Genomic DNA, 56971 nt, shown 5'->3' with positions numbered 1-56971 from the left:
CCGTCACTCAAACAGCGCATCGCCGAACACACGCTGGATCATCCGAAGCTGCGCGCGCTGTTCGCGAAATACCCGCAGCGAAAACCCTTCTACGACCCGACGACCATGCGCCTGCCGGGCGGCACGGAGGGTTACCGACACAACCTCGGCGCGACCGCCAGCCTCAACGACAGAGTTCGCGAGGTCTACCCCAGCCTTGCGGATGACGAGCATCAGGCTTTGGTCCTGCAACTGCAGCGACATCCCGAGGGACCTCGCGCGGAACTCTCGCGCCTGTCCAACGAACTTGCGCAACTGCATCAAGACCTGAGCGCCTGGGTCAATAACACGCCTACCGTCCACCCCGAAACGCGAGCTGCGCTCAGTGCGCTGGAGATTCGCGTGGAGAATCACAATCGACGCCTGCTGGCCCAGGAGATTCAGCGCAGCTGGCGTCGCCAGACAGAAAGGGATTTCGATACCCCCGACAACACCGCTCGCTATGTGCTGAAACTTTCCCACCCCATACTCGGCGAACTGCCAACCTTGTCCGCCGACTTCCCGCATGTCTCATTGCTGTCACTTGAAGGCAGTCATGCCATGCAGGGTGTTGCCGGATTTGTGCAACGCTTCAATGGCTTGCGCCGCCTGGAATTGAAAGGCTTCTCTCTGGGTACGCTGCCCGAGGCGATTCCTCGAATGACGAATCTTGACGCGCTAGTGCTCAGCGATTGCGGGATCGAATTCAACGCCGGGAATTGGTCGCAACTGAGTGCGTTGAACAAACTGGTCGTGCTGGACTTGCAGAGAAATCCGTTCTCGCGGGTGCCCGGGTTTGAAACGATGCCTGAGCTGGTTCATCTGGACTTGAGCCATACCGGCCTGAACAACATTCCCGACAGCATTCTTCGCCACGCCAAACTCGACACCGCCAAACTACAGGGCAACCGGATCAGTGATTTATCGCCTGAACTCTTTGAGAGTGCGCTGTACACCAAGCGAAGCATTGATTTAACGGGCAACCCGCTCTCGGATAATGCCAGGCAACTGATCAAGCAACACTTTTTCGATACCGCATACGATATGGGGGTCCTGGCCCCTGCGGTGGATATTGACCGGGTCAGGGCGCTGTACCCGAACCTTGAACCGGAACAGGCCAGCGAGTTTGTCTACGAACTGCCGGGCACATTGCAAGACGGCCGCAACGAACTGACACGCCTGGAAGCGGAGCTGGAACAACTGATCAATGATCTGGCGGCATGGACGGCCGACCTTCCACCCCTGCATCCGGTGACAGGCGAACCGTTCGATGCCCAACAACAGCTTGCCGAGCACATGAGCCGTGATCAGTTCAGGCAGACACTGGTGCAATGCTGGCGGCACGAAAGTGAACTGGGCGACTTAAATGAGGCGCTGGAACCCAGCTTTGATCTGAGATTTGAAACCTATATCAATGGCGAGCTGCCAACCCTCAACGCTGACTTCAGCCATGTGACAGCCCTGGAGTTGCACAGCGCCGAGGGCGCGACGCGCATCGGGCAGTTCCTGAAATCCTTTTTCAATTTGAAAAGCCTCAGGCTCCGTGCCTGCGACCTGGGCAATATTCCCGATACCGTGTTCAAGATGGGTCAATTGCGGTCGTTGTCACTGCCTGAATGCAACATCAGCCTGTCACCGGAATCGGCCAGCGCACTGGGTGGAATGGATCAGCTCGACTACCTCGATCTGAGCTCCAACCCTTTGGGGCAAACACCGGACCTGAGCCAGATGCGCAGCATGGCGAACGTTTTGCTGAATAACACCGGCATTGCTGAAATACCCCGGGGCCTGTTCCAGCTGGAGGAACTGGATTGGGTAGACCTGAGCGAGAACGCAATCACCGAAGTGTCCAGCGAGGTGCAGGAACTGCCGTTTGAAATCGCCGAAAACATCAGCTTGAGAGGCAATCGGTTTTCCGAAGAAAGCCTGCAACGCCTGATCGACTACTTTGAACGCACACAAGTAGATTTCGGCGTGCAAGAGGTCATCGATCAAGGTGAAATGGATATCTCAACGTCGGACAATTCGGAGGTCGACGAGTGACGCAAACGTCGACTAAGGAAATGACGGCTTGATCAGCCACGCTCCGACGGCACCGACGACAACTCGAACGGACTGCTGCTGCGCCGCTGGTTGCGATCTTCCCGCGGCGTGGCGCCGAAGAAGTTGCGGTAGGCGCTGGAGAAATGCGGCCCCGAAGAGAAGCCACACGACAGGCCGATCTGGATGATCGACTTGCTGGTTTGCATCAACATTTGCCGGGCCTTGTTCAGGCGCAGCTCCAGGTAATACTGGCTCGGCACACGGTTGAGGTATTGCTTGAAGATCCGCTCCAGTTGCCGACGCGATACGCACACGTGCTGGGCGATTTCGTCGGTGGTCAGCGGCTCTTCGATGTTGGCTTCCATCAGCAACACCGCTTGGGTGAGCTTCGGATGACTGGAGCCCAAGCGGTTCTGCAACGGAATGCGTTGACGCTCGCCGCCTTCACGGATGCGTTCGACAACCAGTTCTTCTGAAACCGCCCCGGCCAGTTCAGCGCCGTGGTCACGGGCCAGCACCGCCAGAAGCAAATCGAGCACCGACATGCCGCCGCACGCGGTCAAGCGATCACGATCCCAGTCGAACAGATGACTGGTGGCGATCACCTTCGGGAAACGTTCGGCGAAATCGTCCTGCCAGCGCCAATGCACGGCAGCGCGGTAACCATCGAGCAAACCCAACTGCGCCAACGGGTAAACACCGGCCGACAATCCGCCGATCACACAACCGGCTCGCACCAGTTGCTTCAGCCCACTGCTGAGCGCCGGCGCGAGTGCGGTCGGTGGCTCGTCGGCGAGCAGGAACAGTTTCTGGAAATTTTCCAGCTTGCCGGCCCAAGGCTCACCCGGCAATTGCCAGGCGCCTTCGGTCGGCGGTTCGGCCTGCAAGAACGACAGTTCGTAAACAACGTCCGGGTGCACACGCTGGGCAACACGCAAGGCCTCCTCAGCCAGCGCAAGCGTCAGAGCTTTAGTGCTGGGCCAAATCAGGAAACCAATTCGATGGGCAGTCATGGCGAGCAATCCGAAGCGAAAACAGCGATGAAGGCACGGACCAATGCTAGCCCGTAAATAAACACACAGCTCAAAACCAGCAGAGATCTAGATGTGGGAGCTGGCTTGCCTGCGATGGCGGTGTGTCTGTGCCAGAGATGCAAACTGACCCACCGCCATCGCAGGCAAGCCAGCTCCCACAGGGATCGAGGCCAGCCTCTAGGCTGCGAAGCATGCACTATCCCTGTGCGCAACGGCAGCCCTGATTATTTCAAGCTGCCCGAGAGGAATTGTTGTAAACGTTCAGACTGCGGATTGACCAGCACTTCGCGCGGGTTGCCGCTTTCTTCAACAACCCCTTTGTGCAGGAAAACCAGCTGGTTCGACACTTCACGGGCAAAGCCCATTTCGTGCGTCACCACCACCATGGTCCGGCCTTCCTGTGCCAGGGCCTGCATGACTTTCAGCACGTCACCGACCAACTCAGGGTCGAGGGCCGAGGTCGGTTCGTCGAACAACATCACCTCAGGCTCCATCGCCAGCGCACGGGCAATCGCCACACGCTGCTGCTCGCCGCCCGACATGTGGCCAGGGTAGGCGTCTTTGCGATGAGCAACACCGACCTTGTTCAGGTAGTGCTCGGCCTTCTCGCGGGCTTCGGTCTTGGACATGCCGAGCACGTGGACCGGCGCTTCCATGATGTTTTCCATCGCGGTCATGTGCGACCACAGGTTGAAATGCTGGAACACCATCGACAGGCGCGAACGCATGCGTTGCAGCTGTTTCGGGTCGGCGGCTTTCAGCGCGCCGTCCTTGTTGGCGACCAGTTTCAGCTCTTCGTTGTTGAGCAGAATCTTGCCGGCGTGCGGCTGCTCAAGCAGGTTGATGCAGCGCAGGAAAGTACTTTTGCCGGAGCCACTGGAGCCGATGATGCTGATCACATCGCCAGCCGCCGCTTTCAGGGACACACCCTTGAGCACTTCGTGACTGCCATAGCGTTTATGCAGGTCTTGGACTTCAAGTTTGTACATGCGGTCGGTTCTCACAAAAACAGTCAGTCAGTCGTTGAGCAAGCGCCCGTGACGCAGCGCATCGCGCCCCGCCACCTTGGCCAGCCAGAAACCGGGTTGGGCATAACGCAGCCGTTCAATGGCAAACAGCACCCCGGACGTACCAGCACACACCGTGCTGACCCGATCCGATAACGGATCGATCACTTCAAAAATCTCGTCGCCCGCGTCCACCCACTCTCCGGGTTTACGCAGAAAACTCACCACGCCAGGATGTGGCGCGAACAGCAATTCGGTGCCTTCGAACGGCATGCCTTCACAAGCATCTTGCGCAGGTTTTGGCCATTCGCCGCTGATCAAGCCTTGTTCAGCGAGGAATGCCAGAATGCCTTCGGCGTGAGCCTCCGCCTCTGGGCGACCGGTATCGGATTGGCCACCCAACTCGATGGTCGTCGCCAGGCACGCCAGTGGAATCCGGGCATCCGGAAACAGACGCGACAGACGCAGCCATGGCAGTGAGCACGCTTCATCAAAGGAGCTGCCGCCAGAATCTTCCGCCAGCAGACCGACCTTGACGTTCAAGTGTGCAGCCAGGGAACGCCAGTGCGGCCAGTGTTGCGGCAAGGCATACATGTGCAGCGCCGCTTCGCAATCGCAGTGCAAATCCAGCACCACGTCGGCGCTGCAGGCATGGCTGAGCAGAATGCGCTGCATGCCTTGCAACTGACTCTCGGCAGGCGGCAAGGCAGCCAGCACGTCGCTCATGGTTTCACGGATCAAACGGATATTGGCGTGAGGATCGTCACCCAGATGCCCTTGCAGCTCAGCGGCCACGGGCTCGCTCAGCTCGACGAAATCCCGATTGAAGTTCTTGCCGCTGCCGGCTTCGAAACGCCCTTGATGGTTACCCTGAAGCAATTGACCCAGGCCCAGTGGGTTGGCCACCGGCACCAGTTCGATCACACCGTTCAGCAAGCCTTGGGCTTCGAGTTCGGTCAGGCGCTTTTTCAGCTCCCAAGCGGTGCGCATTCCCGGCAGTTCATCGGCGTGCAGGCTGGCCTGGATGTAGGCCTTGCGCTCGCCAGCACCGAAGCGGAACACCGAAATCCGGCGTTCGCTGCCCAGGTGGCTCCACGGCAATGCATGATCGATGCGTTCCATATCAGTGCTTCCGCGGGGCCAAATAGCCCAGCCAGCGGTGCTCGGCCATTTTGAACAGGCGCACCAGAATGAACGTCAGGCACAGGTAGAACACGCCGGCGGTGATGTAGGCTTCGAACGGCAAGTAGAACTGCGCGTTGACCGTGCGCGCGGCACCGGTGATGTCGATCAGGGTCACGATGGACGCCAGACTGGTGGTCTGCAGCATCATGATCACTTCGTTGCTGTATTGCGGCAGTGCCCGGCGCAGGGCCGACGGCAGCAGGATCCGCTTGTACATTTTGAAGCGCGACATGCCCATGGCCTTGGCCGCTTCGATCTCGCCGTTCGGCGTGGCGCGCAGGCTGCCGGCGATGATTTCGGCAGTGTAGGCGCTGGTGTTGATGGCGAACGCCAGGCATGCACAGAACGTGGCGCTGGACAGCCATGGCCAGAGGAAGCTTTCACGCACCGCTTCGAATTGCGCCAGACCGTAGTAGATCAAAAACAGCTGCACCAGCATCGGCGTGCCGCGGATCACGTAGGTGAACAGCCAGGCACTCATGTTGACGACTGCATTCTTGGAAACGCGCATCAGCCCCAGCGGCAGCGCCGCCAGCAAACCGAAGAACAGCGACAGCGCGAGCAGTTTGAGGGTGGTCACCAGGCCGCCGAAGTACAGCGGCAAGGCCTCCCAAATGACGTTGTAGTCGAAGATCATAGATCAGCCGCCCTTACGCCTACCGAGTAGCGCTTCTCAAGGTGACGCAATGCCAGCAACGAGACACTGGTAATCACCAGGTACATCGCCGCCACTGCGAGGAAGAAGGTGAAAGGTTCGCGGGTAGCGTCTGCCGCCTGCTTGGCCTTGAACATCATGTCTTGCAGACCGACCACCGAAATCAGCGCGGTCGCCTTGGTCAATACCAGCCAGTTGTTGGTGAAGCCCGGAATCGCCAGACGAATCATCTGCGGCACCAACACCCGGAAGAACACCTGAAAACTGCTCATGCCGTACGCCATGCCGGCTTCTGCCTGCCCTTTCGGGATTGCCATGAAGGCACCACGGAAGGTTTCCGACAGGTACGCACCGAAGATAAAGCCCAGGGTGCCGATACCGGCGGCCAACGGGTTCAGGTCGATGTAGTCGTCATAACCGAGCATCGGCGCGACGCGGTTGAGCAGGTCCTGGCCGCCGTAGAAAATCAGCAGAATCAGCACCAGATCGGGAATACCGCGGATCACCGTGGAGTACAGATCGCCCAGCCAGGCCAACCAGCGCACCGGCGACAGACGCAACGCAACGCCGATCAGCCCCAGAACGATGGCCAGGGCCATGGACGACAAGGCGAGCTGAAGCGTCAGCCATGCGCCATCGAGGATGACAGCCCCGTAGCCTTTCAACATGATTCAGGTCCTCGAAAGTTGGGATGAAAAAATGGCGCAAACCTCAGAGATCCTGTTGCTTGCGCCATTTCGGACTTGTCGCGGGGACGTATTACTTGCCGTAGATATCGAAGGCGAAGTATTTGTCCTGGATTTGCTTGTACTTGCCGCTTGCACGAATGGCAGTGATCGCGGAGTTGATCTTGTCTTTCAAGGCGTCGCCTTTGCGCACTGCGATGCCGATGCCGTCGCCGAAGTACTTCTCGTCGGTGAAGGCCGGGCCCACGAAGGCGAAACCTTTGCCGGCGTCGGTTTTCAGGAAACCGTCATCCAGCAAGGTCGCGTCTGCCACGGTGCCGTCCAGGCGACCGGCGGCCACGTCGAGGTAGATTTCGTTCTGCGAGCCGTAAGGCTTGATCTCGGCACCCAGCGGGGCCAGGACTTCACGGGCGAAACGCTCATGGATCGAACCACGTTGCACACCGATGTTCTTGCCCTTCAACTCAGCCAGGTTTTCGCTGACCTGAGTGCCGGCCTTCATGACCAGGCGAGCTGGGGTGTTGTAGTACTTGTTGGTGAAGTCCACGGACTTCTTGCGGTCTTCAGTGATCGACATGGACGACAGGATCGCGTCGATCTTGCGCACTTTGAGTGCCGGGATCAGGCCGTCGAATTCTTGCTCGACCCACACGCACTTGACCTTCATCTCTTCGCACAGTGCGTTGCCGATGTCGTAGTCAAAACCCACGATGCTGCCGTCCGGCGCCTTGGAGGCGAACGGAGGGTAAGCCGCTTCGATACCGATTTTTACGGGCTTATCATCGGCGAAGGTCGGCAGGGACAGCACGGACAGTGCCAGGGCGCCAAGCAGCACAAGTTTCTTCATCTTGGGACTCCATCGGTAAAGGGCAAAAACGGCAGAGTGAGCGACAGCCCAATATGCGAATGGGTTAAACAGCGAAGCAGTGCTGCGTCCTGGGAACCGCGGGCTGATTTCAACATTGATTTCAACATTGATTTCAACGCAGGCAACGACGAGCGAGTGATCGGCATTCTAACGACAGGCCCGAAGCCGATATTTCTTCAATGCGACAACAAATTACAGATGCACCGAGAAAGCCACTTGAGCACGTTGACAGCCTTGCAATTTCATGCAAGAGCAAAAGACAGTGAACCGATCTATATTGCAAATTGCGGGCCTATTATTGGCAAACCCTTCTAATCCGGCAAGCGCAGCGTAGTGTCTTATTTTTCCTGCCGGGTTGAGAGGCCCTGAAACGGGGCTTTGCGTTTCCCTATGCCTCGTTGCCGGGCGTGAGGTTACACATTCAGTTACTTGAAGGGTGATGGGTAACAGTGGGAAATAGCCTACGGCGGACATCGATAATTATTGGGCGTTGTTTATGTAGTGCCTGACAAGCTGCCATCGCGGGCAAGCCCGCTCCCACAAGGATTTGTGGCGTGCACACAATCTGAACCACCTCCCGAAAACCTGTGGGAGCGGGCTTGCCCGCGATGAGGCCCGAACGGCCAACACCGAACCATCAGCCAATAAAAAACCCCACCAGGCTCAACACCTGGCGGGGCTTCGATGACTCAAGAACCGCTGTTAAGCGACGTTCATGGTCTTGTGCGTATCAATCAAATGCTGCACCACACCCGGATCCGCCAGAGTCGAAATATCCCCCAACCCATCGTATTCGGCCGTAGCAATCTTGCGCAGAATCCGGCGCATGATCTTGCCCGAACGGGTTTTCGGCAGCCCCGGCGCCCACTGAATCACATCCGGTGAAGCAATCGGGCCGATCTCTTTACGCACCCAGTTTTTCAGTTCCAGACGCAATTGCTCGCTCGTCTCTTCGCCAGCATTCAGGGTGACGTAGACATAAATGCCCTGCCCCTTGATGTCGTGCGGCACACCCACCACCGCCGCTTCGGCGACTTTCGGGTGAGCGACCATCGCACTTTCGATCTCGGCAGTGCCCATGCGGTGCCCGGAAACGTTAAGCACGTCATCCACGCGACCGGTGATCCAGTAGTAACCGTCTGCGTCACGACGCGCACCGTCACCGGTGAAGTACATGCCACGGAAGGTCTTGAAGTAAGTGTCGACGAAGCGGTCATGGTCGCGATACAGCGTGCGCGCCTGGCCTGGCCACGAATCGAGAATCACCAGGTTGCCCTCGGCAACGCCTTCGATGATGTTGCCCAAATTGTCCACCAGCGCCGGCACCACGCCGAAGAATGGACGTGCCGCAGAGCCAGGTTTCAGTGCGTGAGCGCCCGGCAACGGGCTCATCAGGGTCGCGCCGGTTTCGGTCTGCCACCAGGTATCGACGATCGGGCAACGGGATTGGCCGACATTCTTGTAGTACCAATCCCACGCTTCCGGGTTAATCGGCTCACCGACCGAACCCAACAGACGCAGGCTGCTGCCATCGGCGCCTTCTACAGCGGCAGTGCCCGAGGCCATCATCGCGCGAATCGCGGTAGGCGCGGTGTAGAGGATGTTGACCTTGTGCTTGTCGACGATCTTCGCCACCCGGGTGATGTCCGGATAGTTCGGCACGCCTTCGAACAGCAGCGTGGTCGCGCCATTGGCCAACGGGCCGTAGACGATATAAGTGTGGCCGGTGACCCAGCCGACGTCGGCGGTGCACCAGTAGATTTCGCCCGGACGGTAGTCGAACACGCGCTCGTGAGTCATCGCCGCATACAGCAGGTAACCGCCGGTGGTGTGCTGCACGCCCTTCGGCTTGCCGGTGGAACCGGAGGTATAAAGGATGAACAGCGCTTCTTCGGCGCCCATCTCTTTCGGCGCGCACACACTGCCCGCCACTTTCATCAGGTCTTCGTACCAGATGTCGCGATGCTGGTTCCACTTGATGTCGCCACCGGTGCGCTTGCACACGATGACTTTCTGAATGCTGCTGGTTTCCGGGTTGGTCAACGCGTCGTCGACGTTGGTCTTCAGCGGAATTTTCTTGCCGGCACGAATACCTTCGTCAGCGGTGATCACCACTTTCGAGCGGCAATCGATGATGCGACCGGCCAGGGCTTCTGGCGAGAAACCGCCGAACACTACCGAGTGAATCGCGCCGATCCGGGTGCAGGCCAACATGGCGACCACGGCTTCGGGGATCATCGGCATATAGATCGTCACCACGTCGCCGCGGTGCACATCCTGGCCGCGCAAGGCGTTGGCGAACTTGCAGACTTGTTCGTGCAGCTCGCGGTAGGTGATGTTGCGGCTTTCGGCAGGGTCATCCCCTTCCCAAATAATCGCGATTTGATCGCCGCGCTCGGCCAGATGACGGTCGAGGCAGTTGTAGGAAACGTTCAGCGTGCCGTCGGCGAACCATTTGATGTCGACATGGTGATCATCGAAGGACGTCTGCTTCACCGTGGTGAAAGGCTTGATCCAGTCGAGGCGCTTGGCTTGTTCACGCCAGAAGCCGTCCGGGTTGACGACCGACTGCTGGTACATGGCCTTATAGGTGGCCTCGTCAGTCAGCGTGTTGGCTGCTACCTCGGGACGAACGGGATACAAAGAAGCCGCACTCATCTTTCTTACCTCGGTGGAATAGTTGTTTTTGTATGACCCCAGTTGTAGCCGGGCCGGGCCTATAGAACCATTCGACGATGGTAGTAACAAGCCCCTACAAAATGTGGCTATACCGCGACAAGGCGCTCAAATCCGGCTATCAGGGCCTCCGTGGGAGCTGCCGAAAGCTGCGATCTTTTGATCTTCAGTTTTTTAAAGTCGAAAGATCGCCATCTTCGGCAGATTCTGCGCAGTGGTTACGGGCGGGTTCTCGGGGATTGTTACCAAATCTGCCAAAGGTGTTTATCAAAAGCACGGCTATATGCACGTCGCCCCCAGGCCTAAAATCAGCCTCGCCAACACGGCAAGGTGATTAACCCAAGTTGCAGCCCCCACGAAGGCAGTTAATCCAAGACTCTTTATTAAAGCTCCACACGCAATCCCAAAAAGATTGCGTGCCCCCCTTCGACTTCAGAAAGGTAAATTTGAAATGAAAGCTTTATTGGTTCTGGCCCTCAGCAGTCTGTGCGCAACCGCCATGGCAGACGAGGTCCCGACTGATGTCGCACAGCAACAACCCGTCATTGAGGAATACACCTACTCCACTCACCTGGACATCGCCAAAGTTATATCGATGAGCGAAATCCCGAACGTCTGCGAAGTGGTTCCAGCAAAAATGGAATACGACGATTCCAAGGGTCAGCGACACATTCTGCGCTACAGCGTCATGGGTAACGGCTGCTCTAACGGCTGATCCGCCCCCTTCTATCTCCCAAGGCTCGACCCATCCTTTTTAAAGATAGATGAAGCGCCGGGCCTTATATCGACAAACACGATTGCTTTAAGCGTTTATTTGCGCTTTTTAATCAAAATAGTTGGCGTAGGATGAATTCCACACCCAAGGCACAAAACGCCAACGAACCTGGAGCCACTACCATGAAAACCAAACTGATCCTCGCCCTGACCCTTTCCGTCCTGGCCGCTAACACCTTCGCCGCCGATGGCTACGACCGCACTGGCTCGTCTGCTTTCACCACTGAAGCGGCTGTCGCTTCTGACGGTTACGACCACACTGGTTCGGCGTCTTTCGCTTCCGATGGCTTCGATCGAACTGGCGCTGCCAAGGTTGCTGCTAATGGCTTCGATCATACTGGCGCAGCCAAGGTTGCTGCTAATGGCTTCGATCATACTGGCGCAGCCAAGGTCGCCGCTGACGGCTTCGATCACACCGGCGCAGCCAAAGTCGCTTCTGATGGTTCTGACCGCGTAGGCGCAGCTCGCTTCAGCTGAAAACTGAACGCAACCTCACAGCCCGACTTCGGTCGGGCTTAGTCATCTCCCGTTGGAACAACCTGACGAAATACGTTTTTAATGCCTCTCCTACCTTCAGGCCTAGCACACGCTAGCCTCGCGTCATTTCTCTCTCGCCCCTCCCTGCAGGTGCGACAATCTGATAGAAAAAAAAAGCGGTCCGAAGTCTGTTCAAAAGCTATACTCCCCGCCGTTGATTTGGCCGTAAAATATTCTTCTACAGGCCTCAACCCTCGGTAAGCAAAGCCCCATGCGGCTGGTAGGCAATCCGCCCTACCACAACGCGACTAGTCGGCTTGCTCCGTACAGAATCCATTTGCGTGCGTATAAGTTTTACTACTGCAAGCAACATTCCTTTAGATCCAAAGCGGCCAGTAAGGCCGTGTGAAAAACCAACCTATCAGTTTTCACACGGGCAATCTGGCCCTCACGCAGGAGACGACACGTCATGCTGAGCTGGGACGAATTCGACAAAGAAGACAGCGGCGAGACCGTGGTAAAAGGCGCCAACGCCGGCCACGCGACTGAAGCCAACATGGACCGACTCGACACCGCTGGTGGTGTCGCCGCTCAAGAAGCTCGCGCCGTTACCGCGACCGACTCTGCCGCAATCGCCCGTGCCAAAGCTGCCCTGGACACCCTCGACGTCGCCGAAGGCCTCGCCGAACTCGAAGGCGCCTCCGCCCGCGTTGCTGTCGACGAAAAGCGCATGATCAACTGCCGCGCCGACCTCAACCAACTCGTACCGTTCAAGTACGACTGGGCCTGGCAGAAGTATCTGGACGGTTGCGCAAACCACTGGATGCCGCAAGAAGTCAACATGACCGCCGACATCGCCCTCTGGAAAGACCCGGAAGGCCTGACCGACGACGAGCGCCGCATCGTGATGCGCAACCTCGGCTTCTTCTCCACCGCCGACTCCCTGGTTGCCAACAACCTGGTCCTGGCCGTGTACCGCCTGATCACCAACCCGGAATGCCGCCAGTACATCCTGCGCCAGGCCTTCGAAGAGGCGATCCACACCCACGCCTACCAGTACTGCATCGAATCGTTGGCCATGGATGAAGGCGAGATCTTCAACATGTACCACGAGATCCCATCGGTCGCGAAAAAAGCCACCTGGGGCCTGAAATACACCCGTTCGATCTCCGATCCGAAGTTCGAAACCGGCACCGTCGAAACCGACAAAGAGTTGCTGCGCAACCTGATCGCCTACTACTGCGTTCTGGAAGGCATCTTCTTCTACTGCGGCTTCACCCAAATCCTCTCCATGGGCCGCCGCAACAAAATGACCGGCGTCGCCGAGCAGTTCCAGTACATCCTGCGCGACGAATCCATGCACCTGAACTTCGGCATCGACGTGATCAACCAGATCAAAATCGAAAACCCGCACTTGTGGGATGCTGAGATGAAGGAAGAAGCTTCGCAGATGATTCTGCAAGGTACTCAGCTGGAGATTGAATACGCTCGTGACACCATGCCTCGCGGCGTGTTGGGCATGAATGCGGCGATGATGGAGGACTATCTGAAGTTCATCGCTAACCGTCGTTTGAGCCAGATTGGTTTGAAGGAAGAGTATCCGGGGACGACTAACCCGTTCCCGTGGATGAGCGAGATTATGGACTTGAAGAAAGAGAAGAACTTCTTTGAGACGCGGGTTATTGAGTATCAGACTGGTGGGGCGTTGAGCTGGGATTAAGATAAAACTTAGCACCATATATAAGGGCTGCAGATGCGGCCCTTTTTTTGACATTAAAATCAGAAAAATATATAAATCGAAAAACATCATCATCGACACACTAGTGCATTATCACGCGCCTAGATATTTCTTCGAAGAAGACTTTTTAGAGCTGCTACAGCAATAGGAGGACTTTGACGATGTACCATCCTATGACAATTTGCGCACAACGGAACCAAGTCAGTAGCTGGATCTATCACATATCCATCGCCCAAGGCTGAAACTGGCACCGTATGATGAACTTCGATGAAACTTTCACCTAGCTTCCCATAAATTTCTGAAAAATCAAAATCACACGCAACGCATCTAGTTCCATGGACCGCTATGGCAGCTACTCTATTTGAAGGATGGCGTTCATACCTGTTTACCTCAACGCGTATTAATGCACCTTCGGGAAAGCCGCAAACTTCAATTACGGAGTCTAAATCATTCTCCTCTGTAGGTAGCAATGATAAAAGCAACGCCAAACAAGCCTCACCAACTCTTTCTCCGTTGCTTTGAGCAGTCTTCACATCAGTTAATTTTGAACACTTCAACTCAAATTTAGACCAAATCAAATTTTCCTGAAATGCGTTCGTAAGCACTCCATTTATGCTCACCTCACATTTTATTCCTGAACCGGAAAACGATTTCAAAAGAATAAAAAACTCAGCCTTCCGGCTCTCTTCAGCAACACAAATTGTTTTGATCAGTCCCGCAGCAAAGGTATCCGGGATGAATGTAGCTTCAATGGTTCTCCACCCTTGTTGGATTCTCACCTGAAAACCATTAGGAGCATCGATACCATCAACCCGTAGAGAACAGTCCTTCCCATCTTCACCCATCGCCTGACATAACAGTTCCAATCCAAATCTGGAGGTCAAGTGTTTAGATATTTGCGCCGGATTTATCATTCTAATGATCCAGAAGAGTCAGGCATATCCTCTACCAACTGGCGTAACAACCTCGACACTTCAAAACGCATCTCTTCAAATTTCCGCTTATTATCATCACTTATGCAACCTAGCTCGGCGGCACAAAGCGCCCACAATAATGAGTCCAACCCCTGAATTGTCACGCCTGACGAACTGTTTGGAAGATAGACCTTGTGATAGTAAGGATGACTAGTATTAACTTGAACTCCCTGATTACCTGCAATATACGCAGGCTCAAACAGCAATCCATTTAATATTTCAGGAACAGCCTTAACATGGACCTGACCAGGACCATCAGGCTCAACTAGCTTTATTTTTATTTTCGCCTGGCCGCCTTTGTTTGTAATTAAACCTTCTCCGGTAGCCAAATCATACTCATCCAATCTAGCAGTCTTTAAAGAGTCGGCCTTCCCATGAATTGCATTATTGGATGATCTGTGCAAAAGCAGACCCGCCGCTTCGGACACAATAGATTGCCCTTTTCGACTGATCGCCTCCGCCTCTCTGCGAGGTCCAGGTAGAAACTTATCTCTTAACCAATCATAAATTTCTGTAGCCAGTAGTATTCTTGATTTCTTTATATCTACTTGAAACGCCTCATCCAGCTTATGATTAAATGACAGCTCAATACGACAATTATTAAAATGAGGCTCTTTGCGATACATCCCCATCCAGTCCGGGCCATGTATCAGTCGATTTTCTCGATATACATAAATACCCTGCATATCATTTGCAATGCGTGCGGACTTTGCAAGCTCCTGATCTGAAAAATCTTCTTTTCTTGGTAATACAAACGCCCTTACTAAAAAAGAGGTTTTTTCCGTCTCACTAAGATTAATCGTTATTTCTTTACTTGCTAAAGGTTCTAACACTTCAGGCAAACAGAAAGGATCCCAAGCTTCAACACTCACCCCCTGAAGGCTGATCACGACTGTTCTCTCGCGCTCATCAGACGGATCAAGAAAACGTTGGTAAACCATCGATAAGTGAGTTTTTAAAGCATCAATGTATTTTTTTAAAGCCTTTTGCGCATACTTCCCCCCTTGCTCTTTATAGTCCCCTAATAATCTATCTACTTTCTCCCATAACACTACTGTCCCAGCGTCATCAGGCGCTGTTTTGTCCAGTAACTGTTGCTCATACTTTGAAGCATTAGTTATTTCTATTCTCCAGCCGTGATCATTTACCGTATCCAAATCCCAACATGCTTTTAGAACGGTGGTATCTGCTTCGGGCCGAGAAATCAATGTAATTTTTCGACAGAAGGCGGTGGACGCGGTCTTCAAGCCCAATCCAAACTTACCCAAACTTGCAGGATCATCGCGTTTCTTTGAACCGTACCGCAAGGCATTTATTAGACCATTGCGATCCATACCTTTCCCGTTATCGGATATACCGACAATGACGTTGCCTTTGGGGTCCATCCCGATGTCAATACTTACTAGGTTCGCACCAGCCGCAATCGAATTATCTACAATATCAGCTATTGCAGTGTCAAACTCATAACCTGTATCGCGCAATCCCTCTGCCACACGAGTTGGGTCTGGAAGGCATTCTATAAATTTCTCGTCACTATTCATATTTATCACCCAAAATTAATAACCTTCCAACCGCCACGCAACGTAAGCACACCGTCGTCAACAGACTCGCACTGCCTAATTAATGAAATATATCGACGACCATCTTTATCCAAAACCAACTTTACCGTATCTCCTGCTTTAGCATTCTTTGCTCTTAAATACTGGGTCATCCAAGTAAGCCGATATTCGTTCCGCGTACCGCCAAAAAATTTATTGTTGTAATAGATAAATTCCAACCCCCACTTTGAAACCTTATCATCCTCGAAAAAGTTCAACGACACACGCGGATTTTTTTGTTTTGAATCGAGACTTGGAAAAAAATCTAAAATATTGGTTGATTTGGGAATAAGGATTCCGGCTTGGTGCGTGCCAGTTTCACCTGTATCATTTGCACTGAGCTTCTTTGTAATGGATTTTACGTACTTCATATCTCAGACTCTCCAGTAGTAAAAGGAGTTAACTTTAACGCTCGCTCAATATCAGCAGTATCAAGCTGACCTTCATGCCCTACTACAGCTTCATTTGCTAATGAGCGCTTTCTCATCAGACGCTCCATAACAAGTTCTTCTACTGAATCTGAAAAGTACAAATGATGTACAGTTACAGGGCGCTTCTGCTTTCTTCTGTATGCCCTTGCAGATGCTTGATCTTCCACTGCTGGATTCCACTCAGGGTTAAAATGAATAACGTGATTGGCAGCCGTAATATTCAATCCTACTCCCGCAGCTTTCGGATTTAAGGAAAAAAAAGCTGGCCCAGTAAACTCTGAAAATTCATCAACCAAGTTCTGCCTCAAATCAATCGCTACTCTGCCATCTATGTATCCCGACCAAACAGAGGGAAATCTCTTCGGAAGATCCACCATCAACAAATCCGTAAACCCTGTAAAACTAGAAAAAATTAAAACCTTCTCATTTAACAGGAAAATCTCTTCTAATACTTCTAGTAATCGTTGGTATTTTGGCATTCCTTTTGCCGGATCCCCCCAAGAAACTCCTGCAACCAGAGGATGGGTACAGAACTGTCGTAACTTGCTCAACACCACCAACTTTCCATTTGCACCATAGTCAGCGATAGTTTCTTGGCGAAGTTTTTCATAATCTTCCGCCATTTGACTACTCATCACTAAAATTTGAGGGATATCAATTCGATGAGGCAAGTCCGTGGCCACTTCAGAAACCCTTCTACGTAACATGATAGGGGTGATAATTGAAGAAAGGTCCTGCGCATCACACTCATTGTCATCGTAGCGTGCTTGAAAGTTTTTGAGTGTTCCCAAGATACCTGGGAGTGCAAAATCCGCAATTGACCATAAATCGGTCAATTTATTTTCCATCGGAGTGCCGGTCATAGCAATGGAAACACGCCGTGGAATTTTCTTTAAAGAAACTGTACGTAACGCCATTGGATTTTTAATATTTTGGGCTTCATCTATCGCAACGACATTCCATGAAACAGATGACAAAATCAGTTCATCTCGAACAGCGGTTTCATAAGAAACTATGACAACATCAAAATTCTTGAAACCTCGATAGTCACCAGTTCTTTTACCTCCGGCATGTATATAAGGCTTTAGTTGTGGTGCGAAGCTTAGAATTTCACGACGCCAATTTTCGACAAGAGTTGCGGGACAAACGACCAAATTCGGCCCCCTATCTTCGCGCGTCTCTATTGAGAATAGAGAAACAACCTGCAAAGTCTTTCCAAGGCCCATTTCGTCTGCAAGGATGCAACCTATAGACTCATTAGCTATTAGAGATAAAAAAGTAACGCCTGTTTTTTGATAATTAAAAAGACTTACATTACAACTCAATCCAAAATCCGATAGCAACTCAAACTGCGAGTGATACATTTCACTATCAAAAGATACATCTTCAAATTCAACACCTAAAAAATCTCTCGCTCTTAGCCAAACCAGCTGCCCTAAATTAATATTAGAATACAGCTTAATACCCGCCAACTTTAACTCATTAATAACTCCGCCAACTTGAGTCAAGTTAACAAACATCCAAGTAGCATCCGCTATTACAATCTGATCCGTAAATAGCGTTGGGAGGTCGAAAAAAACCCCACCTGCTTTTACTGCCAGCTTTAATTGAAAACCATCTTTAGAATTCCCTCGCACAATTAAAACTGGTTCAGAGGCAAGACGATTAAATTGTATTTGGGGAAGATCCTCCGATGGCTTGCGAACTTTATAATTAAAGATACATGGTCGCTCTTCGTATTCAGCCTCCCATATTGATAAAGCGTCACAATCTACGACAGCATTTTCTACACGCAAAACCACTTCGTTTTGGTCCCTACTCAACCTCCAAACCGCATCGACGTTGCCCATCCCTGCTCCTTGGCTTCTAGCCTAAAAGGGCTATTGCGCCTGCTGCTTAACGCTGAAATAGGTGACCCCGCACCAACATAGCAGTGTGCCACTGTCCAAAACGCGACATCAACGATAACCAAACGCACAGAAAAATTCGACATTTTTTTTAACAATTTTTAGTGTTAAAAAATAGCTGACATTTGCACTGAAAAACCGACCCTCTCATCGCCAATTTGAACAGTTGAAAAATTTTCTCATAATCGAAAAATCAAAGCGGAATTCTTAGCATTCATTCCAGAGTTCAGCAATTCTTCATGAAAACCTTGCAGATAATCACTATTGCTCATATAAAAAAGCCCTCTTTATTAGAGGGCTATTTATCTCAACCGATACTAAAACACAATTCATTTATTCTTTGATTTTTTTCTTGGAGCCGTAATTGGCCACTCCATAATACTTTCAGCGGAATAGATCAGTTCGATAATCTCCTCCATGCATTCAATACGATGTTTTAACCCACACTCCCAGATTGTTAATACTCTCCACTCCATACTTGCAAGCTCGGTCAGTTGACGCCTATCTCTATCGACATTCTTGGAGAGTTTTTCGCTCCAAAAAACAGATCTAGTGGTAGGTAGTACCGAATAAAAACAATCACAATGACGGTGCCAAAAACAGCCATGAATAAATATTGCAAGTTTGTACTTCGATAAAACCAAGTCGGGCGTTCCGGGCAATCCTTTACGATGCAGCCTATATCGGAAACCACGGGCGTGCAGATAACGCCGGACAGTCAATTCAGGCTTTGTATCCTTGCTAAGGATACCGCCCATCATTCTTGATCTCGTCGCGCTATCCACAACATCTATCATTTGCCACCCACTTCATAACTTACAGCATTGGCGTTTGCCTCTAAGACTCCTTTGCTCGCTTCGAAGGTTTCCAAGCCGACACTTTCAGCGAATGGATTTCGTCTCCACGATAAAATCGTCCAGGGTCATCAGCTTGTCACGTATCAGCTCTGGATATTTTGTGTGCAACGGCTTAGGCACTACCAATTTGACGTTCTCGGTCGTCATCTCGGCAAATTGGTGAGGAGAAACTCCTTCTTGAAGCGTAAACAGATGGATCCTGTCCACTCTGTTGGCTTCGTTTAGAACCTGACGCCAGCGGTCCTTGCAGGTTGTTTTGACAGCCAGCATACGCAGCTTTTGATCCGGGAACGTTGGGTCGCGATAGTCGGCGCAAGAAGGGAAGATGAAATCAGGCCGTTTGTTACCTTCTGTTTTGCACTGAGTACTGAACATCGCAAGACCGAACTGTCGAAAGAGATGCTCAAGGTGTATCTCAAGTGATTTTCCCGATCTTGATTTGCGGCGATTGCTGACCGAGTTCGCCATCTGCATAAACTCGTCGACGGAACCGAATCCCTTCCTGACTTGGTGCAAGATGTGAATTTCTTCAATCTGGCGGAATAGTTTGTACTCGTTATCACGCCGCTCAAGGATGAGTTCGTCAGGCGTTGTCTTCATAGAGCGAAAGACAGCAAGAAGATAGGCAATAATTTCTTCGCCACTGGGGAAGGCATCCGCCCATGCCTGCGGAATCGCCACATTGCTAGGCTCTTCATCCGGACTCTGAGCAAAGCCGGCGAACAGCCTGTCACCTCGGTTAAAAAGCGAACTGCCGGGCACTACTTCGCCTATCTTGTCCTCGACAAACTCTTCCTCCTCGAGGTTCTTGCATATCCAGATATCCAGAAATTCCGCATTCCTGCCGACATGGGGCACGTGGAAGGCAAAAATAGCCAATGCTCCCGTGTTTTCCGGATCCTGGGCCGGGTTGCTTTTGACGTCTGTATTCCATCTCGTCAGGCGGTATTCATTGCGCGACCCTGGCCCCTCAAAATGGCGGTTGTTGTAGTAAATACCTCTCAGCGTCTGCTCTGGAAAACCATGTGAAGTGACCTGCGCCGTCAGACTGCAGTCAGGGTTCAGAGATGAGGTGCCGGAAATGGACGGCAACGCTACGGCTACGACAGCTTTTGGCACATAAATACCAACCCCGTTACCGCCCGTGAGTCCTGTGTCATTGGCCGAAAGTCGCTTGATGAATATCCACCAATCTTCTTGATTCTTGCCGTCAATCCATTGGAAAAAGCTTGTCATGGGTACGATCGCTGACCAATTTAGGAGTCTGATGAAAATATGTCCGACAGGTTCACGGTATTGCTGCTGCGAGAAGCTCTCCGACTCAGGAATTCTGTCATGACGTAAAGGCCTGAGTCATGAAGCGGGCCTTCATTCAACGATATATCGATAGAGAGGCGCGATTCATCATTCAGGAAGGGCAAACTCCAACTGTGGCCGCTCCTTATCACCAGTCTTTTCCTTCGCAGCCAAAATCCGGTCCTTCATCAACCGAGCCACAGCTTCAAAAACCGGGACGGCAACCGAGTTACCGAACTGACGATAGGCTTGGGTATCGGATACAGGAATCACAAATTTGCTCTCCCCCGGCTTGTCGAACCCCATCAAGCGCGAGCACTCATGCGGAGTCAGTCGACGCGGTCGATAGAGCTGATTCAGCTCACTATTGAAGTCCAGGCTATCCACAAATCCCCGGTCAACCAGGATTTCAGAACCGTCCTTGTGATATCGCGCCGAGAGCGTACGAGCCACGTCGTTTGGACGGGTCAAGCCAAAACCAAAGCCATTGCCCTTCTCACGATGCTTCGCGGCGTAACGGTAGAGATAATCCCAAAGCTTCGGCGTGAGGATGTATTTGTCATCCACATCCTTATCAAGCAAATCACCAAAGCTAGGTCGCTGCTTGGGTATCAGTTTGCTGATATCACGCAGCGTGAAGCCTTGGTGAACATTCAGGTCACGACGGAAACCTACCAGCACGATTCGCTCACGATGCTGCGGTACGAAGTGTCTGGCATCGATGACCTTGGGGTCTGACCCCTTCGGCGCATTTACATCTGCAACCTCATAGCCCAATTCATCAAGTGCTTCGCAAATGATCCTGAACGTATTTCCTTTGTCGTGGCTTTTCAGGTTTTTCACGTTTTCAAGTAGGAACGCGGCCGGACGTTTCGCGGCGATAATTCGTGCTACGTCAAAAAACAGAGTGCCTTGGGTCTCACATTCGAAACCGTGCTTGCGTCCCAAGGAATTCTTTTTGGAAACACCTGCAAGGGAGAATGGCTGGCACGGAAAACCTGCCAACAGGACATCGTGATCTGGAATTTCGCGATCAATGTTCCTGTAGGCGTCTTCGTCACTAACTTCAGGCTTGTCTGAAAGCGTGACCGAGCGGATATCTAGATTGAAGCGGTGACGAGCAGGATCACAGAAGTGGTTAGCCTTGTAGGTTTTAACGGCGTACTTGTTCCATTCGGACGTGAACAGACATTCGCCGCCGATGGCTTCAAAACCTTTTCTGATCCCGCCGATGCCTGCGAAAAGATCGATAAAGGTGAAGGAAGGTTTGTGGTTGAGACGCTTGGGTAACAGAGCTTCCAGGCGAGTGAATTCAATGTGGGAAAGCTTCGGCGAAGCCTTGCCTTTGACCCAGCGATTGATTGTTTCACGACACCACTGGGTCGGGCTAACATCGTTGAGAATCTCGGCGAGCTGCCCTTGATCGTAGATCTCCAGCAGCTTGTGCAGCAGTGCAAGATCAGTCACAGGATGAGTATCCGGCTCATGGGGGGCCGAAGTCGTTTCGCTCAAGGATTCAAAAGATGGTGTTTCAAAAAGATTCATGAGCCCGAAATTCCTCTGGGTCAAAGCTGTGACGAACGGTCACCATTCTAGCCCCGTAAACCTCAAAGTAAATGAAATTTCTGCGAATCCGTGACATGAGGCATAGCAACACGGATTGTGGGCGAGGCAGAAATCAACAGTGAACAAATACTGGATATAAACACAGCATAATTTACTCACTGCCATTGTCCAGATTTCATTTCGCTTGTTGAAAGGTAGGAAACATCGCTGGTTGACGACTCCCTCTGATCCCCCTACCCTCGGCTCCGAGCCTAAGAAACTCTACAAACCAGAGCGGTCCTCCGCACCCGACAGTCATGCGGCTTTTTTTCGTCTGCGGTTTCTCTACGCCTGCGAGAAAATCCCCGTTATGTCGGGAGTGGGCGAATACAAGACCCGAAAGGGGAATATGTCCGGCCCGTCTCTGGTGGGTTTCTTAGCTCCCGACACCCATAACGAATGCCCTAAGAAAGCAGCCAGAGGTAAAGGAAATGCCTGAATACCCATCCTTCACGATGAAGGTGAATTGCCGTATCCGCAGATCAAATCCCGTGCTTCCGCTTCAGGAGGTACTCCATGTCTGAACCACTCACATCAACCCTTTTCACCCGTCACAACATCTACCTTCACGCCCTTCTCGTGGAGAACCAAGCCTGGTTCTGCGCTCATGACCTAGGGCGTTTGATGGGCAAGTACCTCGATGAACGCATGTCGCGCAAGCTCGATACTGATCAACGACAGATGATGTTTATCTATGCCCACGGAGCTGCAGAAGAACGTTTGATGGTGAGTGAATCAGGTGTTTATGCGTTGCTGGTTTATCACTACTGCCCGGAGTATCGATTGCTGCGCGAGTGGCTGACGCATCAGGTGGTGCCTGCCCTGCGTGACGCTCGACCATCGCGAGCGGTCGAGCGTCCGACGTTGAGCGTGCTGGATTGGCCTCAGATGTCGCTCAGCATGCTGCACTGGCAGGATGAACCCTGGATTCGGTTGCGGGATATGCCTTGTGTGTTGGCTGATGGTCCATTCAATCGGCGTGAGTCCTGGTGGCGGAAGGCTTCCAGGGTGTTGCGCGGGTTCTGATTGTTTGTCGTGACATAAAAAATCCGCTGTTTGAGGTTCAGGTAGCGGATTTTGTTATGTGGCATCTTCATTGGCGCTTTCGGCCTGACCTGCCGCGTTTGCCGGTTTAGGGGCCGCTTCGCAACCCAACGTGTCTGCCTGCAAGGCGCCAACCAGCCGAACACAAGGCAATTTGCTGTCTGACATCCGACTGCTTAACTATCCCTTACCGGAAGGATATCTAGCTCAGAGGACGTGCGAATGTCGGAAACAGACCAGTATGCGGCCGAGAGGGCACGGATAGACGAACGCAGAGAGTTTCTCGAACTAGGCAAGAGCACTAGCCCAAGTGGACGCTGGGCCCTCGCTCTGTCAGGTGGGGGTATCCGCAGCGCAACCTTCTCTCTTGGTGTATTGCAGGCACTGGCACGCGCGCCGGTACCACCAATCAAGGGAGATTTTGAGAAGGAAGAGAAGGACAAGATTGGCGGCTACCTGCTCCCTCATTTCGACTACCTATCCACTGTTAGCGGCGGCGGTTATATCGGAGCCTTCTTCGGCAGCCTATTCCTCCCAGGGCGCAGTGATCCACGCCAGGCATCACTGGCCGATCAAGAAGTCAGCGAGGCCGCCGCGCGGCAAGCAGCAGAGCATGCCTATGAAACCTTAAGATTCGAACCGCCGGGTCGCATCCATACCCATAAGGACTACGAAAAAAAAGGAGCTGTTGGCGAAGCGTCGATGGCTTGGCTACGCGAGAATGGCCGCTACCTGACTCCATCGGGGTCTGGTGATCTGTTCTACGTCCTGGGTCTGACATTGCGCAATCTGCTAGCCCTGCATTATGTCATCGGCATGCCATTGTTTGTGCTGTTGGCTTTCTACTCTGCGGCTCTGAACGCATTTGCTAATTCACATGGCACCTCGCTGTGCAACCCAGACCCCACCTGCAACAACTTCGGCTGGTGGCTTCCCGCAGCATGGCTGACACTACACACGATGCCATTGATGCTGGCTTTCTGGCTCATCTACGCGCGACAGGATCAAGAAGAGCGCACCACTGTATTCAACGCCGCCAGCATCGCAAACTTCTTTGTGGCCGTTGCACTCGGCCTAGTGTCCTGGCTGATGTTTGAGCAGTTAGGTAACGCCGTATGGCTGTTCGGCAGCGCTGCAGTCGTGGTGCTTTTCGCCAATCTGTATCAAGTCGTCTTGACTTTACTTAGCAGGTCACCTCGCACTATGGGTGACGGTCTGGAGAGCACTGATACGGTAAAGAGCTACAGGGTCAGGGTTACCCGCTGTCTTTCTGTCAGTCTAATCGGTGTGCTGGTTCTGGGATTCCTACCCTCTGTCCAATGGTTCTCCGTCGGCTTCTATAAATGGATGCACTCAGGCGATACCAAGGCGCTCACGCCTTTCGTTCTATTATCGGGAGTTATCGGTGCGGTTAAGGGACTGGCCGGCATGCTTGACGACAAGAAATTGCCGACTTGGGTACGCCGCATGCCTCTGGGGCTGATCGCAGGCGCTGCAGGCGCTCTGATGTTTCTGAGTACTGCCGTGCTCTGGGGTGGGCTGGTCGAGTGGCTGCGTTGGAACGGTAAATATCCCAGTATTTATGGGGAGGTCACAGGCACCCAATGGCGCCTGCTAACAACGGCGGCAGCCGCTACCCTGCTAACAATCATTTCGGCATTGTTCATCGACTTTCTCAACCTGTCGTCACTGCACTCCTTCTATTCTAGCCGGCTGGCGCGGGCCTACCTCGGGGCCTCCAACAGGCTGCGCTTCGCAAACAGGATAGATGGCAAGCGCGGCAAACCACGTATGGGTGTGACCGATGCAGTCATGGGCGACGATGTTACGCTGGACCACTACTACGGCACCCAGACCTGTGCCCCGCTGCACCTAATCAATGTAACCATGAATCTCACCGTGGACCCCGGAGAACAGCTGGTTCAGCGGGATCGAAAAGGTAAACCTCTTTGCATCGCCCCAGGCTACCGTCAGCAAGGCCTGGAACCGGTCAGCTTCATCCTGGACGGCACGCCGTGCCTGCGTTCGAAAAAGGACGGGCTATTCAGCGAGATAAATCAGCCTGTGACACTGGCCCACTGGATTGCTACATCAGGGGCCGCGTTCACAACAGGCCTCGGGCGAGCCACCTCGCTGGGCACCTCGCTGGCGCTGGGCCTGGCCAACGTCCGCTTGGGTATCTGGTGGCCATCCAACTTCCTCGAGCAGGGTGAAGAGCCCAATGCTCCTAGCCGTCGAAAGGACAAGGGAATCGCCCGACTCCTGACAACCCAGACCTATCTGTTCTACGAACTGACGGCGCACTTCCACGGCCATCGCCGCGACTTCCAGTATCTCTCCGACGGCGGTCACTTCGATAATACTGCTGTATATGAACTGCTACGCACAGAGCGGGGGATAGAGCTGATCGTGCTGTGTGATAACGGGTGCGATAGTGACTATCGTTTTGACGATCTCGCCAACCTAGTGCGTCTAGCGCGCATTGACCATAAGTTGGAAATTCGCGAAGACACAGCCATTCGCGAGATCAGCGCCCTATCACCAATCTTTGGCGGCCCAGTCGGCGATGAGACTACTGGCGATGAAAAAGCTCGGCGCTGCGCCCTGCTCTTCAATGTCCATGATCAGGCTCAGTCGGATTTCGTACGCTGCCGTATCCTGGTGCTCAAGCCCTCCCTGCTCGTCGACCTGCCGCTGGACGTGCGCAATTACGCCATGAATCATCCAGCCTTTCCCAACGAGAGCACCGCCGACCAGTTCTTCGATGAGGCCCAGTTCGAGAGCTACCGCAAGCTCGGGCTAAGCATTGGCCGATTGCTGTTCGGTGACCGAAAGATGACCGAACAGACCGCAGTGGTAGGAGCCCTACGAGACTATCTGTGGCCGCGGATCGGAGAACGTTAATACCAAGACCTTAAGCTTGTATCATAGATAATCCGTTCAATCGGCGTGAGTCCTGGTGGCGGAAGGCTTCCCGACTGTTGCGCGGGTTCTGATTGTTCGTCGCTGCATAAAAAATCCGCTGTTTGAGGTTCAAGCAGCGGATTTTGTTATGTGGCATCTTCACTGACGCTTTCGACCTGACCTGCCGCGCTCGCCGGTTTTGGGGCCGCTTCGCGACCCAACGGGGGCAAGCCCCCTCGCCACAAGTCGGTGGTCGACTTGGTGACTGTTGTGAGTTTGAGAATCGCGGGCAAGCCCGCTCCCACAGGTTTGGTGGGTTGCCATCGATTTGCGGTGTATTGAAAACATTCAGTGCAACCCGCCCCGCCTCCCGCTATTAATACCCTTCCCCACTCAAGGACCCGAGCCCGCCATGAAATTCGACCTCGCCTACTGCCTCAGCCTCGACGACAAGCTGTCGATCTATGACGTGCGCGATTTGAATTTCGACGAGACGATGGAGTTCGATTCCGCCAAGGAGCACTTCCAGTGCCCCAACGATGCCTGCCGTTCAGCGTTTGATACGACCAATGCGTTGGGGACATTCAACGCCAAGAACGTGAATTACGTGCGTACGCCGCACTTCAAGAACATTCCCAGCACGCGGCATGTCGAGGGTTGTCCTTATGTCAGTCTGAAGACGCCGGCGTCTGGTCTGGAGGCGGACGGTGCGGAATCGGATGACAGTCGGGAGGAGCATTTCCCGTCGGAGTTGTTGCTGACTCGCCGTGAGTATGTGCGTAAGCCGTCGAACCCAGCCGTGGCGGCGGATGTCATGCGGGATGACCCAAAACCAACTTCAATGGCCAGTGACGTCGAGCATCCGAGTCGGGAGTCGGCGCCGGACAAGACCAGTGTCTTCGCCCATCCGGTGGAGTGTTTTGTGTCGAACTTCGAGGACAAGGAGCTGCTCAAGCGCATGCCGCTGAAGATTGGCGAGCACTCGGCGCCTTATGGGTCGTTCTTCAAGAAGATCGAATACCTGCAGGACAACAAGGGGCTGATTTACTGGGGCAAGATCAAGGAGATCAAGGATTACACGCAGAGCTTTCGCATCGATTTCGAACAGAAGGTCTGGTTCAAGCAACCGGACGAGGCGAAGAAGAAGCCTTATTCGGTCAATGTTTACCTGAGCAAGAAGCTGATCGACAACTACCGCAAGCGCAAAGCGTTTCTGGAAGAGATCAAGCACGCCATCGACAGTGAGGCGCAGTTGTATTGTTTCTTTTATGGGGTGACACCGGAGTTAAAGCAGGTGCCGAGCAAGAAAAACCCCGAACAGACGTTCGGGGTGTTCAGTGCCAATATTGAGAACCTGGATCACTTCATTATTCGTGAAGCGCCGGGGTTGGCGGACAAGTAAATTCGCCTCAGGGCAGTTGCAGCGCTACGCCGCCGGGGTGCTGGCCTTGGCGCGGCTGGCGGTGGGCACGCCGGTGACGCGGATTGCGCTGAATTTTGGCTATGACTGCCCGGCGGCGTTCTCGACGATGTTTCGGCGTGTGTTGGGGCAGGCACCGTCCGTTTGGTTGGTGGGGGCGAAATAGCGAGTTCGCGCCCCCTAAAGTCAATCACGCGGCAAGCGCAGAACCTGTGGGAGCGAGGCTTGCCCGCGAAGAATGCACCGCGGTTTTTCAGGTATTACGCGTCATCGTTCTTCGCGGGCAAGCCTCGCTTCTACAGGTTCTGCGTTCGGTACTTCATCTTCTTTACTGATCGTTTTAGCCACTGCTTGTTCTGGCAGCAACTCAAAACTCTGCTCCTTCACATCCTGGGAATCCAGACCGATTTGCACCCGGAATTCGCCCGGCTCGGCGGCGTATTCCAATTGGGTGTTGAAGAACTTCAAGTCGTTCTCATTAATGCTGAAATAGACCGCTTTCTCCTCTCCGGCCTTGAGCATGATTTTTTGAAAGTTCTTCAGTTCTTTGACCGGACGGCTGACGGAGCCAACGACATCGCGGATATACAGCTGAACCACCGTTTCGCCGTCGCGCTGGCCGATATTCTTCACCATGACGCTGGCGACGAGGTTGTCGGTCTTGTTCAGTGTGGTCGAAGACAGGGCCATGTCGGTCAGGCTGAAATCGGTATAGCTCAGCCCATAACCGAAGGGATAAAGCGGACCATAGGATTGATCGAAATATTGCGACGTGTAGTTGCGAAGCGCACCCACGATGTAGGGGCGACCGGTGTTCAAGTGGCTGTAGTAATTGGGGATCTGCCCCACGGAACGTGGAAAGGTGATGGGTAACTTGCCGGACGGGTTGTAGTCGCCGAACAACACATCGGCAACGGCGTTGCCTCCCTCGGAGCCGCTGTACCAGGTTTCCAGAATCGCATCGGCCTGTTTCTGCTCCTTGCCGATGGACAGTGGCCGGCCGTTCATCAATACCAGTACCAGCGGCTTGCCGGTGGCTTTCAGGGCGGTGATCAATTCGCTCTGGCGCCCCGGCAGATCGAGGCTGGTTCGACTGGCCGCTTCATGGGACATGCTGCGGGGCTCGCCCACCACCGCAATTACAACATCGGCTTGTTGTGCAGTCTTGACCGCTTCGTCAATCATTTCTGCTGCCGGACGAGGGTCGTTCGCGAGGTCGGACACTCCCTGATATTCCAGGTATTTAACAACCTCCTGATCCTCCTCGAGATTGGCGCCTCGGGCATAGATCAGCGAACCCTGGTTCATCGCGTTTTTCAGCCCGTCGTAGATCGTCACCGATTGCGCGGGTACACCGCTTGCAGACCAACTGCCCATGATGTCGACGGTACTTTTTGCCAACGGGCCTATGAGTGCGATCACGCCTTCTTTTTTTAGCGGCAAGAGTCCGTTTTCATTCTTCAGCAGCACCAATGTCTTGCGCGCCACCTCACGGGCCTGCGCTCTGTGCAGACGGCTTTCGGCATTGTTATCAGGGGGGTCTTCACTGGCAATGCCGATGCGCCGGTAAGGGTCTTCGAACAGTCCCATGTCGTACTTGGCCCCCAGCACTTCCCGCACCGCGTTATCGATATTGCTCTGGGAAACAGCGCCAGACTCAAGCAGCCCGGGTAGCTCCGGACCATAGGAGAAGTCGTTCATGCTCATATCAACACCGGCCTTGATCGCGAGCCTGGCCGCATCGCGTTGATTCTTCGCAACACCATGCTGAACCAGATCGTTTATCCCGTTATGGTCGCTGATGACTAGTCCCTTAAAGCCCCATGCTTTGCGAAGCAGGTCTTGCATCAACCATGCATTGGAAGCGGCAGGCACGCCATTTATCGAGTTAAGCGCCACCATCATCGCCCCTGCGCCACCCTCTATCGCCGAACGATACGGCGGCAGGTATTCCTGGTACATCCTGGCCAGGCCCATGTCGACGCTGTTGTAGTCGCGTCCACCTTCGACAGCCCCATACAAGGCAAAGTGTTTGGCGCTGGCCATGATGCTGTCGGGTGCATTCGGGCTTGCGCCCTGGTAGGCCTGAACCATCGCTTTGGCAATGCGCGAAACCAGATAGGTGTCTTCGCCGAAGCCTTCGGAGGTGCGCCCCCAGCGAGGATCACGGGCGATATCGATCATTGGGGCGAAGGTCAAATCGATACCGTCGGCGCTGGCTTCTTTCGCCGCCGTTCGACCGCTCAACTCGATAGCCTCAATATCCCAACTGGAGGCCAACGCCAGGCCAATGGGAAAAATGGTTCGCTGGCCGTGTATTACGTCCCAGCCAAAAAACATCGGTATTTTCAGGCGGCTTTGTTGAGCCGCGTCCTGCATGGGTCGGTTTACAAAACGGCTCACAGAGCCGTAAGTACCACCGATTCGCCCGGCGGCGATCTCTTCACGTATCTTTTCGGGTGTCATCTTTTCATCAATGGCGATCAGCCGCAGTTGGCCGATTTTTTCCTCCAGGGTCATTTGATTTATCAGGTTGCTGACAAAGGCCTCTTTACTTAACGATGCCATATCAGCCACGACGGGCAGACTTGTAAAACCGATCAGGGCACATAGCAGACGTAGTCTTTTCATGATTCCCTTCCCCGCGTAACGCTGTGGCGCACTGCGTCATAAACGCCACTTTCCTTGTATTGAAAATCAGAAAGCTGACGTTCAATCATTGCTGCTGACGGGAGTTGAAAGCCCATTGAGCGTTCAGGAGCCCGCATAGAAGTAGCGTAGTCGGTCCCACGCTCCTGCCTGAGCAAAAAAATAGAATCAATCAAAAAAATGAGGTTGATCCGGGCTCAAAACAACTGTACAAAAACACAGTACATTTTGAATCAGCACTCTCGAGCCCGGAGAACACCATGGCCACTCTTGCGATGAAAATCACCCTGGAACGTATCGCCCTCTTCCAGTTCACCCCCGCCCACTGCGCCCAGGCCCGAGCGATGCTGGGCTGGAGTGTTGAAGAGTTATCCGGGGAATCCGGCGTTTCCGTTGACGCGATTCAACGTTTCGAGGCTGAACGCGATGTGCTGGATGTCACCCGGCTGGCGTTGGCGTATCGGTTTGAGTCGCAAGGTCTGGTGTTCTTCCCGGGGTTTGCGCCGGGCAGAGGGATGAACGTGAGAGGGCCGACGCCGGATCCGGTGGGGCGGGCGGATTATGCGATGGTTGAGTGAGGGGTCAGCACGGGCCGCTTCCATAGCAAGCGGCCTGGCAGCACAACATCAAGCGTTCTGAGGCGCCACCTGATCGCTTGCATCTTCCAACCCTAGCCACCATGCGCGACCCTGCTGCGCATCCATCACATTGAACGCTTCGCCCATTTGCGGCGTGGTGATCGACACGTTCCGCTCCCAGGCCAACGCTAAAATGCGGTCGAAGGGTTCGTACCAGGCGTGCATTGACAGGTCGAAGGTGCCGTTGTGGATCGGCAGTAACCAGCGCCCTTTAAGGTCAATGTGCGCTTGCAGGGTTTGCTCGGGCTGCATGTGAACGTGCGGCCACTCGACGTTGTAAGCGCCGGTTTCCATGAGCGTGAGGTCGAATGGGCCGTACTGTTCGCCGATGCGTTTGAAGCCGTCGAAGTAGCCGCTGTCGCCACTGAAGAAGATCCGCGTGTCACCGTCGATCATCACCCACGACGCCCAAAGGGTGCTGTTGCCGTCGAACAGCCCACGACCTGAAAAGTGCTGCGAAGGTGTGGCGACAAATTGAACGCCATCGACCTCGGTGCCCTGCCACCAATCCAGTTGGCGCACTTTGCTGGCATCGATACCCCATTTGATCAGGGTGTCGCCCACACCCAGCGGTGTGAGGAAATATCGGGTCTTGTCCGCCAGCTTGAGGACGGCCTGATAATCGAGGTGGTCGTAGTGATCGTGGGACAGGATCACCGCTTCAATCGGCGGCAAATCTTCGAGGCTGATCGGCGGTTGGTGGAAACGCTTAGGGCCGGCCCATTGCACCGGTGAGGCGCGCTCGGCGAAGACCGGGTCGGTGATCCAGAATTTGTCTCGCAGTTTCAGCAGAACCGTGGAATGGCCGAGGCGATAGACGCTGTGGTTGGGCGCGGCGATCAACGCAGCCTGGGTCAGGGTTTGCACTGGGACGGGTGCGGACGGACGAGTGTCGCGCGGTTTGTGGAAGATGAAGTTCCACAGGATGCGTAATGTTTTGCGAAAGCCTTCGCGCTGCACCGGCACATGGTTTCGGTACTGCCCTTGAGCCTGTAGAGACGCTTCAGGCGTTGAGGCGTTATCCGCTGGAGAAGTTGAAGTGGCCATGACTGAATGACTCCAGAAAAACCGCACGCTTGACGATTTTCCACTTGGGACGATAAATGGCCAAGGCACGCACGCATCAGCCGGAGATTCTTTTTGCGCTGCGCAGGATTAACAAAACATTACACTGCACAGTGTAGTTTCAAGGTTGCATCAAAGCCGATCACAAGTAAACTACCAAGTGTATTTCTCCACTTTTTTCTACCTAAGCGTATTTATGACAGCCCTACCGCGCCTCACTGACCGTAAACGCGAAGCCATCATCCAGGCGGCGATTGCCGAATTCCGTGCCAACGGTTTCGACATCACCAGCATGGACAAGATCGCCGCCACCGCTGGCGTGTCAAAGCGCACCGTGTACAACCACTTCCCGAGCAAGGAAGAGTTGTTTGCCGAAATCCTCAATCAATTGTGGGCGCGGGTAACGGCTGAACAGGAAGCGGCCTACCGCCCTGACTCGCCCCTGCGCGATCAGTTGCGCCTGATGTTGCAGGCGAAACTGCAGATGCTGGCCGATGACAATTTTCTCGACCTGGCGCGGGTGGCGATAGCCGCCACCATCCATTCTCCCGAGCGTGCGCAAAACATGGTCGCCCGAATGAGTGAACGCGAGGAAGGCCTGACCGTGTGGATTCGCGCTGCCCAGGCCGATGGCCTGTTGAAACCGGTCGCACCCGACTTCGCCGCGCAACAGGTCCAGGGATTGCTCAAGTCGTTTGCGTTCTGGCCACAGATCTCCATGGGCCAGCCAGGCTTGTCGCCCGAGATGCAGCACACCGTTGTGGAGTCGGCGCTGGACATGTTCCTGGCCTGTTATGAGCTCTGAATCGAGCTGTAAAAAATGACAATGTCCGCCGCGTTATCGCTGACCGGTCGCGCTGAGTAGAAACACCGAAATGTGTTTCAGAATGAAACTGGCGCTGGAGCTATAGTGAGCCTCAGTCCCAGCGCCATGCAGAGAGCACCATGAGCACCCCGACCCGCGAAACCGAAACCGAACTCACCGGCCCCGTCGATCACCTGCGCTTCCATCGCCCTCACGCTCACCTGGCACCTACTTTCGGTACCGACCGTTTTGCCCTTCGCGCCGAGGCCTTTGCGCGATTCTTCGGCACGCCGACTTTTCTCGGCGCCCAGACCCTGATTGTGGTGGTCTGGATTTGCCTGAACCTGTCCGGCGTGACCGATTTCGATGTGTACCCGTTCATCCTGCTCAACCTGGCGTTCAGCCTGCAAGCAGCCTATGCCGCGCCGCTGATTTTGCTGGCCCAGACGCGTCAAGCGGCGCGGGACAAAGCCCAATCAGACGCCGATGCGCGACATCGTGAAGCCTTGGCCGTGGCCAACAGCGAACGTCAGGCCCAAGCTGCGCGGAACACCGCGCAACTGATGGAGCTGCTGGAGCAAAACACCCGGCTCACCGAAATCACCAAGACCCTGACCGAGCGCATCGAAAGCCTGACGTCGCAAATGCATCAGCACTTCGTAGGCAAAGAGCCGCCGAAGGCGTGATCCGACTCAAGGCAACTTCAGCGCCCGCCCCAACTCATCGAACAACGTCACCACCGAGCGCAATGCGCGGCAGTCTGGGCGAGTGAGCAACCACAGTGCGGTGTCGTAACCGTGCAAGGGCTCGGTCAACGGTTGCAATCCGTCACCGATGAGGAAGTCCGGCAACGCCGCGACGCCGAGCCCGGCCCGTACCAACTCGGTCACCGACAACATGCTGTTGCAGCGATAGCTCGGTGTCACGCCAGGCAATTGTTGACGTCGCCAGGCGACGGTGGGGTGATCGGGCAGGAAGTCGTCCGGAGCGATCCAGGTCAATGCAGCCAGGTCGTGGGAATCAACCGATTGCAGATAGGCCGCGCTGGCACAGACCCGGTAGGAAATATCCGCCAGCCGCCGGCCCACCAAATGCTCGGGCGGTGTGCGGGTCAGCCGCAAGGCGATGTCGGCATCGCGACGGCTGAGGTTGGCGAAGTCGTTGGAGGTGCAGAGTTCAATGGTGAGCGCCGGGTAAGACGGCATGAACTGCGCCAGCGCCGGCAACAACAAACTTTGCAGGACCGAATCGGTGCAGGTCAGGCGCACGGTGCCGCTGATGACTTCACCGCCCTGCTCCACGCCAATGCGCGCCGCCTCCAGCGCTTGTTCGGCGCGCTCAGCCTGCTCGGCCAGGCTCTGCGCCAGCGTGGTCGGCAGGTAACCGGTACGGCTCTTTTCGAACAATTGCTGGCCCAACGCGGCTTCCAGTCGGCGGACGGCGCGAAACACCGTCGAGACATCGACTTTCAACAACGCCGACGCCCGGGCCAGAGAGCCGCCGCGCACCAGGGCGAGGATCAGGGACAGGTCTGGGTAGTCCAGTCGATAGTGCGTCGGTGCATTGATCACTTGGGGTAACGCCAATATTGATTGCGTGAACGCCAATCTATAGTGGGTGCCAGGAATCAACAAGCGTCGAGATCACTCATGGAAACCAACGCCATCCGCATCGCCCTGATCGGCGATTACGACCCACAGGTCACCGCCCACCAAGCCATTCCCGTCGCCCTCGGCATGGCCGCCAAACACTCAGGCAAGGACATACAGTTTCAATGGTTGGCCACCGACACCATCAACGCCGATACGCCACTGGATGATTTCGATGGTTTCTGGTGCGTGCCCGCCAGCCCTTATCGCGACATGGACGGTGCGTTACGGGCGATCCGTTTTGCCCGCGAGCAGCTGCGACCTTTCCTCGGCACTTGCGGCGGTTTTCAGCACGCGGTACTCGAATTCGCCCGTAACGTTCTGGGCTGGGAAGATGCCGAACACGGAGAGACATCGCCCGATGCGACGCGGGCGTTACTCACGCCGCTGACCTGTTCGCTGGTGGAAGCCGTCGACAGCATTCATTTGGTTGAAGGCTCGTTGATCGCCAAGGCGTACGAAAACGCTGAAATTCGCGAGGGATATCACTGCCGTTATGGTGTGAATCCTGAGTTTGAACGGGCGCTACTGAAACAACAGTTGCACGCGGTTGGCCACGATTCGATGGGGGATCTGCGGGCGGTGGAGTTAAAAGATCATCCGTTCTTCGTCGCAACGTTGTTCCAACCGGAACGCGCCGCGCTCAAGGGCTATCTGCCGCCGTTGGTTCGCGCGTTGATCGAGGCTTGTGCGAGGTAGAAATCATGTCCAGCGGGCGTATCTGTTTGAGCAGTAATAATTGCGGCGTGCTTTAGGCCGCCATCGCGAGCAGGCTCGCTCCCAAATTGATTAGGTGTCGATCACAAAACCAATGTGGGAGCGAGCCTGCTCGCGATAGGGCCAGCCAAGTCATCGCAATATTCACCCCCGCACCAAACTCCGCACCGCCGTAATCTGCGGCACTTCCTGCCGGTTCATGTACACCCGCAACGGTTCGGTGATGTTGATCCGGTCGTCGATGTTCTGGTCCAGCAACAACTGGATCAGCTCGCGCTTGAGCGTCATGGTCTGCTCGGGGCCGGATGCCCAGACAAATTCACTGCTGGGGATGATGCCATCGTCGGCCACGTCCATGCCGAACGAGTCTTCGCTGAAACGAACGATGTACTGACCGGTCTTGCGATTGAGGCCGACGAAGCCTTTGAGTTGGTCAGCAGCCTGGCAAATGAGCAGGGAAGTGATGCGCATGATAAACCTCACAAAAGGTCAAAGGACCGGTGATTGATGGTTTACACGCAGGGCAAGCGAACAGGTTTCCCTCTGCCGGGGAAATGCCTCGGCCAAGCGTACTGCAAAGAACCGCACAAAAGCGCTGAAAAAATCCGCTTTAAACACGTTTATGTCGGTCTTGCGATAGCGCAAGCGGCGTTCAGTTGTTAAAAGAGACGTCTTTGAAATCTATCGCAAAAGGACTTCGACCATGCCTGCCACCTTCACCAAAAGCGCCCTGCTGCTGAGCCTGATGCTCGGACTCGGCCAGGCACAGGCCGCCAGCGAGCCAAGCCCCACCGCACTGGCGACCCGTCTGGGCATTCCGCACCCGGCGGTAATCGCCCACCGCGGCGCGTCTTTCGACGCTCCGGAATCCACCGCCGCAGCCTACACACTGGCTCGCGATCTGGGTGCCGACTACCTGGAAATGGACCTGCAACGCAGCAAGGATGGCGTGCTGTTCGCCCTGCACGACAACAACCTGCAACGCACCACCGACGTCGCCACCAAATTCCCTGAGCGCAAGGACAGCCTGGCCAACGAATTCACTATCGCCGAACTCAAAACCCTGGATGCCGGCAGCTGGTTCAACAGCGCTTACCCGGATCGCGCGCGTCCGGGCTACGCGGGTCTGAAGATCCTGACCCTGGATGAAATCATCGATATCGCCCAAGGCAACCCGCTGCACAAGCCGGGCCTGTATATCGAGACCAAAGAGCCGAAGCAGTTTCCCGGCATCGAGCGCGACCTCAAGGAGAAACTCCAGGATCGCGGCTGGCTGAGCCCGGTCGGTTCGAAACTGGCGAAGAGCGAACTGGCGGTCGGCCAGGGCAAAGGCAAAGTGGTGCTGCAAACCTTCGAGAAGAGCAGCCTCGAACTGCTTGAGAAGGAAATGCCGCAAGTGCCGAAAATCCTGCTGCTGTGGGTGGGCGAAGGCAGCATCGAGCCGAAATCCAAAGTGACGTTCGCCGAGTCCGGTGACAAGGACAAAGCGACCTACTACGCCAAACAGGAGCCAAAAGACAAAGCTGAATTCCAGCAATGGGTCGAGTACGCCAAGGCTCAGGGCGCTATCGGCACCGGCCCTTCGGCTGCGTTGACCAAGGGTGGCGATCAGAGCTATTCGGACCTGGTGAAACCCTGGATGAACCAGTTCACCCACGATCAGGGCCTGCTGGTACACGTCTACACCATCGACGATGCGGTGGATTATCAGAAAGTGGCGGATGCCGGGGTCGATGGCATCTTCACCAACCGCGCCAGCGAACTGCTGAAGTTCTATAAGCGTCCGGCGGCGGCGAGCGTTGCGCAGTTGTTGCAGAACAACGGTTACTGAGTGACGCAAAACACCGAGTGGACAGGCCACCTGTGGTTAGGGCGTGACTATGGTCTGATCCACGGAAAGCTGGGGCGCACTGCGCCCCATGCCCATTACGCCCATCAACTGATCCTGGCTCCTGATCGACCGGTTACCGTCAGTCTCGACGGCGTGAACCAAACGGCCCATCGCCTGTTCATCCCCTCTCAAATCTGCCACTCCATTGTCGAGGCGCCGGATGCGGTGTTCACGGTCTATGCAGAGCCACTGATGTTCGACACCCAGGCGATGAACAACGTCGTCTTCAAGGCCGCATTGTCCCTGGAAAGCCTCAACCACGCCGTTCTCCATTGTCCACGCCGATCCCTTGGCGATCCTCGGATCGAGCGCGCCTTGTCCACCCTCGACGGGTTGCTGACGACCAAGGTGCCGGCAAGCGCATTGGCCGCCGAGGCGCACCTGTCCTTGAGTCAATTGCAACGGCTGTTCGCCAGCCACCTCGGCCTGCCTGTGCGCCGGCTGGTGCTATGGCGGCGACTGCGGCTGTCGATGGTGCTGATCCTGGCCGGCAGCCCGGTGACTGAGGCGGCGCACGAGGCCGGGTTTGCCGATTCTGCGCACTTCTCCCGGAGTCTGAAAAAGCTCTTCGGCGTGACCGCTCGCCAAACGTTGCAACACATCGATCTGCGTCTACTGGTTTGATTCAGCGCCGCAACGGCTCAGGTACCGCGGGTTCTTTGCTCAACGACACCGACCCGAACGGGTCCAGCAGTTGCGCTACGTAGTCCCGAGGGAAGTCTGGTCGGTTGCCGATGCCCAGGTCGCCCTGACGGATTTCATAATCCGCCGTGTAAAACCCGGTCCCCAGAAGCCAGTCCCACAGGTTGAAGAACAAGGCGAAATTCACGTCGCCGGCCCGTCCATATTTCATGTGATGAAAGCGATGCACCGGCGCCCAGGCGAATATCCAGCGCAAGTACCCCAGCTGCATATCGACATTGGAGTGTTGCAGCAGCAATTGGATGGCGATGGCGAATACCAGCAGTGCCGCTACGTCCAGCGGGATGCCCAGCAGCAACAATGGCAACAGCCCCGCAGAGGCTTCCAGCAGTTGATGCAACGGATGTTTCATCAAGCCATTGAAACCGTATAGCCGTTGAACACTGTGATGCACCGCATGCAGACGCCACAACCATTGCACGCGGTGACTGGCGTAGTGCATCAGGCTGAGACCGGCGTCGGCAATGAAAACCGCCAGCGCCAGTTGCATCCACAGCGGCCACCCCCTTGGCCATGCACCGTCGAACGACAGCAGCGCCACCAGGCCCGGTAACGCCAGCAAACCGAGGGCATTCAACGCCTCGTTGACCAACCCGTGAACGATGTCACGTGCGCGATCACCCGCCGAGCGATTCCAGCACACCTCATAGGGTAAAGCCCATTCGGCCAGAAACGACAGGGCCAGGGCTGCGAGAAACAGCGGCAACAGCCACCCCACCCTGAACCCGGCAACTCCCGTTAACCAAAGACTGGCCCCAATAAATCCGCCCCAGAACACTGGCGCATAGATCCGCGCAAAGATGTATTTCATCACCACCTCCATTGATCGAGGTCGCAGCATGAAAGATTGTCGGGATGACGGAATTGAACAAACGGCGCAATCGAAGCCCGAAACGTTTTTAAGGGTGAATTAAGTTGCGCTGGCTAACCTGACCCCACTTAAACAGCTCATCCCAGGAAAGAACTTCATGAAAACCTTAACTGCCCTGTTCACCGCTGCTGCCCTGACCCTCACCGCTGGCCTGGCCCAGGCTGACGTTCGTGTCGACCAGATCCCCGAGTTGGTCAAGAGTGGCAAGATCAAATCACTGGAAGAAATGAATCAGGCCGCCCTGAAGTTGCACCCGGGTGCCACGATCACCGACACCGACCTGGATAACCACTTCAACGGTTACGAATATGAAGTTGAACTGCGCATGGCTGACGGCACCGAGTGGGACGTGGACTTCGATGCCACTACCGGCAAGGTTCTGAGCAACAAACAAGACACGTGATTCAACTGCAAAAAAGCCGCACGACTTTCGGGTCGTGCGGCTTTTTTGCGCTCATCGTCAGACCGTTCGCTGAAGCGACGAACGAAGTCGCGACAATTCGCGCAAGCCCGCTAGAATCCCTCAAAACCATTTGGCATGTTGAAGCAGAGAACCACGGATATGGGGCAAACAGCGGCAGCAGACATCGCCACAATCAGCCGGATCAGTGCGGTGCCGGCGATTCTTCAGGTGATCAGTGAGTTGACCGGTTTGCGGTTCGTGGCGGTGGCCCGTGTTACCGGAGATTCCTGGACTGTCTGCGCGGTGCTCGATCGACTGAATTTCGGTTTGAAGGTGGGCGATGAACTGGACCTGGTCTGCACCCTGTGCAACGAAATTCGCCAGGGCCACCACTCGGTGGTGATCGACAAGGCCAGCGAAGATCCGCTCTATCGTGATCACCACACGCCCCGCGCCTATCCATTCGAAAGCTACATCGCCGTCCCGATATTGCGCACCGACGGGCGCTTTTTCGGCACTATTTGTGCCCTTGATCCCAATCCGGCACCGCTCAAGTCCAGCACGATCCAGAGCACCATGGAGTCGTTCGCCCGGATGCTCGCGCTGCAGATCGAAGCTGACGAAAACCTGCAACGGACCGAAGCGGCGCTGATCAAGGAACGCCAAACCGCCGAACTGCGCGAACAGTTCATCGCCGTGCTCGGCCATGACCTGCGCAACCCCTTGTTCGCCATCAGCGCCGGTGCCGAAATGCTCCTGCGCAAACTTTCCGATCCGGCGAATGAGCAACGAGCCCGGCACATCCTCACCAGCGCCCGACGGGCGACCAAACTGGTGGACGATGTGCTGGACTTCGCGCGGGGTTCACTGGGCCGCGGCATCCCCGTAAACATCGGGCCGTGCCCGGACCTGGAGGATGCATTGCGGCATGTGATTTCCGAGATCCAGAGCATTCACCCTAAACGCATCATTCAGTCGTCGATTGGCGACCTGAGCAACATCCATTGCGATCGCGAACGGGTCGCGCAATTGCTATCCAATCTGGTGGCGAACGCCGTTGTCCACGGAGATCCCGACTGCCCGATCGAGGTCAGTGCGCAGCTCAAGGAGGGACACTTTGTGTTGAGTGTGAAGAATCAGGGGCTGATTGCCGAAGATGCGCTGCCGCACCTGTTCCAGCCCTACTCGAAACCAGTCGGCGCAACACCGCAGGCCGGCCTCGGGTTGGGTTTGTACATTGCCAGTCAGATTGCGCAGTCCCATGGCGGGAAACTGGAGGTGGTATCGACCGAGCAACAGGGCACGACGTTTACCTTCAGCTTGCCCTCACGGACTTAAGCGGTGGTGCTGACCACCGAACCCGACGTACTGCCACCCTCATCCTGCAACGCCTGCAACAACGCCGCCGTCACCGTCTGCATCGAAGCCGAAGTAGCCGCAACCTGCGACTGAGCCGCCGCGACGTTCGCTGCTTTGGCTTCGGCGCTGTCTTGCCTGGCCTGGGCCGCTTGCAGTTGTTGCTGTTGTTCCTGCAATTGCTTTTGCAGCTCGGCGAGCTGCTTGCGCAGTTCTTTCACCGTATCGGATTCGCTGCTGCTGGAACTGCCGTCGCTCGACGCGGGGGCACCGCCAGCGGCAACCTTGGTGGTGTCGCTGGACGCCTCAGTAGTCGCTGCGACTGAGGTGTCTTCGCTGCTGTCGTTGATCGCGACTTTGCTTGAAGAGGTCGACAGGGTCTGGTTGATCGAAACGGAGCTGATGCTGACCATGGGATTTATCCAATGTGGCGTTTGGGTAAATCCGTCATCGACGGGCGCGGCACGAACTTGAGAGTGACTGTGTACCGATTCGGTATCTGAACCGATACACAGCCCATTTCACTAGGCGCTCAACCGCGCCGTCACTTCATTCAAACTCCTCGACAAGCCATGCAGATTGTGGCTGGCCGCTTCGGTACGCTGCACGTTGTCCAGGTTGGTACTGGCGATGCTGGTGATTTCGGTGAGGTTGCGCGAGATGTCTTCGGCCACCGAGGTCTGTTCTTCGGCGGCGGTGGCGATCTGGCGGTTCATGTCGCGAATGGCCTCCACGGCATGGGTGATGCGCTCGAGCATGGCGCCAGCCTGAGTCACTTGTTCGACACTTTCTTCGCTGCGCGACTGGCCGCTTTCGATAGCCTGAGCCGCGTCCACTGCGCCGGTTTGCACGGTTTGAATGATCTGGTTGATCTCGATGATCGATGCCGCCGTGCGCTGGGCCAGGCTGCGTACTTCATCGGCGACCACCGCAAAACCACGCCCGGCTTCACCGGCGCGGGCCGCTTCGATTGCGGCGTTGAGCGCCAGCAGATTGGTCTGCTCAGCGATACCGCGAATCACTTCCAGCACTTTACCGATGCGTCCGCTGTCGGCTTCCAGACGACGGATGACCGTGGCGGTGTTGGCAATTTCGCCGCGCATTTGGGTGATGGTGTGAATAGTGCCCTGCATGACCTTTTCGCCCTGCTGGGCGGACTGGTCGGCATCATCGGCCGCACGTGCCGCATCGGCTGCGTGACGCGCGACTTCTTGCGCGGTGGCGGACATTTCGTTCATCGCCGTGGCCACCTGATCGGTGCGGTTGAATTGCTCGTTGGTACCGCTGGTCATGAGGCCGGCAATCGAATTCAGCTCGCCGCTGGCGCTGTCCAGATCCGACGCACTGCGCTGCAAGCGGCTGAAGGTTTCAGCCAGGAAATCGCGCAAGGTGTTGGCGGCTTTGGCCAGGTTGCCCAACTCGTCCTGACGGGTGCTGGCCACGCGTTCGGCGAAGCGCCCCTGGCTGAGTTGTGCCACATAGTCGATCAGTTTGCGGATCGGCTCCACCAGGTTGAGGTTGACCAGCCACAGGCTCAACAGGCCAATCAACACTCCCGATACCAGCATCACCACAAGCCCCAACAACACCGTCTGATCGGCACTGGCACTGATCAACTTCGATTGCTCGATACTCTGCTTGCGCAGTTCGCTGACCAGTTCATTCATCTGTTCGCTGGCGGCACGGTCCACGCCCTTGACCGCGTTGTCGCCGGCCGTTGGGTCGGCACCGGCCGCCACGTAGGCATCACGGCCCTTCTGATACGCCGCACCTAATACACGATGCTCTTCACGCAGGCGTTCGATGCGGGTCTTGAGTTGCGGCTCGATGCCCTTCTGCCCGGCCAGTTCACCGAGGATGCCCTGCACGTTCCGCTGACCGTCCTCGAATTGCTTCCAGTATTTGTCCAGGTCCGCTGGCTGCTTGCCGCGCAGCAGGACGTTTTTCCACTCCTGAACCTGCACTTTGAACTGCAGGTTGGCTTCATCGATCAGTTGCGAGGTGTGCAACGGACCTTCAATCAGGTTCGCGTAGTTCTGAACGCCATTGGACAGAAAATGAAAGCAGGCCAACGCGATCAGCAACATCGCCAACAGGCTGCCGCTCAACAGGGCAAGAATTTGTGCTCGCAGGGACTTTTGCAAAAACATCGAGTGATATCTCATGACGAGGTTGAAGCACGACTTATAGACGTGCGAGGTGTCCGGACATCCCTGTCAGCGACGCTGGTTTATGACCGGAATCGAAGATCGACACCAGCCTCATCGGCGGGCCAGAGCCTTTCTTGAGTTTCTTCCGACCACTGGCAGGGGCGGTTTTTCGGCGCCATTCAACTGTCACAAAAACTTCAGAATAGCTTGCGATGATGAGGCTCTAGTGAACCTGGGAAACCTGCAACAGGCGTCCCCCTCACAGCGAGACCTCATGAACCACAGCATCGACCAGCGCCATCGCGATTCCGACCTGTTCGGCCTGCTTTACGGCTTCAGTTTTCGCCCCGGCGAGCGCGGTCAGGAAATCGATTCGGCCAAGGCGTTGCGCTGCCTGCAACAACCGGACGACGGTGATGAATTCGTCTGGCTGCACCTGAACCTGGCCCACGCCGCGTGCGAGCGCTGGATGAAAAGCCATCTGGCATTGCCCGACGAGTTTTTCGAAGCGCTGCACGAAGGCTCCCGTTCGACGCGCATCGAGCATGTCGATTCGGCGTTGCTGGCGGTGGTCAACGACGTGGTGTTCAACCTCAGCAGCATGGTCTCCTCGGATGTCTCGACGCTGTGGGTCTGTGCCCGCAGTCGGCTGATCATCAGCGCGCGCCTGCAACCGCTGCACTCGGTGGACAAGCTGCGCTCTTCGGTGAAGGCCGGTGAATGCTTTCGCTCACCGCTGGAGTTGCTGGTGCATTTGCTGCGCGATCAGGGTGAAGTGCTGACACAGATCGTGCGCAGGACCAGCCTCAGTGTCGATCAGATCGAAGATGAGTTGCTGTCGTCGCGCCTGTCGACCAACCGGGCTGAGCTGGGTGCCAACCGCCGGGTGCTGGTGCGCCTGCAACGGTTGCTGGCGCTGGAGCCGGGCTCGTTGCTGCGCCTGCTCAATCGCCCGCCGCAGTGGTTGCAGAAAGAGGACGTCAAGGAACTGCGCAAGTCCACCGAGGAGTTTGCGCTGATCATCAACGACCTCACGGCCCTCGGTGAACGGATCAAGCTGTTGCAGGAAGAAATCGCCGCCAACCTCAACGAACAAAGCAACCGCACGCTGTTCACCCTGACCGTGGTCACGGTGCTGGCGCTGCCGATCAACATCATCGCCGGTTTCTTCGGCATGAACGTCGGCGGCGTGCCGCTTTCTGGCGATCCGGAGGGGTTCTGGATTCTGGTGGCGCTGGTCGCGACGTTTACCCTGATTGCCGGACGCTGGGCGTTTCGCAAGCGCCAGGATTATTGAATCCTCACCGATACATTGTGGCGAGGGAGCTTGCTCCCGCTGGGTTGCGAAGCGACCCCCAAATCCTGCAACCCGGTTTCGTCAGATAGAACCAGGTTACCTATTTGACGACTGCTTCGCAGCCGAACGGGAGCAAGCTCCCTCGCCACAGATGCTTGCCTGCATTAGCATCCAGCCCCGCAAAAAAAACCAAACACTGACCCAGCGCAGCCTCTTTGTAATATTTAGCAACGATCATGGGAGACACTCCTTCTCTGCTCAGGATTGTCCGGCATGGCTACGCCTTCCTTCACCGCCGCTGCCCAAGCTCCCGCCCGCAGTGCCAAGCCGCAACTTGATAAAAAACCTGGCCTGCTCACCATTGTGCTGTTCTTTGCGGTGCTGAGCAGCGGGCTGTTGTTCACCGCCTACAGCCTGATGCACGACATGAGCGAACTCGGCACGGTGGTCACCACCTGGACGCCGTTTCTGCTGTTGGGCGTCGCGCTGTTGATTGCCTTGGGCTTTGAGTTCGTCAACGGTTTTCACGACACTGCCAATGCTGTGGCAACGGTGATTTACACCAACTCCCTGCCGCCGAATTTCGCCGTGGCCTGGTCCGGGTTCTTCAATTTTCTGGGGGTGTTGCTGTCGAGCGGCGCGGTGGCGTTCGGCATCATCGCCCTGTTACCGGTGGAACTTATTCTGCAAGTCGGTTCCTCCGCCGGTTTTGCGATGATCTTCGCCCTGTTGATCGCTGCGATCCTGTGGAACCTCGGTACCTGGTGGTTGGGTTTGCCGGCATCTTCGTCGCACACCCTGATCGGCTCGATCATCGGGGTCGGCGTGGCCAATGCACTGATGCACGGCCGTGACGGCACCAGTGGCGTGGATTGGGCCCAGGCAACCAAAGTAGGTTACGCGTTGCTGCTGTCGCCGCTGATCGGTTTCGCGTTTGCTGCGCTGTTGCTGCTGGCGTTGCGCGCCTTCGTCAAAAATCGCGCGTTGTACAAAGCGCCGAAGGGCGACACCCCGCCACCGTGGTGGATTCGCGGCATGTTGATTCTGACCTGCACCGGTGTGTCCTTCGCTCACGGTTCCAACGACGGCCAGAAAGGCATGGGCCTGATCATGCTGATTCTGGTCGGTACCCTGCCGATGGCGTATGCGTTGAACCGCACCATGCCAGCGGATCAGGCCTTGCAGTTCGCCGCCGTGGCGGAAGTTACCCAACAAGCCCTGATGAAAAACTCGCCGGTGCCGGCGCCCGCCGATCCACGCCCGGTGCTGACCGATTACATGCGCAGCAAGGAAGCCACGCCGCAACTGATCCCCGCCCTCGCCGCGCTGGCGGGCCACATCGGTAACGAAGTGAAGGGGTATGGCTCGCTGTCGAAAGTCCCGGCCGAAGCGATGGGCAACGTGCGTAACGACATGTACCTGACCAGCGAAACCATTCGCCTGATGGACAAGAACAAGGTTGGCAACTTCGACGCCGACACCACTGGCAAGCTGCAACTGTTCAAGCAACAGATCGACAACGCCACACGGTTTATTCCGCTGTGGGTGAAGATCGCGGTGGCCATCGCCCTGGGGTTGGGCACCATGGTTGGCTGGAAACGTATTGTGGTGACGGTCGGCGAGAAAATCGGCAAGACGCACCTGACTTACGCCCAAGGCGCCTCGGCGGAAACCGTGGCGATGCTGACCATCGGCGCCGCCGACATGTTCGGCCTGCCGGTGTCGACCACCCACGTGTTGTCTTCAGGCGTGGCCGGGACCATGGTCGCCAATGGCGGCGGCTTGCAGATGAAGACCATCCGCAACCTGCTGATGGCCTGGGTGCTGACCTTGCCGGCGGCGATTGTGTTATCGGGCAGTTTGTATTGGTTGTTCACCAAGCTGTTCTGATTTGACTCAAATCCCGTGGCGCACGCCGCTCCCACAGAGGATGCGCCATGGTGTGGATTGGATGGCTTGGCCCAGCCGATCTTGGCTTTTTAAACCTCGCAAGCCCTGCGCACCAACAGCCGCTCACGCACCACGTCATAACCCCAGTGATAAACGTAGGTGTACGGCAGGAAAAACAGCAGTACGCCGATGTCCAGCAAGAACGCCTGCCACAGGCTGACCTTCAACCACCAGGCAATCAATGGCACGCCGAACGCGACCAGACCGCCTTCGAACAACAGCGCATGCACCACGCGGACCCAAGCGTTACGCACAATGGCAAAGCGCTTGAGCAACCGGTCGAACAGGCCGTTGAAGACCACGTTCCAGGCCAGGGCCAGGGCTGCAATGGCCATGGTCACCGCGCCCATTTCCAGCATCGGTTTGTCCATGACCCAGGCCAGCAGCGGGGTACAGATCAATATCGCCAGCAGCTCAAAACCGATGGCCTGGAAAATTCGTTCAGTGATGGATTTGTTGGCGTTCATGGCCAGACTCCCTGAGTGACTGTGGTTGCCATGATCTGTCATCACGCCGATACTTCATAACCAATAACCATCGATCAAGGCGATAGCTCATGGCTTCCCACGAAGTGTTGCTGGCGTTTGTCCAGGCGGCGACTCAAGGCTCGTTTTCCGCCGCGGCGCGCAAGCTCGGTCGCAGTCAGTCGACCATCAGCGCGGCAGTGGCCAGCCTGGAAATCGACCTGAACCTTGCCCTCTTCGACCGCAGCAGCCGCAAGCCGAGCCTGACCCCGGCCGGGCACGTCATGCTGCAACGGGCCGAGGAGATTCTGGCCGCCACCAGCCGTCTGGAAATGACCGCCAGCCAACTGTCCCAAGGCGTCGAGCCGAAGCTGACCGTGGCGATTTCCGACACCTATCAGTCCGACCGTTTTGAAGCGGCGCTCAGTGCTTTCGAGCAGCGCTATCCCGACCTGGAACTTGAATGCCTGATCGCCGAATGCGATGACCTGGTGGCTCTGGTGCAACGTGGCCGAGCGCATGTCGCCTTCGCCGAGATGCAAGACAGCTACCCGCCAGACCTGGTCAGTTCGACGGTGGACGAGCGCACGGAAATCGCCCTGTTCGTGTCCCACGCTCATCCGTTGGCGAAGCTGAAGGGAATCGATCAGGACGTGCTGCAACAGCACCGCGAGTTGCGTCTGGCGACGATCGTCAATCCGTATGAAAGCCGCGCGAAGGGGCGTGTCTGGTCGGCACCGAGTTACCTGATGCTGCTGGAAATGGCCCAGGGCGGGTTCGGCTGGGCGCCGTTGCCTCGGTGGTTGGTGGGGCGGTTCGGGGCAGGTTCGTTGGTGGAGCTGAATGTGCGCGGCTGGCCGAAAGCGGTATGCGTCGATGCGCTGTGGTCGCGGCTGCACCCACCGGGGCCGGCGGGGAGTTGGTTATTGAGCAAGATGTTGGAGTGAAGGTCCTGCGGCCCTTATCGCGGGCAAGCCTCGCTCCCACAGGACTGAGTCGAATCGCAAAGGTGTGATCGACTCAATCCTGTGGGAGCGGGCTTGCCCGCGATGAGGCCAGTGAAATCACATCACTCCAACGCCCTGAGCCGCCCCTCGATAAACCGCCGCTCCGGCACTTGCTGTGTCAATTCCAGAGCCCGCTCATACGCCTCCCGGGCCTCATCCACCCTTCCCAACTGCCGGTAAAACTCTGCCCGCGCCGAGTGCGCCAGGTGGTAATCCAGCAATTCTCCCCGCGCCAGAATCCCTTCGATCAACGTCAACCCGGCCAACGGACCATCTCGCTTGGCCAGCGCCGCCGCACGGTTGAGCTCGATCACCGGTGACGGCACAGCCCGCAGCAGCACGTCATACAGGCCGACAATCTGCAGCCAGTCCGTCTCCGCCGCCGTCGGTGCTTCGGCATGCACCGCCGCAATCGCCGCTTGCAGGCAATAAGGCCCGAAGCGCCGCGTCGTCAGCGCCTGCTCCACCAGTGCACAGCCTTCGGCAATCAGTTCGGCGTCCCACAACGAGCGATCCTGTTCGTCCAGCACGATCAGTTCGCCGTCGGGCGAAGTCCTGGCCGGGCGCCGGGACTCATGCAACAGCATCAGCGCCAACAGCCCCATCACCTCAGGTTCAGGTAGCAATTCCATCAACAACCGACCGAGACGAATCGCTTCGCGCGTCAGGTCTTCGCGGGTCAATTCGTTGCCGATAGACGCCGAGTAACCTTCGTTGAACACCAGGTAAATCACCCGCAGCACGCTGTCGAGACGTTCGGGCAGTTCCGTCAGGGTGGGCACCTGATAAGGGATTTTCGCGTCACGAATCTTGGCCTTGGCCCGCACGATCCGCTGGGCGATAGTGGCCGGCGCCGCGAGAAAGGCCCGGGCGATTTCTTCAGTGGTCAGGTCGCAGACTTCACGCAGGGTCAGCGGCACTTGAGCGTCCGCCGCGAGTGCCGGGTGGCAACAGGTGAAAATCAGTCGCAGGCGATCGTCTTCCACATCTTCATCACTCCAGTCAGCCTGCTCCAGCTCTTCCAGTTGAGCGATCAACATCGGCCGGGACGCGTTAAAACGCGCACGCCGGCGCAACACATCAATAGCCTTGAAGCGCCCGGTGGACACCAGCCATGTACGCGGATTGTCCGGCACACCGTCACGCTGCCAGCGCTCGACCGCGACGAAGAACGCCTCGTGCAGCGCTTCTTCGGCGAGGTCGAAATCGCCGAGCAGACGGATCAGGGTCGCCAGAATCCGCCGCGAGTCTTCGCGGTAGACCTGCTCGACTCGCGCCCGTACCGACTCGCCAGGCATCAGTCCGGCATGCCTTCAGTCACCAGCGTCTCCAGCCGATCGAGGCTTTGCCCCCAACCGTCATGAAACCCCATGGCCTCGTGCGCCTGACGATCTTCTTCGCTCCAGTGCATGGCGCGAGCGGTGTAGAGGGTTTTTCCGTCGCGGTCTTCGAGCGTCACTTCGGCGGTCATGAACGGCTTGCCGGAGGGAATCCAGCCGGGAAGAAAAGCGTCGGTGAACACCAGGCGCTCCGGGGCGACGATCTCCAGAAACACGCCCATGGTCGGGTACTCGGAGCCATCCGGCGCCCGCATCAGGGTGCGAAACTGACCGCCCACCCACAGGTCCATTTCGCACTCGGGCGTGGTCATGCCGTGAGGCCCCCACCATTGGGCGAGCAACGCGGGCTCAGTCCAGGCGCGGAAGATTTTGCGGCGCGGCGCATCGATCAGGCGACTGATGGACAGCTCGAATTCGGCCGGTTTTCGCTGGACGGATTGCGGACTCATGAAAGAACTCCTGTTGTGATTGTTATTCAGGGATTCAACTGGCGAACGGGCCGCACCTCGACGCAGCCGACCCGGGCCGCAGGAATGTTGCCGGCGACCTGGATGGCTTCATTGAGGTCCTTGGCATCGATCAGGTAGAAGCCGGCCAACTGCTCCTTGGTTTCAGCGAACGGGCCATCGGTGACCGACATTTTTCCGTTGCGCATGCGCACGGTGGTCGCGGTCTGTACCGACTCCAGCGCTTCGGCGGCGATCATCCGGCCGCTGTCCTGGATAGACTCGCTGTAGGCCATGCACTCGGCGTCGTGGGGGCTTTCGGGCAGCGAGTGCAACTCGTGCTCGTTACTGTAGACCAGGCATAAATACTTCATGAGGACTCTCCATTCTTTGGGGCTCTCCATCTCTTGGAGCTCTGCCCTGATCGAACTGATCAACTATGGCTGCAGATGGGCGCTTTGGCGTTGTTTTCCGATAAATAGCCCGACCATCAGGGTTCCAGATTGAACAGCGCCGCGCCGCTCGTCATGTCGAACGGTGCCGACCAGTGTTCGTGGACGATCTGCCAGAGCCCCGCTTCCTGGCGGTAGCACGCGGTGACGCGCATCCAGCAGGCTTGGGTTTCACCCTTCTCATTGGTGCCGCCGCAATGCGCCAGCCAGTGAGCGAAAGCGATCTCCTGCGACGGCACGATGTCGATCTCGTGGAACTCGAAAATGTGCGGGCCAGGGCACATCTCCATGCATTCCTGCCAATGCGCACGGTAGGCCGCCTTGCCCTTGAATTGCAGGGCTTTGACCGCGTCGAAGGAGACGATGTCGTCGGCATACAGGGCCATGACCTTTTCCACGTCCTTGGCGATGACCGCCTGGCGATAGTTCTCGATCAGGTTATGGATTTGTGTCTGAGCATTCATGATGGTCTCTCCGTGTTTTTTGTTGAAGACACCCTTAGTCGTCTGGCGAAAAGCCAAATCGACAACCGAAATAAAAATAATCCATGGGTGCAAACTCGCTAGAATCCGAAGCTCATTTCCGTTGGAAAAAGGACACTCCAGTGACTGCCCGACTCGTGCCTTACGAAAGCCTGAACGCCCTGCAGCGCCAACAGGTCGAGGCCATCGAAATCCACGCCGAACAAATCAAATTCTCCGGCGACATTCATGGTGCGTTGCACACCTTGCTGTCCAAGCCTGGCCCTGGCGTCAAAGGCTTTGCCCTGCTGGTGGAGGATGTTCCGGTAGCCTTCCTGCTGCTCAAGCGCCCGCCGGTGCTGCCGGCCTGGGCCGATGAACACAGCGCCACCCTGCATGCCCTGCAAGTCGATCGCCGCGCCCAAGGCAAAGGCTATGGCAAAGCCTGCCTGCAAGCCCTGCCCGAGGTTGCGCGCCAGGCCTGGCCGGAAATCAAAGGGCTGGAGTTGTCGGTGGATGCGGACAATGAGTCGGCCATCGCGCTGTATGCCAAGTTTGGCTATGTCGACAGCGGCGAAGCGTACAAAGGCCGGATCGGTTACGAACGGCGGATGGGTCTGGTTTTCTGATTCGTAGAGGGATGAACGATGTTGAATTCAATCGAAGCGCTGGAAGCGATCTACGGCCTGCCCCATGACCGCGCGGTGCGCAAGCAGATCCCGTTTCTGAACGAGGACTATCAGGCGATGGTCCGCGCCTCGCCACTGGTGATTATCAGCTCGGTCGGCCCCGACGGCATGGACGGCTCGCCGCGTGGCGATACACCGGGTTTCGTGCGGATCATCGATGAACGCACGCTGGCGATTCCGGATCGACCGGGCAACAACCGCATCGACACGCTGCGCAATGTCGTGCTCGATTCGCGGGTATCGCTGCTGTTCATCATTCCGGGGATTGGCGAAACGTTGCGGGTCAACGGCACGGCGCAGATCAGCGCCGAGCCTGGGTTGCTGGAGAGTTTTGCAGTCAATGGCAAACCGGCGCGCACGGTAATGCTGGTGACGGTGCAAGCGGCGTATTTCCACTGTTCGAAAGCGATTGTGCGTTCGGATTTGTGGAACCCACAGAAACACCTCGAACGCTCTGCGCTGCCAACTGCCGGGGCGTTTCATAAGCGCCTGAACGATGGGCAGTTCGATGCCGAGGCGTATGACCGGGAAGCATCGGCGAGAGTGCGGGATAGCCTCTACTGACACAACGACTAGCCACTGTGAGAGCGAGTTGTGGCGAGGGGGCTTGTCGGAACGCCGCATCGCCCCGTTGGACTGCGAAGCAGTCCTAAAACCAGTCACCGCTTTCTAATTTCAAGATCGCGGTGACCGGTTTTAGGGGTGCTTCGCGCCCCAACGGGGGCAAGCCCCCTCGCCACATGAGCCCCCCGCCACATGAGCCCGCTCCCACATTAGATCGGCGAACCGCCACAACCCTTTGAACACGGGCTTTGGCGGTTTTTTATGGTCACTGGAATTTCATTAAAACCCTGCTGTACTCAGCCAAGGTGCTGGAGATGGTTCTGTAGTCCATCTGCTGGATGCACAACGACAGTGTTATCTCGACAGGGAAATTCGCTATGTCTTTGTTCAAACGCTCGGCTACAGAATTGGTGGGGACATTCTGGTTGGTGTTAGGAGGGTGCGGCAGTGCGGTCCTGGCAGCGGCGTTTCCAAACGTGGGGATCGGTTTGCTGGGGGTGTCCCTGGCATTCGGTTTGACGGTGCTGACGATGGCCTTCGCTATCGGCCACATTTCGGGCTGCCATCTCAACCCTGCGGTTTCGGTCGGGCTGGTGGTCGGCGGACGATTCCCTGCCAAAGAACTGCCCGCCTACATCATCGCCCAAGTGATTGGCGCGATCATCGCAGCGGCTCTGCTGTACTTCATCGCCAGCGGCAAACCCGGATTCGAACTGGCCAGCGGCCTTGCATCCAATGGCTACGGCGAACACTCGCCAGGCGGCTACTCGATGGCGGCGGGGTTTGTCAGTGAATTGGTGATGACCGCCATGTTCATCCTGATCATTCTCGGCGCCACCGACAAACGCGCCCCGGCCGGACTGGCGCCCATCGCCATCGGCCTGGCGCTGACCCTGATCCACTTGATCTCGATTCCGGTCACCAACACCTCGGTCAACCCGGCTCGCAGTACAGGCCCGGCGCTGATTGTCGGCGGTTGGGCGATTCAACAACTGTGGCTGTTCTGGCTGGCGCCGATTCTGGGTGCGGTCATCGGCGGCGTGACGTATCGCTGGCTGGGTAAAGAGGACAGCTGACAAGGGACATAACGCGAAGATCAGCCTTGTCGGTAGGGCAAGGCTGTCTTCGCTTCTTCTGCATACCCCATGACCCCGACCCGCTCACGCTCAAGGAAGTCTTTCACCGCCGACTTCAAGCCCGGATGGCGCAGGTAATGCCAGGAATGGGTGATCACCGGCTCAAAGCCACGAATCAACTTGTGCTCGCCTTGAGCGCCCGCGTCAAAACGCTGAAAGCCTTTGGCAATCGCGTAGTCCATGCCCTGATAGAAACAGGTCTCGAAGTGCAGGCGATCGAACTCCGCCAGGCAGCCCCAGTAACGACCATAAAAGCTGTCGCCACCGACCAGACTGAAGGCCATGGCCACCGGCCGTGAGCCTTGTTTAGCCAACACCACACGAATCGATTCCGGCATGCGCTCGGCCAACAGACTGAAAAATTCCCGCGTCAGGTACGGCGCTTGTCGACGCACCGCGTAGGTATTGGCGTAGCAGGCATACACAAAGTCCCACTGCGCCTGATCCAGTTGCCGTCCTTCCAGCCATTCGAAGTCGATGCCCTGCCCCGCAACCTGCTCACGCTCCTTGCGCATTTGCTTGCGCTTGCGTGAACTGAGGGCGTCAAGGAAGTCCTGAAAATCCCGATAACCGCGATTCTGCCAGTGGTACTGACAGCCAATGCGCTGCAACCAGCCAGGCTGTTCGGCCAATGCCGCGTCGGTGAATGGATCGGTGAAGTTGATATGGGCGCTGGAAAGTCCTTCGATCTCCAGATAACCCGGCAGGCTCTGCAGGAGCTCGAAACCGTCCTCGATCGTCGCCGCCAGCAATCGCGGCCCGCTGACCGGGCTGAATGGCACCGCCGTCAACAACTTGGGGTAGTAGTCGATGCCGGCACGCTCACAGGCTTCGGCCCAGGCATGGTCGAACACGTACTCGCCGTAGGAATGCCATTTGCGGTAACTGGGCAGCGCGGCGATCAGGCGATCACCTTCAACATGCAGCAGATGCTCGGGCTGCCAGCCGGAATGCGGGCCGAGGCTGCCGCTGTCTTCCAGAGCGCTGAGAAAGGCATGGCGCAGAAACGGCTGAGTTTCCGGTACCAGCGCGTCCCAGGTGTGCGGCGCGATTTCGGACAGACTTTCCAGACGTTGCAGCGGCATTAGTATCCCCGACCATCATTTTTCTACAGATGGGACGAGTATCGCTTATCTGATTGCCTAATCCGAAACAAAAAAAAACCCGCCGAAGCGGGGTTAAAACGAGAGGAGCTTTAACGGATGAAGAAAGAGCTCGTACAGCGTTTACTGCGATTTAGAACACGTATTGAGCGCGGACCACGAAGCCGTCACCGCTGTCATCACCGGTACGACGTGCCGGGGTAGTACCGCTGGCAGCAGTGGCGTTGGTCACGTTGTCAGTCTTGGCCTTGAGGTAGGCGCCAGTGATTTTCACGGCTTCGTTGGCGTACCAGTTGACGCCCAGTGTGTGCACCTTGGCTTCGGCATCGCCGACATCGCGGGTCAGGCTGGCGGTGGTGATGTTGTCGTCTTCGACGGTCAGGCTGTCGTAACGATAGAACAGCTCCCAGGCGCCGATGGACTTGTTGGCTGGCTTGATCGCATCGAACTTGCCGACTTTATAGCCACGGGCTTCGCCGGTGAGGGTGTAGGCACCCTGAACGTAGAAACCATGACCTTTGATGTCTTCACGGTTGCTGGCATCAGCCTTGGTCTTGCGGGCGACGTATTCGCCCTGGATCGAGGCCGGGCCCATGGCGAATGCGGCTTCCAGACCGTAAGCGTCGTCACGGTCATAGGAGCCGGCAGGCGAAGTGGAACTGCCACCCAGCACCGGACGGTTGCCGTTGGTGCCGGCATCATTGCCGCCGAGGGTTTCCACGCCACGCATGCCCATGCGGGTGCGATAACGCGAATCGAAGGCCGTTTCGGAGACATCACGAGAAGCCACGTTCACACCGAAGTGCAGCACGTTGCCGGCGTCATGCATCGGCGCGAATACAAAGCGGCCGTTGACCTGTTTGACGCTGTTGCCATCGGTATCGTCGGTGTCTTTGCTGAACACGCCGGCGGACGCGTAGAACGAATCAGCGAAGGTGCTGGAGGCTTGCAGGCCCAGACCATTCTGGTGGCTGTTCGCCCAATCGACCATGTCGTACGCCATGTTGCGTTCTGGCGCAGTGACCCACTTGGAGCTGGTAGCTTTTTCCAGGCCAAAGTCCGGGTCGAAACGACCGACTTTGATCGAGACCGGTTTGAAGCCGTTGTAGGCCAGCGACGCTTCGTCGAAGTAACCGTTGTCGGAATCACCGCTGTTGTGGGAGAAGTCGTAGTTGATGGTGTAAGCCCAATCCGTGTACAGCACACCAGACAGCTCCAGGAAGCCACGACGGATATAGGCCGCGTCAGCGGTATCACCGTTTTTGGTGTAGACGCCATCGAACTGGCTGTAGTCAGCCTGCAAGCGACCGCCGAGTTTGAAGCTGAATTCTTTATCGGTGGTGGCGACTTCGAGGCCGCCCTTGGTTTTGACTACGATATCGGCGCCGTCAGTGGTGACGGTGCCAGCGAAAGCCTGGGCGGTTACTGCCATGGCCAATGCGCTGGCGGCAAAACCGGCGAAGTGCTTACGGATCATCGAAGAGTTCCCCTAATTGGTGGTCTGTAGCTTGGAAACACGCGGGTCTGGCCCGCTTGTGTTGGGAGGGAATCTTGGAGGCGGGGTATTTCAGCCGGGTTGCTGATAGATAAAGATTTTATGACAGGGGAACTTTTTACTTCGAATTGAAATAACAGAAAAGCAGCCACGAGAGATGAGCTGCAAGCCGCAAGCTAGAGCGGCTGGAGGGGTATGTCAGGCGTGGGGGAACTACGGTTTGTTCTTCAGATGTTCGTTGGCAAGCCGTTCAGCCAGCGCATCCAGGTCAGCTACAGGCGGCTCGGGCATCACCTTCAGCGTGGCCTGCATCAACCGCATCTGCCGAATGAACCGTCGGCAATTGGGGCAGAACATCAAATGATGCCGCACCATCAGTCGCTCGCGAAAACTCAACTGCCCATCGAGATAATCACTGGAGCGCGCCACTTGTTCCTTGCAGGTCAACATTCGCCGGTTTCCTCAAAGTGCTCCACGGTCGCAAAGACCTTCAACCGTGCCCGATGCAGCAGCACACGAACATTGGAGAGCGAGAGTTCCAGAAGATTACAGATCTCCTCCAGCTCCAGCCCTTGTCGCTCGCGTAACAGCAAAACACTGCTTTGCAGTTCCGACAGGCTGAGCAACGTGTGCTCCAGACATTCGCGCAGTTCATTTTCGGTCAACAGAGCCTCTGGCGTGTCCTGATGCCAAGCGTACGGCGCCACCAGCCAATGACCATCAGTCGATGAAAAACGATCGTCATCGACCGTGCCGTGAGGCGACGGCAGGTCATCGAGCAACACTTCCCGGCGGTTTTGCTTGTAGCGGCTCTTGGCCGAGTTGGCGGTGATGGTCAGCAGCCAGGTCTTGAGGCTCGAACGCCCCTCGAACCCGCCGAGATTGCGCACCACCGACAGCCAGGCATCCTGTACCACCTCGTCGACGTGTCGGTTGCCGACGATGGCATAGGCCACCGCGCGCATGGCGCTCTGGTAAGTGCTGACCAGTTCCTTGAAAGCCCTCTGCTCGCCTGCCAGCAGGCGTTCGAGCAATAGGGTGTCGTCAGCTGCAGTCATTCATGCCTCGTGTCAGGTGGGCCAAGCCATGCATTGTGGCGAGCGAGCTTGCTCGCGCTCGGCTGCGAAGCAGTCGTAAAAACCGGCGTTTGCGGTTCTTCAGCAAGACCACAATCGCCGGTTTTAGGAGTGCTGCGCACTCCAGCGGGAGCAAGCTCCCTCGCCACAAAGGGCAGGTTGGATCAGCGCTTGCGCAGAATCACGCTACCGATCGAGTAGCCGGCACCGAACGAGCTGAGTACAGCCAGCGAACCGCTGACCAGATCGTCCTGGTTTTTGTGAAACGCAATCACCGAACCGGCGGAACTGGTGTTGGCATAGGTGTCGAGAATCACCGGGGCTTCTTCTTCGGTGGCTTCGCGGCCCAGCAGCTTCTTGACGATCAAGTGGTTCATGCTGAGGTTGGCCTGGTGCAGCCAGAAACGCTTCACGTCGCTGACGTTGAGCTGGTTTTCTGCCAGGTGCGTGGCGATCAGCTCGGCGACCATCGGGCAGACATCGCGGAACACCTTGCGGCCTTCCTGGACGAACAGTTTGTCGGGGGCACCGATGCCCTCTTCCGCGGCGCGGTTGAGGAAGCCGAAGTTGTTGCGGATGTTGTTGGAGAACTTGGTCAGCAGTTTGGTGCTGACCACGTCGAACTGATACTTGGACGTCGCGAGATCCGCACGCTCGATGATCACCGCCGTGGCGGCGTCGCCGAAGATGAAGTGGCTGTCGCGGTCACGAAAATTCAGGTGACCGGTGCAGACTTCCGGGTTGACCATCAGGATCGCCCGGGCCTGGCCCAGTTGCACGCTGTTGGCCGCTGCCTGGATGCCGAAGGTCGCCGAGGAACAGGCAACGTTCATGTCGAAACCAAAACCCTGAATGCCCAGCGCTTCCTGAACTTCGATGGCGATGGCCGGGTAGGCGCGTTGCAGGTTGGAGCAGGCGACGATCACACCGTCGATGTCAGCGGCGGTTTTGCCGGCACGCTGCAAGGCTTGTTCGGCCGCACCGATGGCCATCTGGCAAAGCACCGACCACTCGTCATTCGAACGCTCAGGCAAGCATGGTGCCATGCGCTGCGGGTCGAGAATGCCGTCCTTGTCCATGACAAAGCGGCTTTTGATGCCGGACGCTTTTTCGATAAACGCCGCGTTGGATTCGGTCAATGCCTGGATTTCGCCGCGCGCGATGGCGTCGGCGTTGTCGGCGTTGAACAGCGCGACGTAAGCGTTGAAAGACTGCACCAGCTCTTCATTGGAAATGCTGTTGGCCGGGGTGTACAGGCCGGTGCCGCTGATGACGACGTTATGCATGGTCGTTTCTCTAATCCGTTCAGGCAGAAAGCGCTGGCACCGACGTACCAACACACAAAGGGTCTATTCCAGGTCCAGACGCAAACCTGGCATCGCTTTATTCCGATCCGCC

At 56.3% G+C, this 56971-nt stretch carries 53 protein-coding genes and 1 pseudogene (1 of these 54 cut by a window edge); 22 read left to right on the top strand and 32 right to left on the bottom strand.

The features are described from left to right. Positions 1–2061: the 3' end of a dermonecrotic toxin domain-containing protein gene (locus ACZ3HH_RS17565; RefSeq protein ID WP_465806266.1), read on the top strand. It extends 2772 nt beyond the left edge of the window; 2061 of the gene's 4833 nt are visible here — the last part of the coding sequence; its start codon lies off the left edge, out of view; the stop codon is at positions 2059–2061. 32 nt (positions 2062–2093) lie between these two features. On the opposite strand, the gene argR is transcribed toward ACZ3HH_RS17565, so the two are convergent. The 7 genes from argR to acs all read right to left on the bottom strand — a co-directional run bounded on the left by argR (position 2094) and on the right by acs (position 10154). Further along, positions 2094–3074: a transcriptional regulator ArgR gene (argR, locus tag ACZ3HH_RS17560; RefSeq protein ID WP_465806264.1), complete on the bottom strand. Its 981-nt coding sequence runs from the start codon at positions 3072–3074 to the stop codon at positions 2094–2096. Between the two features lie 245 nt (positions 3075–3319). Further along, positions 3320–4084, bottom strand: a complete 765-nt coding sequence (locus tag ACZ3HH_RS17555; protein WP_007904680.1) for an ABC transporter ATP-binding protein — start codon at positions 4082–4084, stop codon at positions 3320–3322. Positions 4085–4111: 27 nt separating this feature from the next. Next, on the bottom strand, positions 4112–5224 hold the full coding sequence (locus ACZ3HH_RS17550) for a M14 family metallopeptidase (protein WP_465806262.1): 1113 nt from the start codon (positions 5222–5224) through the stop codon (positions 4112–4114). 1 nt (position 5225) lies between these two features. Then, on the bottom strand, positions 5226–5924 hold the full coding sequence (locus ACZ3HH_RS17545; RefSeq protein ID WP_038979418.1) for an ABC transporter permease: 699 nt from the start codon (positions 5922–5924) through the stop codon (positions 5226–5228). Next, positions 5921–6610 carry an ABC transporter permease gene (locus ACZ3HH_RS17540; RefSeq protein WP_007951063.1) on the bottom strand — a complete coding sequence of 230 codons (690 nt, stop codon included), beginning with the start codon at positions 6608–6610 and terminating at the stop codon, positions 5921–5923. The genes ACZ3HH_RS17545 and ACZ3HH_RS17540 overlap by 4 nt, the downstream gene beginning before the upstream one ends. 91 nt (positions 6611–6701) lie before the next feature. Next, complete coding sequence (locus tag ACZ3HH_RS17535) at positions 6702–7475, bottom strand: ABC transporter substrate-binding protein (protein WP_030131768.1); 774 nt, start codon at positions 7473–7475, stop codon at positions 6702–6704. 723 nt (positions 7476–8198) lie between these two features. After that, the gene (gene acs, locus ACZ3HH_RS17530; RefSeq protein WP_465806258.1) at positions 8199–10154 is read right to left on the bottom strand and encodes an acetate--CoA ligase; all 1956 of its coding nucleotides are present in this window, start codon (positions 10152–10154) and stop codon (positions 8199–8201) included. Between the two features lie 469 nt (positions 10155–10623). Here acs and ACZ3HH_RS17525 point away from each other — a divergent pair, with 469 nt between their 5' ends. From ACZ3HH_RS17525 to ACZ3HH_RS17515, 3 genes are all read left to right on the top strand, one after another. Next, positions 10624–10887: a DUF2790 domain-containing protein gene (locus ACZ3HH_RS17525; RefSeq protein WP_465806256.1), complete on the top strand. Its 264-nt coding sequence runs from the start codon at positions 10624–10626 to the stop codon at positions 10885–10887. A 182-nt stretch (positions 10888–11069) separates the two neighbouring features. Then, positions 11070–11423 (top strand): hypothetical protein, encoded by a 354-nt coding sequence (locus ACZ3HH_RS17520; protein ID WP_465806254.1) that lies wholly within the window; start codon positions 11070–11072, stop codon positions 11421–11423. Positions 11424–11892: 469 nt separating this feature from the next. Next, on the top strand, positions 11893–13143 hold the full coding sequence (locus tag ACZ3HH_RS17515) for a ribonucleotide-diphosphate reductase subunit beta (protein ID WP_007905373.1): 1251 nt from the start codon (positions 11893–11895) through the stop codon (positions 13141–13143). Between the two features lie 119 nt (positions 13144–13262). Here ACZ3HH_RS17515 and ACZ3HH_RS17510 read toward each other — a convergent pair whose 3' ends face one another. From ACZ3HH_RS17510 to dcm, 7 genes are all read right to left on the bottom strand, one after another. Then, on the bottom strand, positions 13263–14075 hold the full coding sequence (locus tag ACZ3HH_RS17510; RefSeq protein ID WP_465806252.1) for an HNH endonuclease: 813 nt from the start codon (positions 14073–14075) through the stop codon (positions 13263–13265). After that, positions 14072–15676 carry an ATP-binding protein gene (locus ACZ3HH_RS17505; protein WP_465806250.1) on the bottom strand — a complete coding sequence of 535 codons (1605 nt, stop codon included), beginning with the start codon at positions 15674–15676 and terminating at the stop codon, positions 14072–14074. Before ACZ3HH_RS17505 ends, ACZ3HH_RS17510 begins: the two co-directional genes overlap by 4 nt. 5 nt (positions 15677–15681) lie before the next feature. After that, on the bottom strand, positions 15682–16104 hold the full coding sequence (locus ACZ3HH_RS17500) for an EcoRII N-terminal effector-binding domain-containing protein (protein WP_465806248.1): 423 nt from the start codon (positions 16102–16104) through the stop codon (positions 15682–15684). After that, positions 16101–18014, bottom strand: a complete 1914-nt coding sequence (locus ACZ3HH_RS17495) for a DEAD/DEAH box helicase (RefSeq protein ID WP_465806246.1) — start codon at positions 18012–18014, stop codon at positions 16101–16103. Before ACZ3HH_RS17495 ends, ACZ3HH_RS17500 begins: the two co-directional genes overlap by 4 nt. 386 nt (positions 18015–18400) lie before the next feature. Further along, entirely contained in the window at positions 18401–18868 is a 468-nt protein-coding gene (locus ACZ3HH_RS17490; protein ID WP_465806244.1) for a very short patch repair endonuclease, read from the bottom strand. Positions 18869–18952: 84 nt separating this feature from the next. After that, the gene (locus tag ACZ3HH_RS17485; protein WP_465806242.1) at positions 18953–20164 is read right to left on the bottom strand and encodes a type II restriction endonuclease; all 1212 of its coding nucleotides are present in this window, start codon (positions 20162–20164) and stop codon (positions 18953–18955) included. A gap of 168 nt (positions 20165–20332) precedes the next feature. Next, on the bottom strand, positions 20333–21769 hold the full coding sequence (dcm, locus tag ACZ3HH_RS17480; protein ID WP_465806240.1) for a DNA (cytosine-5-)-methyltransferase: 1437 nt from the start codon (positions 21767–21769) through the stop codon (positions 20333–20335). A 576-nt stretch (positions 21770–22345) separates the two neighbouring features. Between dcm and ACZ3HH_RS17475 the strand changes: the two genes are divergently transcribed. From ACZ3HH_RS17475 to ACZ3HH_RS17460, 4 genes and pseudogenes are all read left to right on the top strand, one after another. Continuing rightward, positions 22346–22855, top strand: coding sequence for a BRO-N domain-containing protein (locus ACZ3HH_RS17475; RefSeq protein WP_465806238.1), 510 nt, complete (start codon positions 22346–22348; stop codon positions 22853–22855). A gap of 240 nt (positions 22856–23095) precedes the next feature. After that, positions 23096–25777 (top strand): patatin-like phospholipase family protein, encoded by a 2682-nt coding sequence (locus ACZ3HH_RS17470; RefSeq protein ID WP_465806236.1) that lies wholly within the window; start codon positions 23096–23098, stop codon positions 25775–25777. Between the two features lie 412 nt (positions 25778–26189). Then, positions 26190–27179 (top strand): hypothetical protein, encoded by a 990-nt coding sequence (locus tag ACZ3HH_RS17465; RefSeq protein WP_465806234.1) that lies wholly within the window; start codon positions 26190–26192, stop codon positions 27177–27179. Positions 27180–27207: 28 nt separating this feature from the next. Continuing rightward, positions 27208–27363: pseudogene (locus tag ACZ3HH_RS17460) on the top strand (helix-turn-helix domain-containing protein); the annotation flags it as partial. A 101-nt stretch (positions 27364–27464) separates the two neighbouring features. Here the strand turns inward: ACZ3HH_RS17460 and bglX are convergent. Beyond that, a complete protein-coding gene (gene bglX / locus ACZ3HH_RS17455; RefSeq protein ID WP_465806523.1) occupies positions 27465–29765 on the bottom strand; it encodes a beta-glucosidase BglX in 2301 nt (766 codons plus the stop codon). A gap of 341 nt (positions 29766–30106) precedes the next feature. On the opposite strand from bglX, the gene ACZ3HH_RS17450 reads away from it, so the two are divergent. Beyond that, complete coding sequence (locus ACZ3HH_RS17450) at positions 30107–30424, top strand: helix-turn-helix domain-containing protein (RefSeq protein WP_465806232.1); 318 nt, start codon at positions 30107–30109, stop codon at positions 30422–30424. A 48-nt stretch (positions 30425–30472) separates the two neighbouring features. Here ACZ3HH_RS17450 and ACZ3HH_RS17445 read toward each other — a convergent pair whose 3' ends face one another. Then, positions 30473–31531, bottom strand: coding sequence for an MBL fold metallo-hydrolase (locus ACZ3HH_RS17445; RefSeq protein ID WP_465806230.1), 1059 nt, complete (start codon positions 31529–31531; stop codon positions 30473–30475). A gap of 214 nt (positions 31532–31745) precedes the next feature. Between ACZ3HH_RS17445 and ACZ3HH_RS17440 the strand changes: the two genes are divergently transcribed. Together ACZ3HH_RS17440 and ACZ3HH_RS17435 are read left to right on the top strand one after the other, a co-directional pair. Then, positions 31746–32354: a TetR/AcrR family transcriptional regulator gene (locus ACZ3HH_RS17440; RefSeq protein WP_465806228.1), complete on the top strand. Its 609-nt coding sequence runs from the start codon at positions 31746–31748 to the stop codon at positions 32352–32354. Positions 32355–32494: 140 nt separating this feature from the next. After that, complete coding sequence (locus tag ACZ3HH_RS17435; protein WP_367374585.1) at positions 32495–33040, top strand: DUF1003 domain-containing protein; 546 nt, start codon at positions 32495–32497, stop codon at positions 33038–33040. Between the two features lie 6 nt (positions 33041–33046). Here the strand turns inward: ACZ3HH_RS17435 and ACZ3HH_RS17430 are convergent, their stop codons facing one another. After that, the gene (locus tag ACZ3HH_RS17430) at positions 33047–33988 is read right to left on the bottom strand and encodes a LysR family transcriptional regulator (protein WP_465806226.1); all 942 of its coding nucleotides are present in this window, start codon (positions 33986–33988) and stop codon (positions 33047–33049) included. 15 nt (positions 33989–34003) lie between these two features. Here ACZ3HH_RS17430 and ACZ3HH_RS17425 point away from each other — a divergent pair, with 15 nt between their 5' ends. Beyond that, on the top strand, positions 34004–34702 hold the full coding sequence (locus ACZ3HH_RS17425; RefSeq protein ID WP_465806224.1) for a CTP synthase C-terminal region-related (seleno)protein: 699 nt from the start codon (positions 34004–34006) through the stop codon (positions 34700–34702). A gap of 162 nt (positions 34703–34864) precedes the next feature. On the opposite strand, the gene ACZ3HH_RS17420 is transcribed toward ACZ3HH_RS17425, so the two are convergent. Beyond that, on the bottom strand, positions 34865–35191 hold the full coding sequence (locus ACZ3HH_RS17420; protein WP_465806222.1) for a DUF2025 family protein: 327 nt from the start codon (positions 35189–35191) through the stop codon (positions 34865–34867). 232 nt (positions 35192–35423) lie between these two features. Here ACZ3HH_RS17420 and ACZ3HH_RS17415 point away from each other — a divergent pair, with 232 nt between their 5' ends. Both ACZ3HH_RS17415 and ACZ3HH_RS17410 read left to right on the top strand, forming a co-directional pair. Beyond that, positions 35424–36551 carry a glycerophosphodiester phosphodiesterase gene (locus tag ACZ3HH_RS17415; RefSeq protein ID WP_465806220.1) on the top strand — a complete coding sequence of 376 codons (1128 nt, stop codon included), beginning with the start codon at positions 35424–35426 and terminating at the stop codon, positions 36549–36551. After that, positions 36552–37235, top strand: coding sequence for a helix-turn-helix transcriptional regulator (locus tag ACZ3HH_RS17410; protein WP_465806218.1), 684 nt, complete (start codon positions 36552–36554; stop codon positions 37233–37235). It abuts the gene before it with no gap. Between the two features lies 1 nt (position 37236). On the opposite strand, the gene ACZ3HH_RS17405 is transcribed toward ACZ3HH_RS17410, so the two are convergent. Continuing rightward, positions 37237–38124 carry a sterol desaturase family protein gene (locus ACZ3HH_RS17405; RefSeq protein WP_465806216.1) on the bottom strand — a complete coding sequence of 296 codons (888 nt, stop codon included), beginning with the start codon at positions 38122–38124 and terminating at the stop codon, positions 37237–37239. Positions 38125–38281: 157 nt separating this feature from the next. On the opposite strand from ACZ3HH_RS17405, the gene ACZ3HH_RS17400 reads away from it, so the two are divergent. Together ACZ3HH_RS17400 and ACZ3HH_RS17395 are read left to right on the top strand one after the other, a co-directional pair. Then, complete coding sequence (locus ACZ3HH_RS17400; protein ID WP_465806214.1) at positions 38282–38587, top strand: PepSY domain-containing protein; 306 nt, start codon at positions 38282–38284, stop codon at positions 38585–38587. A gap of 159 nt (positions 38588–38746) precedes the next feature. Then, positions 38747–39925 carry a GAF domain-containing sensor histidine kinase gene (locus ACZ3HH_RS17395; RefSeq protein ID WP_465806521.1) on the top strand — a complete coding sequence of 393 codons (1179 nt, stop codon included), beginning with the start codon at positions 38747–38749 and terminating at the stop codon, positions 39923–39925. Here the strand turns inward: ACZ3HH_RS17395 and ACZ3HH_RS17390 are convergent. Both ACZ3HH_RS17390 and ACZ3HH_RS17385 read right to left on the bottom strand, forming a co-directional pair. Beyond that, positions 39922–40356: a hypothetical protein gene (locus ACZ3HH_RS17390; protein ID WP_465806212.1), complete on the bottom strand. Its 435-nt coding sequence runs from the start codon at positions 40354–40356 to the stop codon at positions 39922–39924. The genes ACZ3HH_RS17395 and ACZ3HH_RS17390 overlap by 4 nt on opposite strands. 111 nt (positions 40357–40467) lie before the next feature. Beyond that, positions 40468–42093 (bottom strand): methyl-accepting chemotaxis protein, encoded by a 1626-nt coding sequence (locus ACZ3HH_RS17385; protein WP_465806210.1) that lies wholly within the window; start codon positions 42091–42093, stop codon positions 40468–40470. 274 nt (positions 42094–42367) lie between these two features. Between ACZ3HH_RS17385 and ACZ3HH_RS17380 the strand changes: the two genes are divergently transcribed. After that, entirely contained in the window at positions 42368–43390 is a 1023-nt protein-coding gene (locus ACZ3HH_RS17380) for a transporter (RefSeq protein ID WP_465806208.1), read from the top strand. A gap of 100 nt (positions 43391–43490) precedes the next feature. Here ACZ3HH_RS17380 and ACZ3HH_RS17375 read toward each other — a convergent pair whose 3' ends face one another. Beyond that, positions 43491–43628, bottom strand: a complete 138-nt coding sequence (locus ACZ3HH_RS17375; protein WP_465806206.1) for a hypothetical protein — start codon at positions 43626–43628, stop codon at positions 43491–43493. A 35-nt stretch (positions 43629–43663) separates the two neighbouring features. Between ACZ3HH_RS17375 and ACZ3HH_RS17370 the strand changes: the two genes are divergently transcribed. Beyond that, positions 43664–45280: an inorganic phosphate transporter gene (locus tag ACZ3HH_RS17370; RefSeq protein ID WP_465806204.1), complete on the top strand. Its 1617-nt coding sequence runs from the start codon at positions 43664–43666 to the stop codon at positions 45278–45280. An 89-nt stretch (positions 45281–45369) separates the two neighbouring features. Here ACZ3HH_RS17370 and ACZ3HH_RS17365 read toward each other — a convergent pair whose 3' ends face one another. Next, positions 45370–45807: a multidrug/biocide efflux PACE transporter gene (locus tag ACZ3HH_RS17365; RefSeq protein WP_123360367.1), complete on the bottom strand. Its 438-nt coding sequence runs from the start codon at positions 45805–45807 to the stop codon at positions 45370–45372. Positions 45808–45896: 89 nt separating this feature from the next. On the opposite strand from ACZ3HH_RS17365, the gene ACZ3HH_RS17360 reads away from it, so the two are divergent. Next, complete coding sequence (locus ACZ3HH_RS17360; RefSeq protein WP_465806200.1) at positions 45897–46751, top strand: LysR family transcriptional regulator; 855 nt, start codon at positions 45897–45899, stop codon at positions 46749–46751. 122 nt (positions 46752–46873) lie between these two features. Here the strand turns inward: ACZ3HH_RS17360 and ACZ3HH_RS17355 are convergent, their stop codons facing one another. The 4 genes from ACZ3HH_RS17355 to ACZ3HH_RS17340 form a co-directional block, all read right to left on the bottom strand. After that, complete coding sequence (locus tag ACZ3HH_RS17355) at positions 46874–48109, bottom strand: RNA polymerase sigma factor (protein ID WP_465806198.1); 1236 nt, start codon at positions 48107–48109, stop codon at positions 46874–46876. Then, entirely contained in the window at positions 48109–48600 is a 492-nt protein-coding gene (locus ACZ3HH_RS17350; protein WP_465806196.1) for an SRPBCC family protein, read from the bottom strand. Before ACZ3HH_RS17350 ends, ACZ3HH_RS17355 begins: the two co-directional genes overlap by 1 nt. A 26-nt stretch (positions 48601–48626) precedes the next feature. After that, positions 48627–48971, bottom strand: coding sequence for a YciI family protein (locus ACZ3HH_RS17345; protein WP_465806194.1), 345 nt, complete (start codon positions 48969–48971; stop codon positions 48627–48629). Between the two features lie 116 nt (positions 48972–49087). Beyond that, a complete protein-coding gene (locus ACZ3HH_RS17340) occupies positions 49088–49513 on the bottom strand; it encodes a YybH family protein (protein ID WP_007898742.1) in 426 nt (141 codons plus the stop codon). Positions 49514–49653: 140 nt separating this feature from the next. Here ACZ3HH_RS17340 and ACZ3HH_RS17335 point away from each other — a divergent pair, with 140 nt between their 5' ends. From ACZ3HH_RS17335 to aqpZ, 3 genes are all read left to right on the top strand, one after another. Then, positions 49654–50139 (top strand): GNAT family N-acetyltransferase, encoded by a 486-nt coding sequence (locus tag ACZ3HH_RS17335; RefSeq protein ID WP_465806191.1) that lies wholly within the window; start codon positions 49654–49656, stop codon positions 50137–50139. Between the two features lie 18 nt (positions 50140–50157). Continuing rightward, positions 50158–50763, top strand: a complete 606-nt coding sequence (locus ACZ3HH_RS17330) for a pyridoxamine 5'-phosphate oxidase family protein (protein WP_465806190.1) — start codon at positions 50158–50160, stop codon at positions 50761–50763. Positions 50764–51140: 377 nt separating this feature from the next. Further along, entirely contained in the window at positions 51141–51839 is a 699-nt protein-coding gene (gene aqpZ, locus ACZ3HH_RS17325; protein ID WP_223484390.1) for an aquaporin Z, read from the top strand. A 20-nt stretch (positions 51840–51859) separates the two neighbouring features. Here the strand turns inward: aqpZ and ACZ3HH_RS17320 are convergent, their stop codons facing one another. The 5 genes from ACZ3HH_RS17320 to ACZ3HH_RS17300 form a co-directional block, all read right to left on the bottom strand. Then, positions 51860–52984, bottom strand: a complete 1125-nt coding sequence (locus tag ACZ3HH_RS17320; RefSeq protein WP_465806187.1) for a GNAT family N-acetyltransferase — start codon at positions 52982–52984, stop codon at positions 51860–51862. A gap of 151 nt (positions 52985–53135) precedes the next feature. Continuing rightward, the gene (locus ACZ3HH_RS17315) at positions 53136–54479 is read right to left on the bottom strand and encodes an OprO/OprP family phosphate-selective porin (protein WP_465806185.1); all 1344 of its coding nucleotides are present in this window, start codon (positions 54477–54479) and stop codon (positions 53136–53138) included. 231 nt (positions 54480–54710) lie between these two features. Further along, entirely contained in the window at positions 54711–54947 is a 237-nt protein-coding gene (locus tag ACZ3HH_RS17310; protein ID WP_008071928.1) for an anti-sigma factor family protein, read from the bottom strand. Next, positions 54941–55555, bottom strand: a complete 615-nt coding sequence (locus ACZ3HH_RS17305; protein WP_465806183.1) for an RNA polymerase sigma factor — start codon at positions 55553–55555, stop codon at positions 54941–54943. The genes ACZ3HH_RS17310 and ACZ3HH_RS17305 overlap by 7 nt, the downstream gene beginning before the upstream one ends. Before the next feature lie 182 nt (positions 55556–55737). Continuing rightward, positions 55738–56859 carry a beta-ketoacyl-ACP synthase III gene (locus ACZ3HH_RS17300; protein WP_465806181.1) on the bottom strand — a complete coding sequence of 374 codons (1122 nt, stop codon included), beginning with the start codon at positions 56857–56859 and terminating at the stop codon, positions 55738–55740. Positions 56860–56971: the final 112 nt, after the last annotated feature.

The sequence above is a fragment of the Pseudomonas sp. PME37.24/025 genome (assembly GCF_055556615.1).
This window is presented reverse-complemented; position numbering and strand designations above follow the sequence as displayed.

Bases quoted from the DNA above. Each gene is read 5' to 3' on its own strand.
- ACZ3HH_RS17380 (WP_465806208.1), top strand. From the start codon at position 42,368: ATGAACCACAGCATCGACCAGCGCCATCGCGATTCCGACCTGTTCGGC.
- ACZ3HH_RS17465 (WP_465806234.1), top strand. From the start codon at position 26,190: ATGAAATTCGACCTCGCCTACTGCCTCAGCCTCGACGACAAGCTGTCG.
- ACZ3HH_RS17365 (WP_123360367.1), bottom strand. From the start codon at position 45,807: ATGAACGCCAACAAATCCATCACTGAACGAATTTTCCAGGCCATCGGT.
- ACZ3HH_RS17550 (WP_465806262.1), bottom strand. From the start codon at position 5,224: ATGGAACGCATCGATCATGCATTGCCGTGGAGCCACCTGGGCAGCGAA.
- ACZ3HH_RS17475 (WP_465806238.1), top strand. From the start codon at position 22,346: ATGTCTGAACCACTCACATCAACCCTTTTCACCCGTCACAACATCTAC.
- ACZ3HH_RS17415 (WP_465806220.1), top strand. From the start codon at position 35,424: ATGCCTGCCACCTTCACCAAAAGCGCCCTGCTGCTGAGCCTGATGCTC.
- ACZ3HH_RS17305 (WP_465806183.1), bottom strand. From the start codon at position 55,555: ATGACTGCAGCTGACGACACCCTATTGCTCGAACGCCTGCTGGCAGGC.
- ACZ3HH_RS17495 (WP_465806246.1), bottom strand. From the start codon at position 18,014: ATGGGCAACGTCGATGCGGTTTGGAGGTTGAGTAGGGACCAAAACGAA.
- ACZ3HH_RS17340 (WP_007898742.1), bottom strand. From the start codon at position 49,513: ATGAATGCTCAGACACAAATCCATAACCTGATCGAGAACTATCGCCAG.
- ACZ3HH_RS17520 (WP_465806254.1), top strand. From the start codon at position 11,070: ATGAAAACCAAACTGATCCTCGCCCTGACCCTTTCCGTCCTGGCCGCT.
- dcm (WP_465806240.1), bottom strand. From the start codon at position 21,769: ATGAATCTTTTTGAAACACCATCTTTTGAATCCTTGAGCGAAACGACT.
- ACZ3HH_RS17470 (WP_465806236.1), top strand. From the start codon at position 23,096: ATGTCGGAAACAGACCAGTATGCGGCCGAGAGGGCACGGATAGACGAA.
- ACZ3HH_RS17555 (WP_007904680.1), bottom strand. From the start codon at position 4,084: ATGTACAAACTTGAAGTCCAAGACCTGCATAAACGCTATGGCAGTCAC.
- ACZ3HH_RS17320 (WP_465806187.1), bottom strand. From the start codon at position 52,984: ATGCCGCTGCAACGTCTGGAAAGTCTGTCCGAAATCGCGCCGCACACC.
- ACZ3HH_RS17385 (WP_465806210.1), bottom strand. From the start codon at position 42,093: ATGTTTTTGCAAAAGTCCCTGCGAGCACAAATTCTTGCCCTGTTGAGC.
- ACZ3HH_RS17435 (WP_367374585.1), top strand. From the start codon at position 32,495: ATGAGCACCCCGACCCGCGAAACCGAAACCGAACTCACCGGCCCCGTC.
- ACZ3HH_RS17330 (WP_465806190.1), top strand. From the start codon at position 50,158: ATGTTGAATTCAATCGAAGCGCTGGAAGCGATCTACGGCCTGCCCCAT.
- ACZ3HH_RS17525 (WP_465806256.1), top strand. From the start codon at position 10,624: ATGAAAGCTTTATTGGTTCTGGCCCTCAGCAGTCTGTGCGCAACCGCC.
- ACZ3HH_RS17425 (WP_465806224.1), top strand. From the start codon at position 34,004: ATGGAAACCAACGCCATCCGCATCGCCCTGATCGGCGATTACGACCCA.
- aqpZ (WP_223484390.1), top strand. From the start codon at position 51,141: ATGTCTTTGTTCAAACGCTCGGCTACAGAATTGGTGGGGACATTCTGG.
- ACZ3HH_RS17420 (WP_465806222.1), bottom strand. From the start codon at position 35,191: ATGCGCATCACTTCCCTGCTCATTTGCCAGGCTGCTGACCAACTCAAA.
- ACZ3HH_RS17315 (WP_465806185.1), bottom strand. From the start codon at position 54,479: ATGATCCGTAAGCACTTCGCCGGTTTTGCCGCCAGCGCATTGGCCATG.
- ACZ3HH_RS17515 (WP_007905373.1), top strand. From the start codon at position 11,893: ATGCTGAGCTGGGACGAATTCGACAAAGAAGACAGCGGCGAGACCGTG.
- ACZ3HH_RS17355 (WP_465806198.1), bottom strand. From the start codon at position 48,109: ATGCCTGGCGAGTCGGTACGGGCGCGAGTCGAGCAGGTCTACCGCGAA.
- acs (WP_465806258.1), bottom strand. From the start codon at position 10,154: ATGAGTGCGGCTTCTTTGTATCCCGTTCGTCCCGAGGTAGCAGCCAAC.
- ACZ3HH_RS17535 (WP_030131768.1), bottom strand. From the start codon at position 7,475: ATGAAGAAACTTGTGCTGCTTGGCGCCCTGGCACTGTCCGTGCTGTCC.
- ACZ3HH_RS17490 (WP_465806244.1), bottom strand. From the start codon at position 18,868: ATGATAGATGTTGTGGATAGCGCGACGAGATCAAGAATGATGGGCGGT.
- ACZ3HH_RS17345 (WP_465806194.1), bottom strand. From the start codon at position 48,971: ATGAAGTATTTATGCCTGGTCTACAGTAACGAGCACGAGTTGCACTCG.
- ACZ3HH_RS17390 (WP_465806212.1), bottom strand. From the start codon at position 40,356: ATGGTCAGCATCAGCTCCGTTTCGATCAACCAGACCCTGTCGACCTCT.
- ACZ3HH_RS17505 (WP_465806250.1), bottom strand. From the start codon at position 15,676: ATGAATAGTGACGAGAAATTTATAGAATGCCTTCCAGACCCAACTCGT.
- ACZ3HH_RS17500 (WP_465806248.1), bottom strand. From the start codon at position 16,104: ATGAAGTACGTAAAATCCATTACAAAGAAGCTCAGTGCAAATGATACA.
- ACZ3HH_RS17375 (WP_465806206.1), bottom strand. From the start codon at position 43,628: ATGATCGTTGCTAAATATTACAAAGAGGCTGCGCTGGGTCAGTGTTTG.
- ACZ3HH_RS17300 (WP_465806181.1), bottom strand. From the start codon at position 56,859: ATGCATAACGTCGTCATCAGCGGCACCGGCCTGTACACCCCGGCCAAC.
- ACZ3HH_RS17310 (WP_008071928.1), bottom strand. From the start codon at position 54,947: ATGTTGACCTGCAAGGAACAAGTGGCGCGCTCCAGTGATTATCTCGAT.
- ACZ3HH_RS17440 (WP_465806228.1), top strand. From the start codon at position 31,746: ATGACAGCCCTACCGCGCCTCACTGACCGTAAACGCGAAGCCATCATC.
- ACZ3HH_RS17485 (WP_465806242.1), bottom strand. From the start codon at position 20,164: ATGACAAGCTTTTTCCAATGGATTGACGGCAAGAATCAAGAAGATTGG.
- argR (WP_465806264.1), bottom strand. From the start codon at position 3,074: ATGACTGCCCATCGAATTGGTTTCCTGATTTGGCCCAGCACTAAAGCT.
- ACZ3HH_RS17370 (WP_465806204.1), top strand. From the start codon at position 43,664: ATGGCTACGCCTTCCTTCACCGCCGCTGCCCAAGCTCCCGCCCGCAGT.
- ACZ3HH_RS17450 (WP_465806232.1), top strand. From the start codon at position 30,107: ATGGCCACTCTTGCGATGAAAATCACCCTGGAACGTATCGCCCTCTTC.
- ACZ3HH_RS17545 (WP_038979418.1), bottom strand. From the start codon at position 5,924: ATGATCTTCGACTACAACGTCATTTGGGAGGCCTTGCCGCTGTACTTC.
- ACZ3HH_RS17360 (WP_465806200.1), top strand. From the start codon at position 45,897: ATGGCTTCCCACGAAGTGTTGCTGGCGTTTGTCCAGGCGGCGACTCAA.
- ACZ3HH_RS17405 (WP_465806216.1), bottom strand. From the start codon at position 38,124: ATGAAATACATCTTTGCGCGGATCTATGCGCCAGTGTTCTGGGGCGGA.
- bglX (WP_465806523.1), bottom strand. From the start codon at position 29,765: ATGGCATCGTTAAGTAAAGAGGCCTTTGTCAGCAACCTGATAAATCAA.
- ACZ3HH_RS17540 (WP_007951063.1), bottom strand. From the start codon at position 6,610: ATGTTGAAAGGCTACGGGGCTGTCATCCTCGATGGCGCATGGCTGACG.
- ACZ3HH_RS17350 (WP_465806196.1), bottom strand. From the start codon at position 48,600: ATGAGTCCGCAATCCGTCCAGCGAAAACCGGCCGAATTCGAGCTGTCC.
- ACZ3HH_RS17400 (WP_465806214.1), top strand. From the start codon at position 38,282: ATGAAAACCTTAACTGCCCTGTTCACCGCTGCTGCCCTGACCCTCACC.
- ACZ3HH_RS17510 (WP_465806252.1), bottom strand. From the start codon at position 14,075: ATGATAAATCCGGCGCAAATATCTAAACACTTGACCTCCAGATTTGGA.
- ACZ3HH_RS17395 (WP_465806521.1), top strand. From the start codon at position 38,747: ATGGGGCAAACAGCGGCAGCAGACATCGCCACAATCAGCCGGATCAGT.
- ACZ3HH_RS17445 (WP_465806230.1), bottom strand. From the start codon at position 31,531: ATGGCCACTTCAACTTCTCCAGCGGATAACGCCTCAACGCCTGAAGCG.